Origin of the sequence: Capnocytophaga sp. CM59 (assembly GCF_000293175.1) — a bacterium.
GTDB lineage: Bacteria > Bacteroidota > Bacteroidia > Flavobacteriales > Flavobacteriaceae > Capnocytophaga > Capnocytophaga granulosa.
The window spans coordinates 1-57,671 of record NZ_ALNN01000011.1 but is presented as its reverse complement, the minus strand read 5'-3'; the positions used below and the strand labels follow the sequence as shown (position 1 = coordinate 57,671).

Here is a 57,671-nt window from a genome sequence, read left to right as displayed (position 1 = left end):
GATCGGTTTCCTCTAATTTTTTCTTCACTTCCAAGGTATGTCCTCGTACAATCGCCCCATGAGCCACCTGTAGGAAGTTGATATACGCATATTCCTCATCTGAAACGATAGAAAACACATCTACATTATGGATTTTAGCGCTTACAATGGTAGATTTAGCCTGATAGTTCTCTAAGCTCTCCAACTTGAGCTTGATCTCTTGTGCCTCCTCAAAACGCAAAGCAGCCGCATGTTCGCTCATCTCTTTTTTGAAATAAGCAATGACCTCCTTTAGATTTCCTTTGAGTATCTCTTTGATTTGCTGTATATTATGATTATATTCCTCCTCAGTCTGCAAGCCCTCACAAGGCCCTTTACAGTTTTTAATATGGTATTCGAGGCACACCTTGTACTTTCCTTTGTCTATATTTTCTTGAGAAAGGTCTAACCTACAGTTGCGCAAGGGGTAGAGATCCTTGATAAGGTCTAAGAGCGTACGTACCACCTTGATATTGGTATAAGGCCCAAAGTAAGTACTTCCGTCCTTTTCTACCTTTCGGGTAAAGAACACCCGAGGAAAGCGCTCGTTGGAGATACAGATCCACGGATAACTCTTTCCGTCCTTCAGTAGGATATTATAACGCGGTTGGTACTTCTTTATCAGGTTATTCTCCAGTAGCAAGGCATCGTTTTCGGTAGCTACCACTATATGTTCTATACGAACAATCTTGCTGACCAATACCCGTGTTTTAGGAGAGTCATGCTCCTTGTTGAAGTAAGAGGAGACCCTTTTTTTAAGGTTTTTCGCCTTACCTACATAGATAATTGTATCAGAGCTATCAAAGAATTGATACACCCCAGGGCTATCAGGGAGAGTTTGTAATTGAAGAGAAAGCATTTTATTAATGATTAATGACTAATGATTAAAGACCGATGGTTAGTCTTTGTCTTTAATCATTTGCATTATTTAAGAATTTATTGATCAAAGGGGTTATTTCATGGGCTTTATTGACTATCATAGAGTGGCCACCTCCTGTTATACAAAAAGTATCTTTTACATTTTTATATGGGAGAATGCGATCTTTGTCACCATGAATGTGGAGTATATGCGTAGAAATTTCCGTATTCTTCCATGTTAGAATCGCATTTATTGCCCATTTGAGAAAAGTCGTAGGTGTTTTTCTAAATATCTCTTTCAAAAGCACTTTTTCATGAGCTGAAGTAGCCCCAAAAAGCCAATAAGTAAACCCATTGGTACGTTTGATAAGTGTATAAGGAAGAATTTTCTGTAGTTTCAGCTTTGCTGAAAAGCGATAGAACCAAGGGAGTTCCTTTCGCTCTTTAGCAGAGGAAATCAGTATGACTTTTTTAACTGGAATTTGTTTGGCTATTTCCATAGCCACCATTCCTCCGAATGACAATCCTACCAAAATAGGATGAGGGGTCGTTATTTTCTGTGTCATTCTTTTGGCATAGGCAGGGAGTGTTTCCTTAGGCAAAGGAGGCAACCACTCCATATATTCTACCTCTACACCCTCAAAGTCAAGATATTGGAATACAGTTCCATCGGCACCTAAGCCACTAAGTAAATAACATTTTTCAGTCATGATTGTCTTTTATTAGGACAAAGGTATAAATTATTTTTTACATACCAAAAAATTATTTATCAACGTTACTTTACCGATAGATACATCTTAACATTAATTTTTTCAAATAATTTGGTGGTATCAAAAAGATATTTTTTGTAATTTTGTGGCGGAAAAAATGACTCAAAAAAAGACCATGAATCACACCTATTTTATTACAGGTATCTCTACCGAAGTAGGCAAAACCATCACCTCGGCTATAGTAGTGGAGGCACTTGAGGCTGATTATTGGAAACCCATACAATCGGGAGATAAGCATGCTTCGGATACCATGAAGGTACAATCACTAATTTCTAATTCAAGAACTCGTTTTTTCCCTTCTAGCTATGCTTTTGATTACCCTGCCAGTCCACATCTGTCAGCACAAATGGAGGGCGTTACTATAGAAAAGGACAAGATTATACGTCCTATAACCGATCGTCCCTTGGTAATAGAGGCCGCAGGAGGGCTTTTTGTACCCCTGAATGATCATGATATCATGATGGATCTGATCCTTCCTACCGATAGGGTGATCTTGGTCTCACGCCACTACTTAGGCAGTATCAATCATACGATGCTTTCCATAGAGGCCTTACAACGCCGAGGACTCTCTATCTATGGGATTATCTTTAGCGGAGCAGAAAACCCTGCTACCGAATCTTGGATTGCCGCCTACTCTAAAGTACCTATCTTAGGCCGTATAGAGGAAGAACCTTTCTTTGATAAGGAAGTGATAAAGAAATATACGAAGATAATGACGAGTGACTAATGACGAGCGACTAATGATGAATGACTAATAATTGTAAATAATGTTATTTATTACTAAATAAATAATAATATCCATATATTTGCACAATTTTTGTGGCTTCATTTTCTTTGACTACAACAAACAACACTAAACCATGAAAAAAAAGACATCTGTACTAAGGTTTGCTGCCTTATCTATGGCTTTGATTACCTCTATGTTACTCTATGCTAAGATGAAACATATTCCTTTTCCTCCTCCTGGGGGGGAAGTCTCATCTAATAATGCAGAGGGAGAGATCCCTATGGTATATGAGAACCTCTACAATGCTAAGGCCTTGACCCCTTTCTTTGAGAAACTCAAAGCCTTGGACACCTTAAAGGATAGGAAACTCAACATCGTGCATATAGGAGACTCTCATATACAAGGAGATGCCATGACCAGCCAAATACGCCAACGCTTCCAATCCCAATTTGGCAATGCTGGTTTGGGTTTTGTCTTTCCTTATTCGCTAATACACACCAATGGAGAGCGCTATGTACGCTTTTCCTCCAATATCACTTGGGATAGTCAAAAGAATACCAGCCGAGACGATATAGGTGCTATTGGTATTGCAGGATACTCGCTGCTTACCAATAATAAAAATTTTGTGATAGAACTCAATATAAAAAACAAAGATTATTCATTCAACACCCTACGTATACTCACCCCTAATAATCAACATTTATTCGATTTAGCTATCAGCAAAACAGGCATTCCCCTCAGGCCAGCTCCTGCTGTTAGGCGAACTGCTTATAAAAACCTCTTTCACAAGGTACAGAAAGGTGAGACACTCTATGCTTTGTCTAAAAAATACAAAACCACAGAGCGTAAGATACAACAAGCCAATAATCTCAAAGGCAATACCATACGAGAGGGAACGATGCTAAAAATCCCTACCGAAGAGCGTGTAGTCTCTACAGCTGCTTCTGTGGGAAGTTCTGTGGCTATGAATAATTTTGAACCTCTGCTAGGTGATAATATCTCCTCTCTGGGCTATACCTATAACAACCTAAACGGACTGGATCAAATCTATCTTACGCCCAATAGCGAACAATCTAACTTTGCCCTCAATGGCATAGTACTTGAGAATGATCAAAATGGAATCATATACCATGCCATTGGAGTCAATGGAGCTCGCTTTTCGGACTATAACAAGTGTAGCCTCTTCTTTGACCAAATACAAGCCCTACAGCCCGACCTTATCATCGTTTCCTTAGGTACTAATGAGGCTTTTGGGAGGTTATCGGCGGAGAATTACGACAAACAAGTGGAGAATTTTATCGCACAGATTCGTGAGCACTATGGCAATTGTCCTATACTGCTAACCTCTCCCCCTCCTTCCTTATTCAAAAAGAAGCTTCCCAACCCCTATTGTGAGCAATATACTCATGTACTTATAGACAATTCTGTAAAGAAAAACTATGGTGTCTTTGACATGTACAATGTATTGGGCGGTAGTGAAGGTATGTCCAAGCTCATAGCCGAAAATCTTATCTCTCATGATAGGGTACACTATACCCATTCAGGTTATGAAGAACAAGGAGGAAGGCTCTATAACGCTCTTATGAGCAACTATTTACAATATAAAAATCAGCAAAAATAATCTATTCTTTTGAAAATAAACGATTGGCAACAGTGGCTTTCTGACCACTGTAGTGTGGAACAGCTCAAGAGTTGGTTTGCCTACAATGCTGAGGCACCCTTACTCTTTAACAGTAGTCTTTTTTTAGGACTTTTTCTTGTATTTTACTTTGTATATATTCTCACTCGCAAGCATACCTACTTCCGTACGGTATATGTAGTGCTATTTTCCCTCTTCTTTTATTATAAAGCAGGAGGGAATTACTTTGTACTACTGCTACTCTCCTCAGGAATTAATTACTTTCTTGCCCAACAGATTCATAAGAACTGGGGTAGCAAGCGATTGCAACGCTTTTTCTTAGCGCTGAGTTGTATAATTAACTTGGGTATTTTAGGCTATTATAAGTATACTAACTTTCTAATAGACAGCCTAAACCAACTTTTTCATAGTCATTTTGCCCTTCAAGATATCATCTTGCCTATAGGTATCTCCTTCTATACCTTTCAAACGATGAGCTATACCATAGACATCTATAGGCGTGAGATCGCCCCTGCCAGATCGTTTTTGGATTTCACTTTCTTTGTGAGCTTTTTCCCTCAATTAGTAGCAGGGCCTATTGTGCGAGCAAAGGATTTTATCCCACAGATATACAAGAAAGTCAGCCTCACAAAAGAGGAAACCGCTCAAGCCCTATTCCTTATTATAGGTGGACTACTGAAAAAAGCTGTTATCTCGGATTACATCTCCATCAACTTTGTAGATAGGGTCTTTGATGCTCCTAGTAGCTATACCTCTTTTGAGAACCTTTTAGCAGTATATGGGTATGCCTTACAGATATATTGTGATTTCTCAGGGTATTCGGATATAGCCATAGGGTTGGCGCTACTTATGGGCTTCACACTACCTGAGAACTTCCGTACCCCTTATCAGTCAAGAAATATCACCGAGTTCTGGCATCGCTGGCATATATCACTATCCACTTGGCTAAAAGACTATCTATATATCCCCTTGGGAGGCAATCGTCAGGGGTCTTTTTGGGGCTATTTCTTTCCTACCTTATTTTTTATAGCTACCCTATCTTGGGCATTTATGCAAGGAGGAGAAAGTCTTGTCCCCCTATTTATTACTTTCGGAGTGATTATCCTCTTTGAGGTATCCATACTCCTATCTCCTGACAAGGCAAAGGCGCTCAGAAGTCATTTTAACCAACTAACTACTATGCTATTAGGAGGGCTTTGGCATGGAGCCAATCTCCGATTTATCATATGGGGAGCCCTACATGGTTTGGCCTTGTCTTTTCACAAGTCTTTCAAAGAGATTTTCCCTGACAAAACCCCTACTAAGCGTTCCTTCCTCAGAGGTATTGTTGCTCTTATCTCTGTTGTGGTAACCTTCCACTTTGTCGCCTTTTGTTGGATTTTCTTCCGCTCAAGGGATTTTTCTACGGCAATGACCCTTATAGGGAATATAGGCCAACTTAGTTATGATCCACACCAGTGGTGGGTAATTATAGAAGGTTATCAGAATGTCATGATTCTATTGGTCATAGGCTTTGTTTGGCACTTTTTCCCCTATAAATGGAATGAAGCCCTCAAGCTATTTTTCCAAAGAATCCCTCTGGTGGGCAAAGCTATTATCGTGGCGGCTGTCTTTTGGTTGGTCTATGCCACTGCTACCGCAGGACCACAGCCTTTCATTTATTTTCAGTTTTAACGATTAGTTTTTCAAACTACAAAACACTGAAAATCAATACAAAAGAAAAAAGTTGAGAAAAAACACAAAAAAATTTCATCAAAAGGCTTGCAGGTTCAAAAAAAAGTTGTACCTTTGCACTCGCAATTGAGAAACATATTTACAGACTCAATGGTCCGTTCGTCTAGGGGTTAGGACGCAAGGTTTTCATCCTTGTAACAGGGGTTCGATTCCCCTACGGACTACATAATTTTAGTAATTTTATACAATACCACTTTAATTGAGATAAGAATATGGCAAACCATAAGTCAGCAATCAAAAGAATCAGAAGAAATGAGGCTACTCGCCTTAGAAATCGCTATCAACATAAAACTACTCGTAACGCTATCAAAAAATTGCGTACTACTACTGATGTAGCTGTAGCTAAGGAACTATTACCAAATGTAGTTTCCATGATTGATAAGTTAGCAAAAAGAAACATTATCCACAAAAACAAAGCGGGTAATCTTAAGAGTAGCTTAATGAAGCATGTAAATTCATTAGTAGCTTAGAAAATCATTTGCTCATAGTGAAATATTTAAAATTACTATTAATAAAGACTATTCTTTTTAGCGAATAGTCTTTATTTTTTTATAGCTAACAATAAAAGACCAATGACAGCTCATATTTGCCACTGGTCTTTGGTCTTTATTTATTGTCGTTATAATAGTTATAAATAGCTTCCTGAGAAGAGATACCTTGCTGCTGGGAGCGATAAACATTCTGTTGGTCTTTGTCAATAATACGTGCTTTTATATGGTCATTCCAAGCCAAGTGGAAAGTATCCCAAAGTTGTTGCTTTATATCCTCTTGGTATACTGGGCAAGATACCTCTACCCTATTGTTGAGGTTGCGAGACATCCAGTCGGCTGAGGAAATATAATAAATTGGCTGACCATCGTTGCCAAAGATATACAAACGAGAATGCTCCAAAAAGCGATCCACTATACTAATTACCTCTATATGCTCGCTAAGCCCCTTGACTTGAGGTAATAAACCACATACCCCACGTACAATCATCTGAATTTTGACCCCTGCTTGGCTAGCCTCATATAGCTTCTCTATCATCTGCTCATTGGTTAGTCCATTCATTTTGAGTTTTAAGAAAGCCTCTTTGCCAGCTTTGGCCAAGGCTATTTCTCTATCAATGAGCGATAGGAAGGTACTTTTGGTCGTATAAGGTGAAACTAAAAGATGCTCATATTGGAATTGTTGAAAAGGCGTATCAAAGAACTTAAACACCCGATTGATCTCGTCCAATATCCCTTGATGTGCCGTAAACAGCGTATAATCGGTATATATCTTTGCAGATGACTCATTGAAATTGCCCGTACTGATAAAACCATAACGGCGTATCTCTTCCCCCTCTTCACGCTCTATAACCCCTATTTTGCTATGTACTTTAAGTCCTCGTACCCCAAAGATCGTATTGACTCCCTCCCTTTGTAGTTGCTCTGCATAGTGGATATTAGCTGTTTCATCAAAGCGCGCTTGTAGCTCAATTTGTACAGTAACTTTCTTGCCGTTTTTCACTGCATTGATCAGAGAATTAATCACCTGTGACTGTTTGGCCAAGCGGTAAATTGTAATCTTTATACTCTTGACCTTAGGGTCAAGGGCGGCTTCTCTTAAGAAACGTATCAGATAAGAAAAGCTATGATAAGGTGTATATTGCAAGAAATCCCGCTGGGCGATTTGGGCGAACAAACTCTCTTCCATCTTGAGAGCTTTGATAGGACAAGGATGGAACGGCTTATACATTAGTTCTTTGCGCTCACAGTGAGGAAAATTCATATAATCACGCCTATTGTGATAACGTCCTCCTGCGATGACACTATCGGTGGATTGTATGCCCATTTTCTCCTTTAGAAAACGTAACATCTCCTCATCAATGAGTTTGTCATAGATAAACCGTACAGGCTCAGCACGCTTACGCCCTTCCACACTGGTGGAAATCTTCTCTATGAAACTCTTATTAAGGTCGGTATCCAAGTCCAATTCTGCATTGCGTGTGATCTTAATCATATAAGCGGAGAGCTCCTCACAAGGAAAAATATAGAAATGAGAGCTAAGACAGAAGCGAATCACATCGTCCAAGAGAATGATATAATCAGCATTACCCACCTTAGGCAATACGATAAAGCGTTCCAAGGTCTTGGGGAGTTCTATAAGAGCGTACTGGAGCTTGTGCTTTTTTCCACTTTTGGAAGAGAGCAGCATACGCACGGCCAAATAAGCCACATCGTCCTTGAGGTTAGGGAGTGCCTCCACCTCATTGAGGATAATGGTAAAAAGAGCTGGACTTATGGTATTGATAAAATAATCTCTTACATACTCCACATGCTCTGGAAGAATCTCGGTTTCATTGATAATATAGATATCCTCCTTTTTCAGCTCCTGCTTAATCTGTTCCAAGATAGCAAGACTCTTTTGCTGGAGGAGTACCACTTGGCTGTTGATCTGCTCCAATAGCGAATGAGCCTGAGCAATCATAGCTTCGTCCTTAAGGAGTCTAAAATCACGCCTTGCAATAGCATAGCGCACACGAAAGAACTCATCTAAGTTGTTAGAGAAAATACCTACAAAACGCATACGCTCCACCAAGGGATTTCTTGGGTCGCTGGCCTCCTGTAGGACACGTTCGTTAAAAGAGAGCCAACTGAGGTCTCTGTTTCGGATAGGAACTTTGGGTTGTGTTTTCATTTTTCATAGTATTACAATTGTTTGTCAAGTAAGGCAATGATGGTAGCTGCCTGTTGGTAATCATTATTAATATCGGTCTGTGTATAAGGAGCATAGCGCGCCATTTCACAGTTGGAGAGCAATTGGATAAAGTCTCTAAGAGGTTCGGCTGCCACACCCTTATCGGTGAGGAGTTGCTGAATCTTATCCTTACTTAGTTCACTTGTTTCAATATAAAGTTTGGCCTTGAGATAGGTATGTAAGCCACGCTCTAAAGCCTCATAGAAAGCCTCCTTATTGGTAAGATTCTTTTTGGCGGCAGAGAGATATTTCTTAGCCAAACGGCTAGTTCTACGGCTTCTGTTTTCTTGCGTATCATCGTTTCGCTTTTGATAGATATACCAGAAAACAAGTACCAAAGGAATCAGCAACAGAGGCAACAACCATAAGAGATAGAAAGCTGTGGATGAGAAGAACATAGGTCTGTTCACCGAAAGCAACTCAGAAGCCTCCTTAAGGGGCTGGAATTGACCCTGCTCTAGGGTAGTTGCGCCTTGTTCTTGCTCTTGGGTAGGCTTGTATTCCTGTCCGTTAAGTATCTCTATAGTAATATTCTCTGAGGTGAGAGTTTCATACTTTTGAGTTTCAGGATTGAAGAAAGTGAAGCTCAGAGGCGGGATAGGAAATTTTCCTTTGTATTGAGGCACGATGGTATAGCTATGGGTAATGTCCCCACTTACACCCGTGGTGCTATTGGTTAAGTTTTCTTTTTCCTTAGGTGCGTACACCTCCAAGGCAGGAGGGAAAGATAATTTAGGAATATCAAACAGCTTAAAATTCCCCTTTCCTGAAATCACCACTTCACCTTCGGTAGTCTCACCCGCATTGAGTGTACGTGTGGGAAAATTCATAGACAAGGAGAAGTTACCCACTGCCCCAGAGAAGTTGGCTGGCTTGCCCTCTTCGGGTAAGGGGAGCACATTGATCTTAGTGGTAGCTGTCTGCAAGCTACGGGTACGAGTTATATAAGAGCGATTTCCGAAGAAATCCACTTGGTTGGAGGGCAATTGTAGAACAAAGGTAGAAGAGAAGGGGCTGATCACCTGTTCGCCTGCCTGTTGGGGATACAATAGCACCTGCTTGAGGGTTACACAACGGAAAGGACGCCCATTGCGTACCACTTCGGTTACTTGAATCTTATCTAAGAGCTGTTGGCTCCAGAAGTTAGCGTAGCGAGGCTCTTGTATATTCTCCAATCCCGCTATACCGAAGCGTGCATCAATATAAAGCTTATAGGTAATGGTTATGGGCTGATTGACATACACCTGTTTTTCAGAGATTTCCGCAACCATAAAGAGTTCGTCCTTAGTGGGTTCTATCACCTGAGTAGGTTGTTCATCCTCACTACCAAAAGGATCAAAGCCAAAGGGGAAGCCCCCAAAAGGATTAGAAGGTGGTGGGGTGGTCTGTGCATTACGTGGATGAGAAACAGGATCTGTTACCTCTATCGTTATAGGTTTGGTCTTGTACTCCTTTCCATCAATGATAATAGCTGCTGCCCCTATGGTAAGTTTGCCCTTACGCTTGGGCTGGAGCATATAGGTGTAAGTCTTTGAAAAGCTACGGTTTCCATTGATCCAAGAATGAGAAATGGATTGGGTAGGCCCTGTAACCTCAAAGTTCTCAAAAGAAGGTGGCACGAAGTTGTCTCCTTCCTTATTCATGGTAAAATCTACCCTAAGATATTCGTTTTCGCCCAAGGAAGTGCGAGAAGGTTGTGCCTTGAAGGAAACCTCCTGTGCTAAAGATATAGTGGTTAGAAAAAGTAATATATAAAATAAAAAATTACGCATAGACTTTGCTTTTATCAAACAAATAAGTTATCGTTTGGCTCATTACCAATCTTTTCTATCGGTACGAGAGGCTTTGCCCTTTATTTTTTTAGCATTTATTTTCTCTTGTGTTTTCTTTTCTTCGTTGCTTATCGCATTGAGAATACGATTGATTTGTTCAGGAGAGAGTTCTCCCTGTTGTCTCCCTTCTGGATTGCCTCCGTTATTTTCATTATTCTGTTGGTTCTCTCTATCTTGTGATTGTGAAGGCTGTCTTTCAGGCTGTCCTTGTCCGTTATTGTTATTCTTGTTATCTTGGTTGTTCTTGTTGTCTTTATTTTGGTTATTATTGTTGTTTTGATTATTGTTATTTTGGTCTTTATTATCCTTATTATTTTTGTTTTGTTGATCTTTGTTGTCTTTGTTATCCTTATTTTGTTGGTCTTTGTTATCTTTGTTTTGTTGGTCTTTATTATCTTTGTTTTGTTGGTCTTTGTTATCTTTGTTTTGTTGGTCTTTATTATCTTTGTTTTGTTGATCTTTGTTATCCTTGTTTTGTTGGTTCTTGTTATCTTTAGGTTTTTGTTTTGACAGTTTATCTTTAGCTACCGCAAGGTTATAGCGTGTCTCATCATCAGCAGGATTGTTACGCAGTGCCTCCTTATAGAATTGTACCGCCTGATCATATTCTTCTTTCTCCATAGCTATGTTGCCCAAGTTATGGAAAGCCCTATGTTTTTCTTCTTTGGTTGCCTTCTTATTCATAGTGGTCTCTCTGAAGTGATTAGCCGCCTCCCCGTAAGCCTTTTGGGAATAGAGCACATCGCCCATATTGTATTGAGCGGCTGTGTTGTCGGGATTCTTGGAAATTGCTTTGCGGTAATCCATTTCAGATTCTGGGAGTTTATTTGCTTTGCCTGCTTTATATCCCTCATAGGCAAATACTTGGGATTGTTTGTCTAATTTTTCTCTTTTTGCTTGTTCCTTAGCAGCAGATTCGTTTTCTTTTTGAGCAAAAATGATTGTAGGAAAGAAGACAAGTAGCCATATATATAGTCTTTTCATAATTCTAAAGTTATTGATTTTATGCCACAAAAATACGATATTATTCCCATAAAAATTCTTTTTTGTCTTTATTTTAATACTTCCAATAGATATATTCTATACAAATTGCTAATTTACTTTTTCTTTTCTATTCTCTTATGTGAAAATAAAAAAAATCCCCTATGAGAAGAGGATTTTTTAAAAGTTATTGATGTATGTTTTCCAAGTCCAAAAGGAAGGCATATTCGCGTGCGATCTCCTTGAGAGCCTCATACCGACCTGATGCCCCACTATGTCCTGAACTCATATCGGTATAGAATAGTAATAAATTATCATCGGTCTTGAGTTCTCGCAGCTTAGCTACCCACTTGGCTGGCTCCCAATACTGTACCTGAGAATCATGATACCCCGTGAGTACCAACAGATTGGGATAGGCTTGGGCACATACATTGTCATAAGGTGAATAGCTCTTCATATAATCGTAATACTGCTTGTCATGTGGATTGCCCCACTCATCATATTCCCCAGTGGTAAGCGGAATAGAATCGTCCAACATGGTAGTTACCACATCTACGAAAGGTACATTGGCTACCACTCCATGAAAGAGTTCAGGTGCTTGATTAATCACTGCTCCCATGAGCAAGCCCCCTGCTGAGCCGCCCATGGCATAGAGATGTGCTGGTGAGGTATACTGGTTCGCTATCAAATACTTAGCACAATCCACAAAGTCGGTAAAGGTGTTTTTCTTATGAAATAATTTGCCTGCCTCATACCAAGGACGTCCTAAATACTCGCCCCCACGTATATGCGCAATGGCAAAGATAAAGCCCCTATCGAGCAAACTAAGTCGTGTGGTGGAAAACGAGGGTTCAATAGTAATTCCATAAGCCCCATAGCCATAGAGGAGTAAAGGATTGGAACCATCACACTTTATCCCTTTGGGATAGACTATAGAAATAGGAATTTGCGTGCCGTCAGTAGCGGTAGCCCAAAGCCTTCGAGACTCATAATTCTCCTCACTGAACTTACCTCCTAGCACCTGTTGCTGCTTCTTCACCTCTTTTGCTCCTGTACGCATATTGTAGTCAATCACCGAATAAGGTGTGGTCATAGAATTGTAAGTATAGCGAAGTATTTCGGTATCAAAATCTAAGTTCAGCCCTGTGGAAGCCATATAGGTCTCATTGTCAAAGGGCAAATAATGTTCTGCTGAGCCATCCCAACGTATAATACGAATCTGAGAAAGACCATTATACCGCTGGCTAACCACTAGATACTCCTTGAATATATCTATTTCCTCCAATCGGATTTGCTCCTGATGGGCAAGTACAGGCTGCCAATAGCTTTTTTCGGTCTGTCCTATAGGGGTTTTGTCCAATTTGAAATTAGTTGCTCCATCGGCATTGTTCAGTATATAAAAGTAGTCCCCATAGTGGGCTATATCATATTCCAACCCCCGCTCACGAGGTTGGAAACACTTAAAATCGGCCATAGGGGTGGCTGCATCCAAGAACCAACTCTCGGAAGAGAGGGTACTATCGGACTGAATAATAAGAAATTGCTCTGATTTGGACTTGAATATACCCGTATTAAAAGTCTCATCCTTCTCATGAAAGACCAATACATCCTGCTTAGAAGACTGTCCCAACTGGTGGCGATAGACTTTATGTGAACGAAGTGTCTGCGTATCTATCTTCGTATAAAAAATAGTTTGATTATCACTAGCCCAACAGCTACCTCCGTCGGTATTTTTTATCTCTATAGGAAGCACCTGGCCTGTCTCTAAATTTTTGATAAAGAGAGAGTACATACGTCGCCCCCGTGTATCCACTGAGAAGGAAGCCCACTTGTTATCGGGGCTTACAGAGAATTCGGCAAACTGGTAAAACTTATGCCCTGCGGCCATTTCATTCACCTCAAAGAGTACTTCTTCCTGTGCATTGGGCTGATCAGCACGTCTGAGATAAATAGGGTATTCCTTCCCCTCTTGAAAACGAGAAAAGTACCAATACCCGTTGTACTTATAAGGCACCGATTCGTCATCCTGCTTGATTCGGCTTTTCATCTCCTCAAAGAGCGATTCTTGGAAAGCATCGGTATGTTTGGTTTTATAAGCAAAATATTCGTTTTCAGCCTTTAAGTAGGATAACACCTCTGGCGTATCTCGCTGGTTGAGCCAAAAGTAATTATCTATTCGCTTATCGGCATGTATTTCTAATAATTGCTGCTTTTTAGGCGCTTTTGGTGGCATCATATATTATCACTTTTATACTATGGAACATTTGTTTAGAGTATCATACTCAGTGAGATACGCCTGCGGGCGGTATCTACTTCTACAACCCTGACCTGTACTTGCTGGTGGAGCTTGACCACTTCATTGACATCGGATACATAGCCATCCTTCAGCTGAGAGATATGCACCAAGCCGCTTTCCTTGATTCCAATATCCACAAAGCAACCAAAGGCCGTGATATTGTTGACAATTCCAGGGAGAATCATGCCTGTACGTACATCGTCAAAGGTTTTTACATTGGGGTCAAACTCAAATACCTTAGCCGCTTGGCGGGGATCTAATCCAGGTTTTTCCAATTCCTTAAGCACATCCTTGAGGTACAACTCCCCTACCTCTGCTGTTTGATACTTCTTAATATCAATAGAGGCAATTGCCTGCTTATTGCCAATGAGCTTTTCCACAGAAGTGCCCAGGTCCTTGGCCATTTGCTTAATAATCGGGTAGGCTTCAGGGTGTACAGCCGAATTGTCCAATGGATTTTCGCTGTTATGTACCCGCAAGAAAGCCACTGCCTGCTGGTAGACCTTATCGCCCAAACGTGGCACTTTCTTGAGGTCTTCACGGCGCGCAAAAGCTCCATTGGCCGAACGGTAGGCCACAATATTCTCAGCCATCTTCTCCCCTATGCCCGATACATAACTAAGCAAAGACTTGCTGGCCGTATTGAGATTCACTCCTACCTTATTTACGCAGCGGATCACAGTAGCATCCAACTCCTGCTTGAGAGAAGCCTGATTTACATCGTGCTGATACTGCCCCACTCCTATAGATTTGGGTTCTATTTTGACCAATTCTGCCAAGGGATCCGCCAAACGGCGACCTATAGAGACTGCCCCACGGACTGTTACATCATAGTCAGGGAACTCATCGCGAGCCACCTTGGAAGCCGAATATACCGATGCTCCTGCCTCACTGACCACAAAAACCTGTACTGGGTGCGGGAAAGCAATTTGCTTGATAAAACTCTCTGTTTCACGAGAAGCAGTACCGTTGCCTATGCTAATGGCCTCTATACGATATTGCTCGACCATGGTACGGATTTTCTTGGAAGCCAAGGCCGTTTCGTGCTGTGGGGCATGCGGAAAAATCGTCTCGTTATGGAGTAAGTCTCCTTTCTCATCCAAACAAACCACCTTACATCCCGTACGGAATCCTGGGTCAATGGCCAATATACGTTTTTCTCCTAAGGGCGAAGCCAACAAAAGTTGAGAAAGATTTTCAGAAAATACCGAAATAGCCTTGGTATCCGCCTTATCCTTGGCTTCCTGTAAAGTTTCGTTAGAGATAGATGGCTCTAAAAGACGTTTGTAACTATCTTTGACTGTTTTCTTAAGAAAATCGGCTACCTCTCCACTACCTTTGATCACCGTTTCCTCAATAAAAGGAATTGTATCCTCTGGCTCTACCTCCACTTTCATTTTGATAAAGCCCTCTTTTTCAGCACGAAGGACGGCTAAAACACGATGGGAGGGCGCCTTGGCAAGTGGTTCGCTCCAATCAAAATACTGGGCATACTTCTGAGCCTCCTCTTCGTTTTCTTTTCCTTTGGCTACCTCAGCACAGAGTTGTGCTTTTCGCTGGAAGACCCTTCGCAGCGTACGGCGTACATACATATTCTCATTGATCCATTCGGCTATAATATCCGATGCCCCTTGTAGCGCCTCTTGAGCTGAAGTCACCTTGTCAGAAAGATAACGAGCGGCAAGTTGTTCCAAATCAGCCACTCGCTGACTCATGAGCTGCTTAGCCAAAGGTTCTAAGCCATTTTCTTTGGCTACATCGGCTTTGGTTTTACGTTTCTTCTTATAAGGCAAGTATAAGTCCTCCAGCTCATTGAGTTCAAAGGAACTATCAATACGACTACGCAATTCGTCAGTGAGCTTGCCTTGTTCCTCTATACTGGTAAGAATGGACTCCTTACGCTTACAGATATTTTCGTATTCGGTTTGTGCCTTAGCAATTTTCTCAATAGCCACCTCATCCAAATTGCCTGTTCTATCCTTGCGATAGCGTGCAATGAAGGGGATCGTACAGCCTTCTGAGAGTAGAGAAAGTGTATTGTCAATGGCTTTTTCAGTTAGTTGTGTTTGATTCTTAATGAATTGGATATTTGTCATGCTTAGAAAAATAAGGCACAAAGATAGGAAATAAAGTGAAGAGTGAAAAATGAAAAGTAAAAAGATTTCCACCAAAAAAGGCTGTCTTTTGGGGACAGCCTTTTTTGTATATTTTGTTCTTTTATTCGAAGTGAGTAATTCCGTACTTCTGTGCTTCTGCCTTTACCTTGGGAGCGAGTTGCTTAAGGTTAGCGATACGAGAAGCGTTAGAAGGGTGCGTACTAAGGAGCGAATTGGAGTTTCCTCCGCCAGAGGCAGCACTCATACGTTCCCAGAGCTTATAGCCCTCTTCAGGGTCATAACCTGCCAAGGCCATAATCTGAAGTCCTATAGAATCAGCTTCTGTCTCGTGACTTCTACTGAAGGGGAGCATGACACCCACTTGAGTACCTAAGCCATAAGCCATATTGAACTCATTGAGATATTTGCTATTGCTGAGCAATACATTTCCCGCTAAGGCACCTATCTGTTGAATAGTTGAGGCACTCATACGTTGTGCACCATGGTCGGCCAAGGCGTGCGCTACCTCATGCCCCATGATTACCGCTATACCACGTTCGTTCTTAGCTATAGGAAGTATGCCTGTATAGAATACAATCTTACCTCCTGGCATACACCAAGCATTGAGTTCCTTGCTCTCTACTAAGTTGTATTCCCAACGATAATCCTTTAGATAGTCCTTATATCCATTTCTCTCCAACCAAAGTTGGGAAGCCTTGGCTATACGTTCCCCTACACGCTTAATCATCTGAGCCTCTGGAGTCCCTTTGATTACTTTGTTAGAAGAGAGAAACTGATTATACTCGCTAAATGACGTAGGAAAGAGCGAACTATTGGACATAAAGTTCAGTGTACTCTTTCCCGTAAAGGGATTGGTCTTACAAGCAGCTAGTGCTAATAACAACCCTATACATAGTATCTTTTTCATTTTTCATCTTTTTAATAATGGGGCAAAGATACAGCTTTTTTTTCACATTAGCTACTTTAGATGCACAAAAAAATAGCCTACCCCTTTTGGAGGGATAGGCTATTGGTGCTTTACCACTTAATATTTTGCTACTTTACCACTTAATATTCTTGAGCAAATCGATTTGAGCCTTGATAGATTCAGAGTCAGGATTTTTCTTGAGCAAATCCTCCTTGATCTTCAAACCATCTTCAGCTACTTTGCGTAAGAGTTTCTTTTCATCTTCACTGAACCAGCCAAATACATTGCCAAGTGTTTTGGTTACTTTCTTAGTCAATTCTGTATTGTCAGTACTCATAAGCCAGGTAAATCCTTCCTTGATAGGTGCTTCATACTGTTCTGGATAGAGTGGGTAGTAGATTACCTTGTCAAGCAATACAGGCAAATATTTTTCATCTTTACTCTTTAGGATATAAGGATAGAAAGTCATGAATTGTTCAAAGTTGAGACTCTTTAGATCGATCATATCAACATACTGACCTGCTAGAGAAGGATCTAAAGCCACTAAACCAGAGGCTGCTGCCACTTTAATCGCACGAGAAGGAATCTTTACAGCGTTTTCAAACAAAGGTTTGTATCTGCTATCTCTTAGATAAGAAAGTTGTGTAATAGCAGCTGCTTTCACCAAGTTTTCAGGATCATTCTTAGCTAAATTCTCTACTATAGGCGCCCATTGGTCTGAATTACTTTGTCTTAGTCCTTGGATAGCTTTGATACGCAAGCGGAAGAAAGGATCCTTAAGGGCACTAATAAGTATTTCGTTATTGCTTGTAGTTACGGCATATTCCACAGCTTGGTTACGGCTTTTGTAATCTTTAGCATTGTTGTATTGGAATAAATATTGTGCAGGGGTCTTATAAGCAGCCTCGTCTCCTACGATAAGTCCACGAGGATCCACATTGATAAGGCTATAGTTGGCTGACACCCTGAATCGGAACTCATTCTTAGGCTGTGCATTTACCCACACCACTTTACGCTCGTACTTGCCGCCATCATATATATCCACTTCCAAAGGAAATTGGAATGGCAATTTCTCATCTTGAGCAATTTCAAGTACGGCTTCACCCTTGGCACTGTCGTAGGTAACTTTAGGAGTCATCACCACATTACCATAGTTGAAGTACCACTGATTGAAGAACCAGTTGAGGTCACGGCCACTTACAGCTTCAAAAGCCAAACGCAACTGATGCGCTTCGCCTGTTCCGAATTGGTTATCCTTAAGGTACTTAGACATTCCTTCAAAGAAAGCCTTGTCTCCTAAGTAATTACGTAACATATGAAGAATACCTCCCCCTTTGTTATAGGATACAGCATCAAACATATCGTCAGCTTTTTCGTAGTTGAAACGCACTAAATATTTGTCGAAAGAGCCACTATTTTTGTAACCAACGATGTCTCTGCCAAGGTGATAATCAGCGTAGTCCTTTCCATACTTGTGTTCAAACCAAAGGTATTCGGAATAGTTGGCAAAAGACTCATTTACGGTAAGGTTAGCCCAACTCTCAGCAGTCACTAAGTCCCCAAACCAGTGGTGAAATAGCTCATGAGCTACGACAGACTCCCAGCGGTTTTCATCGTTAAGTGATTCGGCTGTCTGTTGTGACATAGAGCTGTGAAGGGTTGCAGTGGTATTTTCCATAGCTCCACTTACATATTCCTGAGCGGTAATCTGGTCGTAGGTAGGCCAAGGATAGTCATAGTTCAGGAGTTTGGAGAAGAACTCCATCATCTCACCTGTTTTTCCGAAGATTCTCTTGGCTACATCAGCATATTCATGCTCTACATAGTAGGTCAAAGGCACTTTTCCTCTCCAAGGTTTGTCCTTGATCTGAGCATATTCGCCTGCACCGAGGAAGAATAAGTAAGGTGCATGCTTTTGGGTGAATACCCAGTGGTCGGTACGTTGTCCTTTTCCGTCCTTTTTAGCAGAAGCGAGTACCCCATTGGAAAGTGTAATGAAGCGTTCAGGTACGGTAATGTAGATTTCTTGAGAGGATTTTTGATTGGTTTCGTCAATGGTTGGAAACCAAGTGGAGTTAGACTTTGTTTCCCCTTGTGTCCAGATTTCAATAGGTATGTTTTTGTCTTCCTTGGTAGGGTTGATAAAGAAGAGTCCTTTGGCATCATTGATTGCTATGCCTCCTTCTTTTCCTACTTTTTCGGGTTGGGAAGTATATTTGATATAAACGGTATATTTTTCTCCTCGCTGGTAAGTCTTATCCAACTGGATGGTGAGCTTATCATTGGCGTATTTGTAAGGAAGGGCACGGCCAATGTTTCCTTTCTTATCGCAGAGGTTCACACTATGGATAAGCATTGTTTGGGCATCCAAGACCAAAGAGTCGGTTGGATAGAAATAAGGTGAGGCTGTGAGCCATTCCTCCCCATAGAGTTCTTTTTTTTCCAAGCTGAAAGAGACACGCAACTTAGTGTGATCCAGTGCGTTGTACTTGGTAGCTTCAGCATGATAGGGTCTTTCTCTTCCCGAAGTCTCGGTCTGTGCAGTGGCCACTCCCACAGAGGTAGCCAACATAGCTAGTAATAGATATTTTCGTATCATATATCAAAAATAAATTAAATATATTTCTCTCACTTTGCCCTGCTATCTTCTTGGGTGGTAAGTGTTTATCACCTGTGATAGATAAGCGTGCTCCACATGTGTATATATCTCGGTGGTGGTAATACTCTCATGTCCCAGCATAAGCTGAATGGCTCTGAGATTCGCCCCATTCTCCAAGAGATGAGTAGCGAAAGAGTGCCTAAAGGTATGCGGGCTAATCTGCTTGGTAAGACCAATGTTAGCAGCGGCTTGTCTTATAAGAGTAAATATCATCGCTCGGGTGAGCTGTTTGCCACGACGGTTTAGGAAGACTATATCAGAAAACTCCTTCACCTGAGGCACCTTCTTGCGCTGATAAAGTAAATAGTTATTAATCTCCTTCTGGGTATGGCTACCTATAGGAACCAACCGCTGCTTATTGCCTTTGCCTAAGACCCGAATAAAACCTTCGTCAAAGAACAAATCCGACAAGCGCAAACTCACCAGCTCTGACACCCGTAATCCACAACCATAGAGCGTCTCTATAATTGCCCTATTGCGATGCCCCTCATCGCTAGAGAGGTCAATACCCGCAATAAGCGCATCAATCTCCTCCACTGAAAGCGTATCGGGTAGCTTCATACCAAACTTAGGCGTATCTATATACTCCATAGGATAATCCTCACGATAGTTTTCAAGCATAAGATACTTAAAAAAACTCTTCAGAGAGGATATGAGTCTTGATTGTGAACGCGCCTTGAGCTCTTTGCTCTCTTGATACACGAAATTGCGAAGTGTCTCCGCGGTGATAGTCGCGGGCGTATCCGATAACTCATGTACCGAAAGAAAGCGTATGAGCTTCTCTATATCAAGCATATAAGAAACGACAGAGTTCGGGGACATCCCGCGCTCTATCTTCAAATAATACTCAAAATCTTTTAAAACTTGTTCCCACATATCATAAAGCAAAAATACGAATTATTAATCAAAAAGACTAATAATTCGTAATATTTTTTTCTTGAAAAAATGAAGAATAAAAAGCGTTTTTCACTCTCCACTATTCACTTTTCACTTAATTAGGACTCGCAAGAGCTACAATTAACAAAATTCATAATCATCTCCTTAGCTACTGACTGGCTACGCTGGTAGTAAAGACTCTTAACTCCCAATTTCCATGCCTCTATAAGCACCTTATTCACATCTCTGACGGGCATAGTAGGAGGAATATTGAGGTTTAGGCTCTGAGACTGATCAATATATTGTTGGCGTTGTGCCGCTTGAGAGATAATTTCCATAGGAGAAATCTCCTTGAAGGTTTTGAATACATTCTTCTCCTCTTGGGTAAGCTCCTGCAAGTGCTGTACAGAACCATCGGAGAGGCGAATACTACGCCAAATATCTTCGTTATTGATTCCTTTTTCATCCAACAGCTGCGCCAAGTATTTGTTCTTACGCATGAAATTTCCTTTGGAGAGACCCACTTTGTAATAATTACTAGAGAAAGGCTCAATTCCTGGAGATACTTGTCCTAAGATAGCCGAACTTGAAGTCGTTGGAGCAATAGCCATAGTGGTTGCATTGCGCCTGCCGTAGCCCTTGAGCAATTCTGGCTCACCATAGATATGAGCTAGCTCCTGAGTGGCTTTTTCGGCTTCACTCTGAATGTGTTGGAAAGCTCTAGCATTGAACTGAGTAGCCTCAAAACTCTCAAAAGGTATCATATTCTTCTGCAAATAAGAATGATAGCCCAATACTCCTAAGCCCACTGCTCTATGACGTATTGCAAAATTACGTGCTGATTGTAGGTAATAGTTGTCCTTGGTCTTCTCAATAAACTCAGAGAGCACCGCATCGAGAAAGAAGACAGCCAATTTCACTGCCTTAGTATCCTTCCATTCGTCAAAAAGCTCCAAATTCATGGAAGAGAGACAACAAATAAAAGATTCTTCCGTGCTAGAAGGAAGCATAATTTCACTACAGAGATTACTGGAATGAATGAACATATTATGATCCTTATACACCTGTGGACGCTTACGGTTCACGTTATCGGTAAAGAAGATATAAGGCAAGCCCTTCTGCTGGCGGGACTCCAATACCCTTGCCCATAGCTTACGCTTATCAGGGTCTCCCTCTATCATCTCCTGCATCCAATAATCGGGCACACATACCCCAAAGAACAAGTTCTGAATATGATAGCCTGTGTCCTTGATCAGTAGGAACTCCTCTGCATCGGGGTGATCAATATCCAAATAAGCAGCGAAAGCTCCACGGCGTACCCCCCCTTGGGAGACTACATCCATAGCCGAGTCAAAGAGCTTCATAAAGCTCACTGCACCGCTGGATTTTCCATTATCAGTAACAGCAGATCCCCTATGGCGCAATTCTCCGAAATAGCCAGAGGTACCTCCCCCTATTTTCGTCTGCATAATCACCTCGCCTAACTTATGAGTGATTCCCTCTATGCTATCGGGAATATGTACGTTAAAGCAGGAGATTGGCAAGCCTCTTTCTGTTCCCATATTTGCCCATATAGGAGAGGAGAAACTGATCCACCCTTTGGTAATCATTTCTTTAAAAGCAGGTTGCAATTCAGGCTTATATAATCGCTTAGCGGCAGCCCCTGTGATGCGGTCTATGGCACCTTCTACACTTTCTCCTTTAAGCAAATAACCACGATTGAGGATTTGCTCTGATTCGTCATTAAGCCACCATATTTGATTTTCTTGGTTCATTATTTTGTATCCTTTCTTTAGTTTATAAAAATTAGCGGGGGCAAAGTTATAAAATAAACTCCAAAGCACAAAAAAGATTTAACACTGTCTTTTTATCCTCTTGGAGCAATCACATGTATATCTGATTTATAGAAAAAGACGCTATACAGAGATTAACAATAGTTTAAGGGAAGAACTTTTTAGAGGCTTCCCATAGCTCATTCATCTGCCCAATAGAGAGCTCTGTAATATCTTTTCCTTGTTCTTGAGCCTTTGTTTCTAAGAACTTAAAACGCTGTAAGAACTTCTCATTGGTCAGGGACAAGGCATTCTCTGGGTTTATTCCCAAAAAGCGCGCATAATTGACCAAACTAAAGAAGACATCGCCCATTTCCTTTTCTGCCATAGCATGGTTATTACGTGCCACTTCACGCTGAAGCTCCGCTACTTCTTCCTCGAACTTGTGCCAGACCTCTTCCTTATGGCTCCAATCAAACCCCACTCCTGCGGCCTTTTCCTGTATGCGATAAGCCTTTACAAGAGAGGGTAGGCTTTTGGGAACTCCTGCATGTACCCCCTTACTTCCTTTTTGTAATTTTATCTTTTCCCAGTTTTGCTTGACTTGCTCTTCGTTCTCCACAGAGATATTTCCGTAGATATGTGGATGCCTTTCTATAAGTTTTTCACAGATTGCATTGATGACATCTTCTATATCAAAAGATTGTGTTTCACTTGCTATTTTGGCATAGAAAACGATATGTAAGAGAATATCCCCCAATTCCTTTTTGATCTCTTGAGTATCTTGCTCTAAAATTGCATCGGTGAGTTCGTATAGTTCCTCTATAGTGAGCGGGCGAAGAGTTTGCATAGTTTGTTTTCTATCCCAAGGGCACTTCTCCCTAAGGTCATCCATAATGTCCAACAAACGACCAAAAGCCTCCAATTGTTTTTGTCTTTTTTCTTTCATTAGTATTCCAAATTTATAGACACAAAAAAAGGCTATCCTTCAAGTGAAAGAATAACCCTTTTTTAGCATATGTCAAATTAAAGTAAATTATTATGGATAATAAGTAATCTCTCTTTCTAAGAAACTCTTAGGAAACTGGTTGATAGATTCTATACGTTCTATCCAATTCCCATTGTTATCAAACTTATAAGTATAAGATCTCTCTTCTAAGAAAGTACCCTTACCATCATAATATTTGATCTCTTTTTCATTACCTTTCTCATCATAAGTGATTACGCTACGTCTTGAAAGGGAATTGTTACTATTGTAGATTTCTATTTCAGAGATTCTTCCGTTCTTATCATACTTATAAGAGGTACAGTTGTCTACTTGTGTTTCAGAAGCTGTATATTGGCACATTTTAGCCACTTTCCCCATCTTATCATACTCATAGGTATATTTAGAACCGAAAGATTTATCTTTCTTAATCCAAACTTCCTCAATCATACGACCTTTGTCATCATTCTTATAGAGGTAGGAATCATTTAGTTCTCCTGTAGGACTATAACTATTGTAAGCTTTCTTGGCTCCCTTGTTATCATATACATAGAGGAACTTCATTTGTAGCTTCCCATAAGCGTTATAGAGGTCACGAGAAAGACGTTTGCCCTTGTCATCATATTTGTAGATTACTTTTTGGGAGAGATTTCCTACTTTGTTATAAGTATTATTCTCCGCCTTGTAACCATGTTCGTCGAAAACGATGACTACATCGCCTCTCCAAAACTCTTGTTTATCCCCTTTGGTAATCTTTCCAAAATAATCTACCAACTTATAAGGCGTTATTTTAAAAGTTTTTACCTTTCCAAAAAGGTTCATATCTTTCAGGTTATTCTTGCTCTCACGCATATTGTTATCTGTCTGAGCAAATGCTTGCACTCCAGTTACCAACAATAGTAATAGAAAAATTTTTTTTCTCATTTTGCTTATAGTATTTGTAGTTTTTACACGGTTGCAAAAATACATATTTTTTTCTATTTTAAAAGAAAAATCTCAAAAAAGTTATTAACACTCTCAATATTTTTTACATTTTTATATTTAAGTGATTATAACTTAATTAGTTATAAGCTATTCTTAATAGCTTTTCTTTATAAAAAATATGTCTTAGAACTGTTTATTTCTGAGGGTTATCTTGTTGTCCTTGTTGCTGCTGTTGTTGTCCTTGTACAGGATTGGTTCCTACAGGCTGTTGTATAGGCGCTGGAGTCTTTACTCCATCAAAGATACTCCCCCCTTGAGCTTGACCACGATTGTTGCTAAGGATAAGGTTACTGATTAGGGAAAGTACAATAAGTGCTACTCCCAATGTCCAAGTACTTGTGTTAAGGAAATCACCAGTTTTTTTCACCCCTCCTACCACTTGTGCATTTCCTCCGAAAGCAGAAGAAAGTCCGCCACTTTTTGGTTGTTGTACCATGATCACTAAGACCAATAAAAAGGATACTAATAAGATAATTCCTAAAACAATGTTGAATGCTAACATAATATAATTTATTTATTTTGTTGTAATTTTCTAATCATCGCGATTTGCTCAGCGAAATAAGCGCTTTTGGCTGGATTCTTGAGCATCAATATCTGGTAAGCCTGAATGGCTTCTGCATATTTTCCTTGTTCGAGATACACCTTTGCCAAGGTCTCTGTCATGAACTGTCTTCCTATATCCTTCTTCTCTACAATCTCTATATTGCTTGGGGTGTCATCATCTTTATTCACCTCAATCTTAGGATTGGCTTGTAGGAACTTATCAATAAGGTCAAACTTTTTAGCCCTCTGATCGCCTTCCTCAAAAATATTCTTATCCACAAAAGGCAACTCAACGGTAGGTGCGGCCTGAGTTGTTCGCCTATCAATAGGTTTGTAGCGTGTAACCTGTAGCCAAGTGGCAAAGGACTGCTTGTCCGTAGGCTTAAAATCAATAGGCTTGCCCATATGTAGTGCCTCCTTCGGCTCTTGTGGGGAAGAGGGCGCTTGTTCTTGCTCAGGGGTTGGTGTTACAGGATAGAACTCCTTTTTCTCAAAGACATCTCCTGTAACATAGGTGGTAAATTCTGAAGGAATTGCCTCATCAGCATAAGCCTTGGGCATTTCTTCCTTCTTAAGTACACTCTTCTTATCCTTAAAGGCAGTAGAGGTGATAAAGTCAAACAACAAGGTTCGGTTGCCTATATGAGCGGCCGTGATCTTCAATTCCTTGTTATAACGATAACTCTCCTGGGCATACAATATCTTCAGATAAATAGCCTTTACTACCTGAAAGTAAGGATATTCGTGTATAATATTCTCTAATTCATATACTTGCGAAAGCGTGATATGATTAGGTTGTTTCAAAATAAGAGATAAATCAGTCGCTGTCATTACCAATTAGCTAAGGAAGCGTTGAAAATATCCTGTCCTATGCGTTCGAATATAGCTTCAAAGGCACTACTCTTAACCGAGCTTAGCTGTGCGTTGGCTGGAAAATCATAATAATGAGAGAACTGCCTTTCAAAATCCTTTTCCGAGTCCTTGGTATTGGTAAAGCGTACATTAATGGTTACCGAAAGGCGGTTCTGTGCAGCTTGTTGCTGTGCATTGGCCGCCATAGGGGCAATAGTAAAACTGGTAATTTCCCCCTCATATACTAAGTCACCATTGGTAGTGGTCAGGGAAAGATTCGTCTGGTTATTGATCAAATCCTGCAAATAGAATGTAAAGTCCCTATCCATACCAGGCTCAATAAGGGGTGCCCTGTTTTGGAAAAAATTTACCTGAAAGGTCTTTGCATCTCCCGTACTTCCTCCTGTAAAGTTGTAAATTCCACAAGAGGAGAAGCAGCAGCAAACACAGAGAAATATGACTATCCTTTTCAACAAAAAATTTTTGGCAAAAGTACAACTATATTTTAAATAAAAAAAATTTTTTTCATATCTTTGCCGAAAAAATTTACCCTTTATGTCTCCTATCGAAAAAAATGTCTCTTCCCCAGATGCTACAATGGAACTTACCCCTGAACTTAAACGATTGGAAAAGGCTAACAATTCCTTGAAAATAGTCAAAGAAATGAGCCTTTTGGGCGTTAGCTCTGGGGTGAAATCTGTAAGGAATATATTGCTACTTGTCATTGTAAATTTTGTCTTCCTTTTGGGAGGTATCTACCTACTTTTCAGTGGTAGCTTCGCTTATAAAAAACTATTTTTCCTACTACTTATCATAGCAATAGGTGTACTTTTTGTGTTTATTGCTATCAAAAAAGTATTCGATTTGCTCAAGTTAGAATACTCATTTTATCTCTTCAATCAGTTTAAGTCCTATATTCATAAGATTTTTGAAGCTATTTTCAAAAAAACGACAGATACAGCTGAAAAAGTAGTTAGCAAGAAGCAGCTCAATGAAATTTTCCATCGTTTTATCCCCAAAATTCCTAAGGCTTTCCAAAAACCATTACTTTTTGTTCTCTCCTTTACCCCTATGGTAGGTTTTGTCGCCGATATATATGCCACTGATAATCTCAGTTCACATGAGAAGCAAAGTGATGCCCTCTATGAAAAAGTAAAACTCTATTTAGAGAATAGTGTAAAGGAAGAGCGCAGCGGTTATTGGCTTATTTGGGCACTACTTATAAATGGCCTTTTACAAGGAATTTTACTCTATTGGTTACGCTAAAAACAACTAACATGACAGAGAAAAAACTCCCCTCCCTACTGGGAGGGGCTATGATTATTGCAGGTACTGCTATTGGAGCAGGGATGCTAGCCAACCCTACCTCTACGGCAGGTATATGGTTTGTAGGTTCGGTAGGAGTACTTCTCTATACCTGGTTCTGTATGACTACCTCTGGGCTTATGCTCTTGGAGGCCAATCTACACTACCCCACAGGTGCTAGTTTTGACACCATCGTCACCGACCTACTCGGCAAGCGGTGGAACATAGTCAATGGGCTTTCGGTTGCCTTCGTACTCTATATACTTACCTATGCCTATATCACCTCTGGGGGAAGTATCACAGAGAATGCTATCAATAGCTTAGGGTGGATAAGTATCTCCAGAGGGGCAGGTTCCTTGCTCTTCTGCTTGGTACTCGCCTTTTTTGTATGGTTCTCTACCAAGGCTGTGGATCGCCTTAGTACAATCCTTATAGGAGGTATGATTATCGCTTTTTTTCTCTCCACTACAGGACTACTCACCTCCATTAGCAGTGCGACCCTATTGGATAGTCAAGATACCAATGCTCCTGCACACCTCCCCTACTTGCTGACAGCACTCCCTGTGTGCCTAGTCTCTTTTGGCTTTCATGGTAATGTCCCCAGCTTGGTCAAATACTATAATCGCGATGGCCGACGAGTAATGCAATCCATCTTTATAGGCACTTTTTTAGCCCTTTTCATCTATATCCTATGGCAAATGGCCGTACAGGGCAACCTCCCCCGCCGAGAGTTTGCTCCAGTTATCGCTAAAGGAGGTGATGTAGCCGCTCTCTTAGAAGCCCTAAGTAAGTACATTAGTACCCAATATATAGAAAGTGCGTTAAGTTTTTTTGCCTATATGGCTATTGCCAGCTCTTTCTTAGGAGTAACCTTGGGACTTTTTGATTATATTGCCGATCTTTTCAAACTTTCGGATACCCCATGGGGACGCACAAAGACCGCTTTGCTAACCTTTTCTCCTCCCCTATTGCTAAGTATTCCCTTTCCTTATGGTTTTGTAACTGCTATTGGCTATGCTGGCTTAGCCGCCACTCTTTGGGCAGCCATTGTCCCCGCCCTACTTGTGCGTGCCAGCCGAAAGAAATTTCCTCATGCTACTTATAAAGTGTACGGAGGTAAGGGAATGATTTATTTTATTATACTTTTTGGTCTGCTTAATATTTTCACCCAACTAGGAATGCAATTAGGATGGATTCCTAGTTTCAATGGTTAGTGATTAGTTTTTAGCCTTTTAACCCTTAATTGAAAATGAATAAACAAAAACTTCCTTCCCTTTTGGGAGGGGCTATGATCATCGCAGGTACCGCTATTGGAGCGGGAATGCTGGCCAACCCAACCTCTATGTCAAATATCTGGTTTGTAGGTTCGGTGGTCATGTTACTCTTTACCTGGTTCTATACTGTGGTGGCAGGACTTATGCTCTTGGAGGCTAACCTCCACTTTCCTGAAGGAGCCAACCTTAACACCATGGTTACCCAGCTCTTAGGTAGAGGCTGGAATATAGCCAATGGGCTTGCGGTAACCTTTACCTTATACATACTCACCTATGCCTATATCACTTCAGGTGGAGGAATTACTGAAAACCTTTTACAGCGCCTTACCCCTGAGTTAGGGCTAGGACATAGCGAAGGTTCTATACTCTTTTGCTTTGCTTTAGCTCTCTTTGTCAGTATTTCCACTAAGGCTGTCAGCCGATTGAGTACCATACTGATAGGAGGCATGATCATTGCCTTTTTCCTCTCTACCACGGGACTACTGAGTTCTGTCAAAGCCTCAGTACTGTTAGACACCACAGCACAGCAAGATCCTTCCTTCATGCTTTACCTACTTTCAGCACTGCCTATGTGCTTGGTTTCTTTCGGTTACCACGTATGCTTGCCCAGCTTGGTCAGTTACTATCACAAGGATAGTAGGCTCGTTATCAAGTCCATACTCATAGGGACAGGTATTGCTTTTTTGATCTATGTTCTATGGCAAATGGCCGTACAAGGCAATTTGCCTCGCGAAGCCTTTGCCCCTGTAATTGCTAAGGGAGGCGATGTTGCCTCCCTCTTGAGTGCACTAAGCGCCTATATCCCAACCCAGACCATCAGTGTAGTGCTTGACTTTTTCGCCTATATGGCTATTGCTAGCTCCTTCTTAGGGGTTACCTTAGGTCTTTTTGATTATATAGCCGATTTGTTCCACTTTGACAACAGCTTATGGGGAAGAGCCAAAACCACTCTGATCACCTTTGTCCCTCCGCTGGTGATGAGCCTACTTTATCCTTATGGTTTTGTAAAGGCAATTGCCTATGCAGGGGTAGCAGTGAGTTTCTCTTCTATTATGATTTCCGCTCTTATGGTACGCTCCAGTAGAAAGAAATTCCCTGAGGCTACCACGTACCGCACCTTTGGAGGGAATGCTCTGATCTACTTTATGATTATTATAGGCATAGTGAACATAGTGGTACAATTGATTAGTGGTTAGTTACTGACAACTGAATTTAAGATTTCTAAAAAATGAACAAACAAAAAACACCTTCCCTCTTGGGAGGCTCCATGATTATAGCGGGTACTGCCATAGGAGCAGGAATGCTCGCCAATCCTACCGCTATGTCGGGGATATGGTTCACGGGTTCAGTACTCCTATTTCTCTTTATTTGGGGAGTAACTACCCTATCGGCCTTGATGCTCTTAGAGGCCAATCTACACTTTGAGAAAGGCGCCAATTTTGATACCATCACTACCCAACTATTGGGGAGAGGTTGGAATATCCTCAATGGTATCTCTGTGGCTTTCACCCTATACATACTCACCTATGCCTATATCACTTCGGGAGGAAGTATCACCGAGAGTCTGTTCCAACGGTTTGCCCCTGAAATACCTATCAACCACACCTCTGCTGCCTTGCTTTTCTGCTTAGCCTTAGCGCTCTTTGTGAGTATCTCTACCAAAGCAGTGGATCGAATGAGTACCATACTCATCGGAGGAATGGTCATTGCCTTTTTCCTCTCCACTACAGGACTGCTTACCTCCGCCAAGAGCGATATCTTACTCAATGAGGTAGCACAAGGAGAAACTTCGTATCTCCCCTACCTGCTTTCAGCCATTCCTACCTGTTTGGTTTCTTTCGGATATCATATCTGTGTACCCACTTTAGTGAATTACTATAACAAAAACGGCAAAAAGGTTACCTATGCTGTGCTTATAGGTTCACTTTTGGCACTACTAATCTATATTTCTTGGCAAATGGCCGTACAAGGAAACCTACCAAGAGCAGAATTTGCCCCTATCATAGCCAAAGGCGGTGATGTAGCTACCCTTTTGGGAGCACTAAACCGCTATATTCCTATTCAATCTATAGGAGTGCTGCTTGATTTCTTTGCTTATATGGCTATTGCCAGCTCTTTCTTAGGAGTAACCTTAGGACTCTTTGACTACATAGCCGATTTGTTCAAATTAGGTAACGACCTATGGGGAAGAGTAAAGACAGCCTTGATAACCTTCGTCCCTCCGCTACTAATGAGCCTAGTTTATCCTTATGGATTTGTAACTGCTATTGGTTATGCAGGACTTGCGGTAAGTATTTGGATGGTTATCATTCCTGCTCTTTTGGTACGTGCCAGTAGGAAAAAATACCCCAAGAGTATTTATAAAGTCTTTGGAGGAAACAAACTGATTTACTTGGTTGTAGCCTTTGGACTGCTCAATATTTTTTGTTATATAGCAGGACAAATGGGTTGGATCCCTATCTTTAAAGGAGAAAATAATAAGCAACTTTTATCACTCAGCATCATGGAAGAAGATTATTCTATATATGCCTATTCGGGCTTGATCTTTACCTTTTTTGCAAGCTTTTTCCTAACCCACCTATTTATCAAGAAACACCGATTCATTTGGTTTTCTGTACTCAATTGGGTTTTATGTATTATATTTTCTCATATTGCTTGGGATGATTTCTATTGGGAGGTATGTCTTGAAAATCCATGGGATTATAGTAGTCGGTTTTATTACTTTGTAGAAGGGTTTTATTTCATGCTTATGTTCCCTCTACAGCACATCTTATTACTTATTGCTGTATTTATGATTATCAGAAAGTTAGTTTTAAAAGTTTTAAACTATGTTAGAAAAAGCCATACAAATAGCCCTTGAAGCACATAAAGGACAAACCGATAAAGCAGGAGCACCCTATCTATTGCACCTTATCCGTGTAATGAATGCAGGCCAAACTGAAGACGAAAAAATTTGCGGTATCTTACACGATTTAGTAGAAGATACACCTTGGACTTTTGAAGACCTTAGAAGAGAGGGGTTTTCAGAAGAAGTGATCAGAGCTTTAGTGTGTGTAACCAAACAACCCGATGAGCCATACCAACATTTCATAGCACGTATCAAGAAAAACCCCTTAGCGACTAAAGTCAAAATCAATGACTTAAAAGATAATATGGATATTACAAGGCTGACCTTTATCACAGATGAAGATACACAACGATTGAATAAATATCTAAGGGCTTATCATTATCTTTTGGACAATAAAAAACTACCTTGAATATTTTAACTTTCAAGGTAGTTAGTGAGCTTCGGGATACTATACCGCCATTACGCTCTGGTGGGCAATGCCCTATAAAAATAATACTTTTAAAGGTGAAAGCTCGGCTTAACAACTATCACATGCGTATAGTATCGCATTCCCGCTCTCTGGTGGGCGCTGCCCAAAAACTTTAAAACCATTATCTATGCAACAAAAGTACAACTTTATTTCTAAACAGCAAAGATTTTAACATCTCCATTAAGAGACTTTAAATGGAAAAATCAACTTATTAGATAAATAGGAGCTTCAGTCCTTAGTATTAATTTTGTCTCTTACCCTAATTAACATCTAAAAACACTAAGGGGCAATCATCATAAAATGACTGCCCCCAAGGTATCGCAAATCCGCAGAATTGCAATGCAAAGGTACGAGATATTTTCTAAATACCTATAGAAAACAAAAAATTAACATTAAAGGCATACATGCCGTTTACCTTGCCATTTTGGTGAAATTACAAACGAAATTTTAGCCTTAGAACTGTTGTAACACATTGAGTGGAAGAGTGTTACACTTAGTGACCGCGAGAGGCTTCGAACCCCTAACCCTCAGAGCCGAAATCTGATATTCTATCCAGTTGAACTACGCGGCCTTTGGTAAAACAATAAATATCTATGATAATACTTTCTTTACTATAGCAGCTATGAGTTTGCCATCGGCCTTGCCTGCAAGCTCTTTGTTAGCCTCGCCCATGACTTTTCCCATATCCTTCATGCTAGTTGCTCCTACACGGGCTACAATTTCCCTGATAATAGCCTCTACTTTCTCCTCGGAGAGTTGTTCGGGAAGGAACTTAGCTATAATCTCAGCTTGCTGTAACTCTGGAGTAGCCAAATCCTCTCTGCCTTGTTTTTGATAGAGATCAGCACTCTCTTTACGCTGTTTTACAAGGCGTTGTAAGAGCTTTATTTCTTCTTCCTCTAAAAGAGTTTCTCCTGCCTTGGCCTCTGTTTTAGCCAATAATATAGCTGACTTTATGGCACGCAAGGATTCCAAAGCAATAGTATCTTTAGCTTTCATAGCCTCTTTGAGGGCTTCCATTATTTTTGCTTCTAAACTCATGGTAAAAAATCTTAACCAATAACTTGGTGTTATTGCAGGTGCAAAGTTACATCTTTTTTTCTAACTAAGAAAATATTTTTTATTTTTGTTTCCCATAAAAACAAATAGGTAATAGTTTTTCAGTTCTAATATTTTTTGTATCTTTGCCGCGCAACATCAAGCATAAAGTGCTGGAAGGTTGCCTTATTTTGATGTACTTAAAATGACCCAAAAGAAAACTGAAAATACTGATATTTCTATCCTGCAGAAACTCTTTGCCTATGCCAAACCCTACAAATGGACTTTCACATTGGTAGCCTTTTTGGCAATATTCATCTCAGTAGCCAGCTCCTTAAGAGCTTATATCTCTAAAGAAATCATCAATAACTACATAGTACCCAAGGACTATCAGGGCTTATTATATGCTAGTTTGCTACTAGTGGCTATATTACTGCTGGAAATTATCTCTCAAATTTCATTCGCTTATTATTCTGGTTGGATAGGACAAGCTGTCATTTATGATATTCGTAAGAAGCTATTCTCGCTTATGCTACGCTTCAATATGAAGTACCACAACCAATCATCTGTAGGAGTGCTCATCACCCGTGCGGTAAATGACTTAGAACGTATTGGGGAAATATTCAGTGCAGGCCTATTTGAAATCATCTCAGATATACTGAAGATGACCATTATCATGTCCCTGATGCTCCTGACTGACTGGAAGCTGTCGCTGCTCACCTTTCTTACCCTACCTATTATTATCTACGCAACTCACCTCTTTCAAAGAGCCAGTAAAGCCGCCTTTACCGATATTCGCAGGGAGGTCGCGAACCTAAACTCCTTCGTCCAAGAGCGTATCAGTGGGATTAAGGTCGTACAGCTCTTCAATCGAGAGAAAGAAGAGTACAAAGCCTTCCAAGAGATTAACGAAAAACACAAGAAAGCATGGCTAAGAAATATTCTGCAAAACTCCATTTACTTTCCTATAGCAGAAGTGCTTAGCTCCTTGGCTATTGCCTTGGTCATTTGGTATGGAGGTCTGCAAGTTACCCAGCATGAAATGGCTAGTTTAGGGGTCATCTTCATGTTTGTTCAATTGGTACAAGAACTCTATCGTCCACTTCGCCATATTGCTGACAAATTCACCGTATTACAAATGGGTATGGTCGCCTCTGGTCGTGTTTTTGATATCATGGAAGAAGAAAAAGAAAACCAAGAAGACTTCCAACTGGGACGTCACCAAGAAATCCAAGGAGACATTCGCTTTCAAAATGTTACTTTTGGTTACAAAAAGGATGAAGAAATCCTTCATGGCATCAGTTTTGAAGCTAAAAAAGGACAAACAATCGCCTTTGTTGGCGCCACAGGAGCAGGTAAATCAACTGTAATACAACTACTTACACGCTTTTACCACATCACCTCTGGAGAAATACTCATTGATGGAGTCAGCTGTTATGATTATAACTTAGAGAGCTATCGCCAACAAATAGGCGTTGTACTTCAAGACGTATTCCTTTTTGCCAACAGTATCTATTACAATATCACCTTGGGAGATGAACGCATTACTCTAGAACAAGTTAAAGAAGCCGCTAAGGAAATAGGTATCCATGACTTTATAGAGCAACTCCCCAATGGTTATTTCTTTGATGTAAAGGAGCGAGGGGCTGTCCTTTCAGCAGGCCAACGCCAACTGATCTCTTTCCTTCGTGCCTATGTACACAAACCCAAAATTCTTATCCTTGATGAGGCTACCGCTTCAGTAGACTCCCATTCAGAGAAGCTCTTACAGCAAGCTACCGAAAAAATCACCCAAGGGCGTACCTCCATTGTCATCGCTCATAGGCTCTCCACTATACGCAAGGCAGATAAGATCATCGTAATGAACAAAGGAAATATAGTAGAAGAAGGTACCCATGATGAGCTCTTAAAAATTGATAAGGGCTATTATAAGAACCTATATGACATGCAGTTTGCCTCTTAGAGGAGAGATCTCAAAATAAAGACTAAAAATAATTTGTAGAAAAAATATTTATTTTCTGGGGTACTATCATTTTTTTACGTAAATTTGCCCCCAACTAACAATCACCAATTAATAACAATTATGACAAACATTAAGAAAATAGCCGTTCTCACCTCAGGAGGTGATGCTCCAGGAATGAATGCCGCCATACGCTCTGTAGTACGTACTTGCGCTTACCATGATGTAGCTGTATTAGGTGTATACCGAGGCTACCAAGGCATGATAGAAAATGACTTTGCCCCTTTGGATGCCCGTAGTGTCCGTAACCTTGTCAATCGTGGAGGTACCTTCCTCAAGTCTGCTCGTTCTAAGGAATTTCGTACGCCTGAAGGACGCAAGAAAGCCTATGATAACCTTGTAGCTGCCGAAGCAGATGCATTGGTAGTTATCGGAGGAGACGGTTCTTTCACAGGTGCTTTGCTTTTCAACCAAGAATTTGGATTCCCTGTAATGGGTATCCCAGGTACTATAGACAATGATATATATGGTACTACCTATACCCTTGGGTATGATACAGCTCTCAATACAGTAGTAGAAGCCATTGACAAAATACGTGATACTGCTAGCTCCCACAACCGTATGTTTTTTATAGAAGTGATGGGGCGTGATGCTGGTTTTCTGGCTCTCAACTCAGGTATAGGAGGGGGCGCTGAAAAAATCCTTATCCCAGAACAACATAGTACCTTAGAAGACTTGGTAAATGAGATTGCCATCAACCACAACAAAGGGAAAATGTCCAATATCATAGTGGTAGCCGAAGGATATACGACAGGACAAAATGTATATGAACTCAAAAAATACGTAGAGGCACAAAATCCAGACTATGATATTCGTGTAACTGTATTGGGACACATACAGCGAGGCGGTGCTCCTACCTGCTTTGACCGTGTATTGGCCAGCCGTATGGGGGTGAAAGCTGTAGAATCCCTTCTCGAAGGCAAGTCCAACTATATGGTAGGAATCAACAACGACAAAATAGACCTCACCCCACTGGAAAAAGCCATCAAAGGCGGTGAAAGCAAGCTCGATCCAGACCTTATCCGTATTGCAAAGATTATGAGTGTGTAGTTTTAATCTCTATTAAGTCAACTTTGACATGATTATTCTATTTTTTGCTCATGGAGGAAAAGAGTTCCTTAATGAAGTAGTATTTGCTGTATTATCTTACTATCAACATCATAAATCTAATGAAAATAAGATAGTTGTCTATACTGATAATATAGAGTATTTCAAAACAATACTTCCTGAAGAAATAATCTATATTTCTGTTTCTTCAGAGCAAGTAAAACAATGGAAAGGAGCTATTAATTTCGTACATCGTATAAAGATTGAGGTATTAAAAGACGCTTTCTCTCGTTTTCCAGAGCAAGATATATTATACTTAGATAGTGATGTATATTTCAAAGAAAATATTTCTTTCTTACAAAAAAAGATAGAAAACAACATTCCTATTATGAGTTTAAAAGAAGGAAAAATCTTTAGAAGTAAGTTAAGACATTTTAAAAAGTTAGCCTTATATCTAAGAACCCATAAAAATACCATAGCTCTCAACCCTCCTGTTGTTATAAATACAGAACAATGTATGTATAATGCAGGTATTATTGGACTAAGATATAGCGATAATGATATTGTTAAGAAAGCTCTTTCTATTACTGATTTTTTACATCCCTTTGTCAATACTCATGTAACAGAACAATTTGCTTTCAGTGTACTTCTCTGTGAAAAAGGTATTATTTATGAAGCAGAGCAAAATATACATCATTATTGGTATTTCAAAGAGTTCAGAGAAATTATCAGTTCATTTTTAGAAACTAATCAAGGAAAATCATTTGAAGAATTAGTGTCTCTTTCTGCTATGCTTAATCCTGAATACATGGGAAGCGAAAAATGGGCTTATAAGAATAAAACTTTTTTTCAAAAGCTTTCACATAGATTAACCTTTGGCAGAAAATGGAAAATCAAAAAAATGTAATCAAGTTTAATTATTTTTTTGTAACTTTGCCCCAAATATTTTTACTTTACTTAAAATATGAAAATAGCAGTTATTGGAACCGGTTATGTTGGTTTAGTATCAGGTACTTGTTTTGCCGAAATGGGAAATAAAGTTACTTGTGTAGATGTGAATAAAGAAAAAATTGAAAACCTTAAAAAAGGGATTATTCCCATCTATGAGCCTGGTTTAGAGACCATGGTACTTAGTAATGTAGCTAATAAGAATTTGTTCTTTACTACAGAAATAAGTGAAGCCATCAAAGATGCTGAGATAGCCTTTATTGCAGTAGGTACTCCTATGGGAGATGATGGTTCTGCGGACTTGCAATATGTACTCTCCGTAGCAGAATCCATTGGAGAAACTATGCAGGGAAAACTCATCATTGTAGACAAATCTACTGTGCCTGTAGGTACTGCAGATAAGGTTCGTACTACTGTGCAAAAAGCCTTGGATAAGCGAGGCGTTTCCTATGAATTTCATGTAGTATCCAATCCTGAGTTTCTCAAAGAAGGAAAAGCCATTCAAGACTTTATGAAGCCTGATCGAGTAGTAGTGGGAGCTGATAATGACTATGCATTAAGCCAGATGAAGGCACTCTATGCCCCTTTCTTTATGCAGCATGATGGCTTTATTCCTATGGATATTCGTTCGGCTGAGATGACTAAATATGCAGCAAATTCCATGTTGGCTACTAAGATATCTTTCATGAATGAAATAGCCAATATCTGTGAGCGTGTAGGAGCTGATGTAAATAAAGTGCGTATAGGTATTGGTTCTGACAGTCGCATTGGTTATAGTTTCATCTACCCAGGTTGTGGGTATGGAGGTTCCTGCTTTCCTAAAGATGTCTTAGCTCTAAAGAAATTGGCAGAAGAAGTCAATTACAAAGCAGAACTTATAGAATCTGTAGATAATGTCAATAACCGTCAAAAATATGTCATTGCTCAAAAGGTAGTAAAAAAATATGGAGAAGATCTTACAGGAAAAACTTTTGCTGTATGGGGACTTTCCTTCAAACCTGAAACAGATGATATGCGAGAGGCTCCAGCCATCTATATCATTAAAGAATTAGTTAAACGAGGTGCTAAAATACAAGCCTATGATCCCAAAGCTGTGCATGAGGCTAAAGTATGCTACTTGAAGGGAATTGATGTAACCTATGTAGAAAGTAAATATGATGCACTAAAAGGGGCAGATGCTCTCCTGCTGCTTACTGAATGGAAAGAATTCCGTGTACCTGACTTTGAAGAAATTGGCAAACAATTAAAAGAAAAAGTAATTTTTGATGGACGTAATCAATACAATGCTTTTGATTTACCCAATAAAGGTTTTGAATACATACAAATAGGAGTTTAAGACAAGAGAAATGAAAATATTAGTAACTGGAGGAGCAGGCTTTGTAGGTTCCAACCTTTGTGAAGCCTTAGCCAAAGACCCTAAAAATCATGTTTACTCATTAGATAACTATTTCACAGGAAGCCGAGAGAATCATGTAGAAGGAGTTACCTATATAGAGGGAAGTACAGAACATATTTTTGAACTTATTGACTTTGTCCCTGACCTTGTATATCACTTAGGTGAATACTCACGAGTAGAACAAAGTTTTGAAGATATAGACAAGGTATTGTTATTCAATAAAATAGGAACTCTTAAAGTGTTGGAGTTCTGCCGAAAGCATAAGTGTAAATTGGTATATGCGGGCAGTAGTACTAAGTTTGGTGATGGAGGTATAGGTAAAGATCAAAGTCCTTATGCTTGGAGTAAATCATCCAACACAGAGTTAGTGAAAAATTATGGTAATTGGTATGGTTTAGAGTATGCTATTGTTTATTTTTACAATGTTTATGGTAAGCGTGAGATCCGTACTGGTAAGTATGCCACTCTTATAGCACTCTTTACTGAGAAAATGAAAAAAGGAGAACCTCTCACTGTAGTAAGCCCTGGCACACAACAACGCAACTTTACTCATATTGAGGATATAGTATCTGGATTACTTATCGTAGGAGAAAAAGGTAATGGTGATGGTTTTGGTATAGGAAGCCCCGAAACTTATACTGTCTTAGAGATAGCTAAATTATTTGGGGGAGAGATCCAAATGCTTCCTGAGCGTAAGGGAAATCGCATGACAGCTGAGGTAGTTACTCAAAAGACAGAAGCACTAGGTTGGAAAGCCAAAAGACATATTAAAGAGTTTATAGAAGAATTGAGAAATAATAATAACTGGTAATGAAAGAATATGATTATTTAGTTGTAGGAGCTGGGCTTTTTGGTTCTGTATTTGCTTGTGAAATGACTAAGAAAGGAAAAAAGTGCTTAGTTATAGATAAAAGAGAGCATTTAGGGGGAAATATATATTGCAGAGAGATAGAAGGAATACAAGTTCACCAATATGGCCCTCATATTTTCCATACTAATGATAAAGATATTTGGAATTATGTAAATCAGTTTGCAGAATTTAATCATTTTATATATAGCCCTGTAGCAAACTATAAAGGTAAATTGTATAACCTACCTTTCAATATGAATACCTTTTATCAATTATGGGGGGTTACTACGCCCAATGAAGCACAACAAATCATAGAAAAACAGATTAAAGAAAGTGGTATAACCTCCGCTCAAAACTTAGAGGAGCAAGCACTGTCATTGGTGGGACGTGATGTGTATGAAACACTTATCAAAGGATATACAGAAAAACAATGGGGACGTCCTGCGACAGAGCTACCAGCTTTTATTATCAAACGGCTTCCTGTCAGATATATTTTTGACAATAATTACTTTAATGATCGTTACCAAGGAATTCCTATAGGAGGTTATAATGTTATTATAGAAAATATGCTCAGGGGTATTGAAACAAGGACAGGAGTTGATTATCTTGAAAATAAGAGCCATTATGATAGTTTGGCTCATACTGTAGTATATACAGGTAAGATAGATGAATATTTTGAATATTGTTTTGGGGAATTAGAATACCGCTCCTTACGATTTGAGACAGATGTTTTAGAGATGGAAAACTTCCAAGGATGTGCAGGAATGAATTATACAGATGCTGCGACTCCTTATACTCGTATAGTAGAACATAAGCACTTTGAGTTTGGAAAACAGAAACATACTGTTATCACCAAAGAATATTCTCAAACTTGGAACAGAGAGAAAGAAGCTTATTACCCTATAAATAATACTGCTAATCAAGAGTTGTATAATAAGTATAAAGAAAAAGCTTCTACTTTGGCTAATGTTATTTTTGGAGGGCGATTGGCTGAATATAGATATTATGACATGCATCAGGTAATAGCTTCAGCCTTACAAAGAGTTAAAACAATAAATAGCCAATAAGATGATATTTGACAAACTAAAGCAACATAAAAAGATTATTGAAAATTTCTCTTATTTGTCTGTTTTGCAAATACTCTCATTAATTACTCCTTTAATTACTTATCCTTATTTAGTAAGAACTTTAGGAGAGATAATGTATGGAACAGTTGTATTCGCTCAGGCTGTAGTAGCCTATTTTAATATCTTAGTTGTTTTTGGTTTTAATTTCACAGCAGCAAAAGATGTTAGCTTACATAGAGATAACCCTAAGAAATTAAGTGAAATTATTAGTGCAGTAACTATTATCAAGACATTATTTCTAATAATTTCATTATTATTAATATCATGTTATATGTTTTATACTTCCAAAATGGATTATAGCTTATACTATTTGTCCTTTTGGATATGTCTGAATGAGATTCTATTCCCTACTTGGTTTTTTCAAGGAATAGAAGAGATGAAATATATTACTTTTATTAATTTAGGGATACGTGTTTTGTTTATAGGAATGATTTTTATATTTATAAAATCTCCCAATGACTATTTATTTTTCCCTTTACTGAATGGAATAGGGTCTCTTTTGGCGGGAGTTATTAGTTTCTCTTTATTATATAAAAAATACAAATTACAATTAATAAGAGTTCCTTTAAAAACACTAATTGAATATATAAAATCATCATATCATTTATTTATATCTAATGTATCTATTCAGATATATGTAAATGCCAATAAGATTATTATTGGTCATTTTTTAGGCATGCGAGAGGTTACTTATTACGACTTAGCAGAGAAAATAACTAATATGGGAAAAGTTCCTCAAGGCATGATTAATCAGGTCTTATACCCTAAGATAGCCTTAGAAAAAAATAAAGCCCTTTTAAAGAAAGTTCTCAGAGGAACAATTCTTATGAATGTTGTTTTGTACTTGATAGTTTTTCTGTTTTCTCATCAGATAGTAACCTATTTTGGAGGAAACGAAACTGTTCTAAGAATTCTATTTTTAACAGTACCTATTATAGGAATAAGCAATGTATTAATGATATTAACTTTACTACCCTTTGGGTATAATAAATCTTTTACAAGAATTGTCTTTTTATCAGCTTTCTTTTATTTATTCATTGTTTTGATACTTTATGGACTAAATTCTATATCGTTATATACTCTTACAGCCACCAATGTAGTTGTGGAATCGTTAGTTTCTATAATAGCATATATTTATGTTAGACGAAAAAAAATAATAGATTTATGAGTGAAGATAAAATTATTAAGATATTAGTTTGTTGCCACAAGAGGGATGTGATGGCTACCCAATCCCCTTATTTACCTATACAAGTAGGTAAGTCTATATCTACTACAGATTTAGGAATACAAGCTGATAATACTGGAGATAATATAAGTGAAAAAAACCAAAGCTATTGTGAACTTACAGGTATCTATTGGGCTTGGAAAAATTTGAAAGATATAGATTATATTGGACTTTGTCATTATAGGAGATATTTTGATTTTCATAAGCAGGGAAATATGATAGCACACAGCACGATTATTCCTTCTAAAGATTTTGAGAAATTAAATTTGTCAGTACCTAAGAATGTTTTAAAAGAATTGGAGAAAGGCTACATATTTATTCCTAAGAAAATAACTTATAAATATCCACTATACATTGATTATAGTATTCATCACTTAAGTGAAGATATTCGTAAATTAGAAGAAATAATTAACATCCATTGTGAAGATAAATATAAAGAAGCTTTTAGTAAAGTTATTCATCATAATAACAAACTAAGCCATTATAATATGTTTTTGATGTCATGGAAAGAGTTTGATAAATATTGTCAATGGCTTTTTTCTGTTTTAGTGATTGCAGAGAAAGAGATTAACATAACCAATTACAATTCTGTTCAAAAACGTATTTTTGGATATATGGCAGAGAGACTTTTTAATATTTATATCTATGCTAATCAACTAAAGGTAAAAGAATTACCTATACTTAAAATTAGTGATGAAATAAACAATACAAATCTTATAAAACGAATTGCTAGGACTCAAGTCAATAATTTAACTGCTTTATTCCATAAAATTTAAAAAATGATCTCTATTATTATAGTAAATTACAACACCAAACAGCTCACTTTGGATTGTATCAGATCTATATATAAATATACAAAAGATATTGATTTTGAGGTGATTGTAGTAGATAATGCCTCTTCAGATAATTCTGTTGAGGCTATTAGAGAATCTTTCCCTATAGTAAATGTAATAGAGCCTAAAGAAAATTTGGGTTTTGGTAGAGCTAATAATCTTGGAGCTAAATATGCTCAAGGTGAATACTTATTTTTACTCAATAGTGATACCTTACTTATAGAAAATAGTATTAAAAAACTATATGACTTTTATACAGAGAATCAAGAAAAACTTCATATTGGGGTCTTGGGATGCACTTTAGTAGATAAAGATTTAAATCTCATACATTCTGGAGGTGATTTCCCCACAATCAGTAGATATATCTTTGATCATCCTTTTCGTGTTATAAATAAAATATTTAAAACAAATAAGAGTACATTCAAAAAATATTCTTATAATAATCCTATAACTAAAATAGATATGGTAACAGGAGCTGATATTCTTCTATCCAAAGAAATATTTAATAAAGTAGGAGGCTTTGATGAGCGTTTTTTCCTTTATTATGAAGAAACAGATATGGAATATAAGCTTACAAAGTTAGGATATACTCACTATATCATAAATACCACAAAAATTATTCATTTGGAGGGAGGAAGTATGAGCTATTCCAATTGGAAACGAAAAATAATACAAAATAGTCAAACTCTTTATTTCAAATTAAATCACTCTAATCTCTTTTGGATATATGGAATATTTGAACTATTGATGACTCCTCTTAGATTCTTACAATTCAAATATTCTTTTGAAGAGAATTTAGATTTTGTGAAAAGTAATTTTAAAAATATCTTTTAAAGATATACATAGATAGTAAGATGAAAGAAGAAATAGATGCTTATAAAGGGTGTAAATTAATCCTTTTCATAAATATTTTTTATATTACTATATCATATTTATATGCCCTAATAAGAAAAGAATATAACGGAGATTTCTTAGATATTCCTGTTAATTTGAATCCCTTTTTTTTATCTTTTGTATGGATAATCTCTATAATTCCTTTCTTAGGACTATGGTTATTATATAAAAAATATAAAAAAAAACACATTCCTTACAAAAAAGTTTATATAAGTATAGGATTTGTGAAAATGTTTGTCTTTATATTATTAATATCTCATATTTTTGTCACATTAGTTTTTGGCGTCGGAAAGGCTGGTTTTTCTGTATACCAAGCCCCTTCTTTTATTAAATTTTTTATACAAATATTACTGCGCTTTGATTCTACTATGTGGGGCGTTTTCTTGATATTTATATGCTCTAAAAAAGATTATACAACTCTCTTATGGACAATTCTACTATTGAGCATTTTAGGAATAACGAGGGCGTCAATGGGATTTCTCTTTTTTACCTTTTGGATAACTATTATAAAATACAATAAAGAACTTTTACATTTTTTGAAAAAATATTTTTTTATAATATGTATAATAATTCCCACATTCCCTTTTTTTGTAGAATTTGCGTATAATCAGAGAGATATTCTTAGAAAAGCAGGAGATGGAAATATAAAATATGATAAAAACACTCTTTTGGCTGGAAAGTTAGTCGGAAGATTATCTAGTTTTTCTAATACTGCTATACTTATAGATAAAGGTATTTATTATTATATAATTGCACAAGATTTTGATACTTTTTTTTATCAAAAAAATATGCTTATAATGATTAATGGGAGTGTCTTCAGTAAAAAGGATGTGCCAGAAAAAGTACTTATTGAAAATGGACCTGAGAATGCTTCCTTTATGTTAGGAACCTCTGGGATTTTAATTTTTTCACTTTATAAATCTACAACTTCTTTCTTTATTAATTTATTTTCTATCATTATTATATGTATTCTAGTATTCAAAATATTAAAGACCATTAATTTTTCTATGAATAACGAATATGCTTTTTTTATATTATTGGGTCCTGTTCTAAGTGGTGTTGGTCTAGAATATTTCGCCTGTTTATTAAATGCTATCATATTGTTTATAACTTTACTTTTTTTTAGAGCTTTTAAAAAATTACAATTAAACTAATTTTATGAAACAAGTTATATATATAAATTCTTATGCCAATAAAAAACATCACGAATTATTTAATACTGCCGTACTAATTGCATTAAATAATTTTAATATCAAATTATACTCTGGTAAAAGATCTAAAAATAATATGATATTTCTATCTAAAGAAAACGGATTTAAACTGAATTTCAATAATATAAAAAGTACTAACCTATTTATATTAGAAGGAAATTCTAGATGGACTAATTTTTTTAAATATATTTTAGGCACTTTATATAATATATATATATTGTTATCTTCTAATAAAAATGATATCCTTATATATAATTTCAACAATTCTCTATCCTTGTATTTTTTGAATAAACTAAATTCTCTCTTAAAGAGAAAAATACTTATCTTCTGCCATGGAGAGATGGAATTATTAATTAACAATGAAGGAGGAGGGCTTGCAAAACTTCTAAAATGGAATCTTAGAAATTTTTTTCTAAGAAAAAGAAATATTTATATTTCATTCTGTGTCTTAGGTGATTGTGTGATAGAAAATCTAAAAAATATAATAGGAGAAAATATTAAATATTTTTACAGTATTGATCATCCCTATTTTTTTAATAAAAATATTGATGAAAACATTAATAATAAAAATAATGTAGTGTCTTTTGCTACAATTGGTGAATTAAATATTTTTAAAGGACTATATTCTTATATAAATCTTTTAGAAAAAGTCAATATGAAAGATAAATCTTTTTCTATAATAGGTAACACAAGTGATCATGTAGAAGAACTCAAAAAGAAAAATATTATTTTAAGGGGAAAGGATAATTATTTAGATCGAAAAGATTTTGAAAACCTAATTTCAAAAATAGATTATGCTCTATATTTCTATTCATCCAACAAATATAAACTAACTGCAAGTGGAGCTATTTTTGATGCTATCAACGCTAGAAAACCCATTATAGCATTAGAGAATGATTATTTCAGATACCTTTTCAAAAAATATGGGACAATTGGATATCTTTGTAAAAATATAGACGAAATGGCAGAGGTAATCAACAATATAAGAAAAGAAAAGAAAACTATTTTTAATTTTGATAATTATATCAACCAACTATCTATAGATTCTTTTACAAAAAATTTTTTAAATATTATAGAAAGAATGTGATTATGTCAACTCCAAAGATTTCTGTTTGTATAGCTACCTACAATGGTGAAAAATACATAAAAGAGCAATTAGAATCTATTATACATCAATTAGATAAAGATGATGAAATCATTATATCTGATGATGGATCAAATGATAAAACTATCCAAATAATAGAAAACTTTAAAGATACTAGAATTAAAATTTTTAATCATTCTCCCAATAGAAAAACAAAATATAAATTTGATTTAACTACTCGAAATATAGAAAATGCTCTTTCTAAAGCACAAGGGGATTTTATTTTTTTAGCAGATCAAGATGATATTTGGATAAAAAACAAGGTTGAAAAAATAATACCTTTCTTTGAAAAATATAGTTTAATACTACATGATTGTACTATAATAAATGATTCCAAAAAGGTATTACATGAATCATATTTTAAATTAAATAAATCAAGAACAGGTGTTGTCAATAACCTTATAAAAAATTCCTATTTAGGATGCTGTATGGCTTTTAGGAAAAGTATTTTAAAAAAATCTATTCCTTTCCCTACATCTCCTATTCCACATGATATTTGGATAGGATTGATTGCTGAACTTAAAGAGAATGTTTTCTTTTGTAATGAAAAATTAATCCAATATAGAAGACATGAAAATAATTTGTCTTCATCGTCATCAAAAAGCAACAATTCTATTTATTTTAAATTAAAATATAGATTTTTTATTTTGAAAAATTTAATCAAAAAACTATTTATATGAAAATCTTACATATAGGAAAATTCTATCCTCCTTATTTTGGGGGGATTGAAAAGGTTAATTATGATATTGTAGAGGGTTTGAATACAAAAGGTATTCAAACGGATGTATTGTGTTCTAATCATACCAAGGGAAACTCTTTTTCAGAAATTCCCTATAAAATATATAGAACTCACACTTTAAAAGTTATAGCTTCTACCCCATTAAGTTATAGTCTTATAACAACTCTAAAGAAGATTCAAGACAATTATGATATTATCCATGTCCATTTACCTAATCCTATGGCTAACTTAGCTATCTTTCTTACACGTCCCAAGGGTAAAATTATTTTGCATTGGCATAGTGATATCATAAAACAAAAAAAATTATTAAAACTATATAGTCCTTTACAAACTTGGTTATTAAAGAGAGCTGATAAAATAGTTACTACTACCCCTACTTACTTAGAAGGTTCCAATACTTTAAAAAAATATAAAAATAAAATAGTATGTATTCCTATTGGTATTGATAACAACGAATTATTCATAGACCAAAATACTTTAAATAGCCTAAAAAACAAATATAAAGGATATAAAATAATTTTTAGCTTAGGAAGACTTGTTTATTATAAAGGTTTTGAATATTTAATAGAAACAGTAAAATCTTTACCCAATGATATTATCATTCTAATAGCAGGTATTGGCGAATTAAAAGAAAAATTACAAGAACACATTTCTAAACATAATTTACAAGATAGAGTAAAACTCTTAGGAAAAATCCCTTTTGAAGAGTTAGGAGCTTATTACCAGCTTTGTGATATATTTTGTCTCCCTTCTACCGAACGATCAGAAGCTTTTGGAGTAGTACAAATCGAAGCTATGGCTTTTGGAAAACCTGTTATTTCTACAAGTATCAAAGGTTCAGGGGTTGATTGGGTAAACCTCAATAATGTATCAGGTATTATAGTGCCTCCTAAAGATACTAACAGATTGACAGAAGCTATTATGGAATTACTTACTGATGAAAAGAAATATCAACTGTTATCAATAGGTGCTAAAAAAAGATATGAAGAAGTATTTACAAAAGATAAAATGGTAGATAGTTTTAAAAGTCTCTATTTAGAAATATTAGAATCTTAATCTATAATTCATATTATTTTCGTACCTTTGCCTCAAAATCTATACTTATGCAACTCACACAAAAGCTCAAACAAATCTTTATAAGTGATTTAGAAAAATACTCCCCTTTTATGGAGCAAGACTTGAAGAAATTGCTTATGAATGTCTCTATCCCTTATCTCAATGGTAAGGAGGTAGCGCATGTGGTGGCCTTTTGTTTTGAGTATGACTATGAGGATCTTACCATTTCCTTTTGGGCATTGGGAGAAAATAATGAAATTATCTCTGAAATACTCGAACTTCCTACCGAAAGGGACGAAAAACACTTCCCTTCGGATAAGTTTGTTGTAGAAGAAGAGGACTTGGAGGACTTATTATATGAAACAGAGCTGGAGGAAAACGAAATTGAGGATTTGCTTATTGAATACCGACAGGAAAAACTAGCTATCTTCACCAACTGGTTTATAGCTCGTTGGAAAAATGTTACCGAACAGCTTAATGTTACCATTGATGCCTATTTTTCTAAACTCAATGCTTTCTATAAGACAGATCTGAACACCTTAGAGCCTATCAGTTCAGAGGAAATTCAGGAGAAATATACAAATCCAGAAAATGAAATATAACACTTTATTACACATGAGAACATTTGCCCAGGTCTTTTGTTTAAGTTGGCTCTTTTTTTGCGGTAGCTTAGCTACAAATGCACAGACAAAAGGACATTTTTCCGATAAAAGATTACAAACAGACACTTCAATAGCAGGTTATGATGGGCCTTATATCTTTTATAATAAAGAAAAAGCCATCATAAAGCAGATTATTGAGAAGAAAGGGCAACCTACAAGTGTAAGTGAAGAACTGGCATATCCCATTGCTGGTAAGAAGCTTAAATGTTATGTGAATGACAAAGAGCATTTCTCTTTCAAGGTACAGGAATTACTACAAAACCAGCCTTCTGTATATGCCATGCCTGAGAAGCTCATTGCTATTTCTGATATAGAGGGGCGTTTTGAGGAGTTCAAGGACTTTCTCATTGCCAATAAGGTGATGGATAAGCACTACAAATGGACTTTTGGTAAAGGACATTTAGTTACTGTAGGTGATTTCTTTGATCGAGGTTTGTTAGTCACCCAAACACTTTGGCTTATTTATTCCTTGGAAGAACAAGCTGAAAAGGCAGGAGGCAAGGTGCACTTTATCCTTGGCAACCATGATCTTATGAATATGAACAATGATTTTCGCTATGTTCGTAAGAAATACCTTGAGAATGCCAAACTCATGGGACAAGAATATTATGATTTCTACAAACCTAATACAGAATTGGGGCGTTGGTTAGCTACTAAAAATATTCTGGAGAAAATAGGAGACTATATCTTTGTTCATGCAGGCATTTCCAAAGAGGTAAGTGATCTGAATATGGGGGTTGAGGGGATCAATAAGTATGCACGAGGCTACTATTTCCATAATAGAGAAGCAACATTAGGAACTGATCCCATAGGAAAAACCATCTATATGTTTGGTAAAAGTCCTATGTGGTATCGTGGTTATGGAAAGCAGACTATTGATAAAGCAGAATTTGCAGCCATTGCCAAAAATATGGATACTAAGAAATTTGTAATTGGGCATACTCTCCACGAATCAGTAACTTATCTTATGGATAAGCAAGTCATTGATCTTGATGTGCTCCATGCCAAAGGAATTACTCAGGGATTACTGATAGAAAATGGACAAGAATATATGGTAGATATTCATGGACAAAAGTCAGCTATCAAGGATCAAGCCAAAGAAGTTGATGATTAATTATTATATTTAAATTGTTTTTATTTACTCATGAACATGAAAAATCAATTTGGAATACTCTTTTGTTTATTCTGAGTTGATTTTTCCCCTTTATGAACATTACCTCAAATGAAATTCCAATTAGTATCCGATTTCAAGCCTATGGGCGACCAGCCTGCTGCTATTGCCTCTTTGGTCAATGGTATCAATGACCAAGAGAAATACCAAACGCTCTTGGGTGTTACAGGCTCTGGAAAGACCTTTACTATAGCCAATGTAGTGGAACAGGTACAGGTGCCTACTCTGGTCTTGGCCCATAATAAGACCCTTGCCGCTCAGCTCTATAGTGAGTTCAAGGCCTTCTTTCCGAACAATGCAGTGGAGTACTTTGTATCTTATTATGACTACTACCAGCCTGAGGCTTATATCCCTACAACTGGGGTGTATATAGAGAAGGATTTGTCTATCAATGAGGATATTGAGCGAATGCGCCTTAGTACTACCTCTTCTCTACTCTCTGGCCGCCGTGATGTGCTCGTGGTAGCGTCTGTCTCATGCTTATATGGTATCGGAAACCCCTTGGAGTTCCAGAAGAACGTCATTTCTATAGAGGAAGGACAAACACTCACGCGTACCAAGTTTATGCACCAACTTGTACAGAGTCTCTACGCACGCACCACAGCCGACTTCCTACATGGGAATTTCAGAGTAAAGGGCGATGTCATTGATGTCTTCCCTGGCTATAGCGAAACGCCTATTCGAGTACATTTCTTCGGCAATGAAATCGAACTGATAGAGACTTTTGACCGCGAGACAAATAAGACCATAGAGCGCTTGGAAAAGCTCAATATCTATCCCGCTAATATGTTTGTTACCTCTCCTGAAATACTACAAGCAGCTATCAGGGAGATTCAGGACGATTTGGTCAAGCAAATAGCGTTCTTTCAATCGGTAGGGAAAAACCTGGAAGCAAAGCGCTTGGAGGAGCGTACCAATTTTGACCTAGAGATGATACGTGAGTTGGGCTATTGCTCTGGAATAGAGAACTATTCCCGCTACTTGGACAGACGCCCTCCAGGGAGTCGCCCCTTCTGCCTGATAGACTATTTCCCTAAGGACTTCCTTATGGTGATAGACGAGAGCCACGCTACTGTTCCCCAAGTACGCGCTATGTATGGGGGCGATAGGAGCAGGAAAGAGAACTTAGTAGAATACGGATTCCGCCTTCCGGCAGCGATGGACAACCGTCCACTTAAGTTTGAAGAGTTCGAAGCGCTACAAAATCAGGTGATCTATGTCAGTGCTACCCCTGCGGATTACGAATTGCAGAAGTGTGGAGGTGTATATGTGGAACAAGTCATTCGCCCTACTGGTTTGCTCGACCCTAAGATAGAGGTACGCCCAAGCAAAAACCAAATAGATGACCTCTTAGAAGAAATACAGAAGTGTGTAGAGGAAGACCAACGTGTACTGGTAACCACGCTTACCAAGCGTATGGCGGAGGAGCTGACTAAGTACCTAACCAAGATGGAGGTACGTTGTCGCTATGTCCATAGTGATGTAGATACGCTGGAGCGTATCGAGATTATGCAAGATCTTAGAAAAGGGCTTTTTGATGTACTTATAGGAGTGAACCTGCTCAGGGAGGGATTAGACTTGCCTGAAGTATCCTTGGTTGCTATCTTGGACGCTGATAAAGAAGGCTTTTTGCGCTCGGCACGTTCCATGACCCAAACAGTAGGGCGTGCTGCTCGTAATATAGATGGCCGCGCTATTATGTATGCCGACAAAATGACTGATAGTATGCGCATTACCATTGAGGAAACCACCTACCGAAGGGAAAAACAGATGAACTACAACCTCACCCACGGTATTACCCCGCAGCCATTGCATAAGAAAATCGAGAATCCTCTTAGCAAAAGCCCTATTACGGAATTTCATTATGAAAATGCTCCGAAAAAGAAAGAACACTCCCCTACCAAGCCGATGAGCAGAGGAGAACTTGAGAAAGAAATACAACAGACTCGCAAGCTGATGGAAGCCGCTTCCAAAGAATTGGACTTCATTCAGGCGGCACACTACCGCGACCTACTCAAGGAACTCCAGGAAAAACTTCAAGCAAGCTCCTTATAGGCATTGTGTATCAAAAGATAATCAGCAAGCACCAAGGCAGACATCGCCTCTACGATGGGGACCGCACGAGGTACTACACAGGGGTCATGTCTGCCTTTTCCTTGGAACTGTACCACCTCCCCTGCCCTATTGATCGTCTCTTGCTCCTGCATAAGCGTTGCCACCGGCTTGAAGGCTACACGGAAATAGATATCCATTCCATTGGAAATGCCCCCTTGTATGCCCCCTGAGTAGTTGGTACGAGTCGTGCCATCAGGCAAGAATATATCGTTGTTCTGGCTTCCTCTTTTTCCAGTAGAAGCGAATCCTCCTCCGTAGTCAAAACCTTTTACTGCATTGATAGAAAGCATGGCCTTACCCAACTCAGCATGTAAGCGGTCAAAAACGGGTTCGCCCAATCCTACAGGCACGCCTTGTATTACACAAGAAACAATACCTCCAACTGTATCTCCGTCCTTGCGTACCTCCCTGATATAGGCTTCCATTTGTTCTGCCAGTACAGGATCTGGACAGCGTACGGGATTTTTTTCTATTTGGGAAAAATCAAGCAATTGGTAATCCTTTTCAGGCAATGCCAACTCCCCTACGGCTGATACATAGGCGGTAATTTTTATCCCTTTTAGGAACTGCTTGGCAATAGCTCCCGCCACTACGCGAACGGCTGTTTCTCGAGCTGAACTACGTCCGCCCCCGCGATAATCACGTAAGCCATATTTCTGCTCATAGACATAGTCTGCATGGGAGGGACGATATAAGTCCTTCAAATGGTCATAGTCCTGAGAATGTTGTTGGGTATTGGCTATGATAAATCCAATAGGTGCCCCTGTGGTCTTTCCCTCAAAAATACCCGAAAGAAACTGCACCTTATCAGCTTCCTTACGTTGGGTTACGATAGCCGACTGCCCAGGCCGACGCCTATCAAGCTCTCTCTGTATTTGCTCAAAGTCCAATGCGATTCCCGCAGGGCAACCATCAATTACGCCACCTATAGCTGCTCCGTGTGATTCGCCAAAGGTAGTGAGCCTAAAAAGATGCCCAAATGTATTTCCTGCCATAGTCCTAATCTTCTAATTTTTCAATAGTAACTTCATAAAGCTGCTCAAAAAGCTGTTCTACATAACTAGCCTCTGCCTTGCGCACCTCTATAAGAAGGGTGCAGTTCATCTCCATAGTCTGCGAAACAATGGTGAGATTCCTATCCTTAATAATTTTCATCACCTTATTCATATCCTTGTAATCAAAGACAATTTTGTAGGTAAGGTCAATGGTGCGTTCCTCTATTTCAGCCTCTTGAAGAGTGAGCTGAGCAGTGGTTTTGTAGGCAGTAATAAGACCGCTCACCCCCAACTTGATCCCACCAAAGTAGCGCACTACAATCAGTAGTACATTGGTTAGCTCAAAGGACTGTATCTGCCTATATATAGGTAGCCCTGCCGTTCCGCTGGGCTCTCCATCGTCATTCGCTCTATAGATAAATTGCTCTTTGCCCAACTGATAGGCATAACACCAGTGCCGTGCTGAAAAGTGTTCTTTCTTAATCGCCTCCAAGTGCTTTTTCACTTCCTCCTCCGTGGTAATAGGATACAAATAACCTATAAACTTACTGCTCTTATCCTTATAGATAATGTCAGTAACAGGCAGGCCAATAGTCTTATAGGTATCTGTCATAGGAGTGAAGAATGAATAGTGAAAGGTGAAAAATAAAGTGCAAAGATATAAAAACAACCCCTATATTGCTATAGGGGCTCCTTTAGATGTTTTCACAACGGAATAATCCTTATTGTGAGTTGCTTTCAAATATGGGACAAAAGTACAACATTTTTTTTTAAATAACAAACTTAAATGTAATTTTTTTTATTAAGTTTGTAGCGAATTAAACTTATTAAATATATGAAATATATAAAATACATATTAGGATTAGACATAGGTTCCAACTCCATTGGTTGGGCGCTTATTCAGCTAGATCTCTTGCAAAAAACAAAAAGAATTATTGCCACAGGAAGTAGAATTATTCCTATGGATCAGAAAGTTTTAAGTGATTTTGGAAAAGGAATTACTATTTCTCCGACTGCTCAAAGGACCTCCTATAGAAATGCACGACATTGTCGAGAACGGCATTTGCTACGTCGTGAACGTCTTCATAGGGTACTCCATATTTTAGGCTTCCTGCCTACTCACTATGATAAGCAGATTGATTTTTCAAAGAGATATGGTAAATTTGTAGATAATACAGAACCAAAAATAGCCTATAACGAAAGGAAATTCCTCTTTATGGATAGTTTTCAGGAGATGCTAGCTGATTTTAAAATACATCAGCCTGACTTATTCTATACTAAAAAGAATGGAGAAGAAAGCAAAATTCCCTATGACTGGACAATTTATTACCTTAGAAAGAAAGCGCTTTCAAGGAAAATTAGTAAAGAAGAATTGGCTTGGATTATTTTAAATTTCAACCAAAAGAGAGGGTATTATCAATTACGTGAAGAAGAAGAAGAAAATAAGGAGAATGATTTTGAGATTATTTCCTCTAAAATTATATCTGTTATTAAGAAAGATAAAGATAAAAAATATAATAAGTATTGGTATGATATAATTTTAGAAAATGGATTGGTATACCAAGCTGCTTTTTATAATGATTTTGTATATAACTGGATTAATCAAGATAGAGAATTCATAATAGAACGAATTTCCTTAAAGAATGGGACTGAAAAAGTAAAACTTTCATATCTACCTACTTTCGATGAAATTGATAAGATGGATAAGAAAGAACAGGATAAATACTACAAAAAGATAAAAATTAAAACCGAAAATAGTATTGGAAATAAAACAGTAGGATGCTATATCTATGATCATATTCTGCAAAACCCTAATGAAAAAATCAAAGGGAAATTAGTCCGTACCATTGAACGAAAATATTACAAAGAAGAGCTAAAGGCTATTTTAGAAAAACAAGTAGCTCTACAGCCTGAACTATTTACAGATCAATTGTTTGCCGATTGTATTCGAGAACTCTATAGCAAGAATGAAGCACAACAGCGAAATCTTGCAGCAAGAGATTTTGTACATTTGTTTGTAGAAGATATCATTTTCTACCAACGTTCTTTGCGCCGCCAGAAATCAACTCTTGCTAATTGTAGTTTGGAGTCTCGTTCCTATATAGATAAGGATAGCCATACTCGTAAAGAAGCCCCTTTGAAGGTATGTCCCAAATCTAACCCTTATTATCAAGAGTTTAGAGTACTCCAATGGTTACAAAACCTCAAAATATACGAGATAGATACCGATCAGGAAGTGACCCATGAATTTATAAAGACCTTAGAAGACAAACAGCAATTCTTTGATTTCCTGATGAATCAGAAAGAGATTGATTGTGAGGAATTACTAAAGTATTTCCTCAACCAGACCTATCCAAACGCCAGAGAAAAAGCACTAAAGAGTGAGCTGAAGAAATGGAAAGATACTTATCGCTGGAACTATGTATATGATATAGGAGAAAAATCATCCAAGAAATATCCTATGAATGAGACCAGATATGAGCTTAAGCGACATTTAGAAAAAGTAGCCAACTTACCTGATGATTTCCTTTCCTCAGAGGTAGAATACCTGCTATGGCATTTGATCTATTCGGTTAAAGATAAGGTCGCATATGAGAAAGGTCTAAAGACATTTGCACAAAAACATCACTTAGATAAAGATTCTTTTGTAGAGAGTTTCAAGAAATTCAAACCCTACCCGAGTGAATATGGTAGTTTTTCTGAAAAAGCTATCCGAAAACTACTTCCTCTGATGCGTTTTGGCTCTTATTGGGACTTCAACCATATAGATAAGAATACTCAAAAGCGTATAGAAGACCTTATCACAGGAGTAGAAAATGAAGAAATACGTACTATTCTCCGAGAAAAAGCCGAAAAGTATCAGCTTGAAAAGGAAACTGATTTTCAAGACTTACCTCTTTGGCTGGCTCAATATATTGTCTATAACCGACATGCTGAGGCTTCTTCTCTTGAGAAATGGACTTCAGTAAATGATTTGGAGACCTACCTCAATGAGTTCAAGCAATATTCGCTTAGAAACCCTATAGTAGAACAGGTAGTTATGGAAACCTTACGTGTAGTCAGAGATATTTGGCAACAATATGGACAAGGACAAGCCAGTTTCTTTGATGAAATTCATATAGAACTCGGAAGAGAGCTTAAGAAAACCGCTAAAGAAAGAGAAAAACTATCCAAACAAAACCAAAAGAATGAAGATATCAATTTATCTATTAAGGAAAAACTTAAAGAATTGGAAAAGTATAATACAAGAGCTTACTCTATTACACATCAGGAAAAATATAAACTATGGTTGGAACAGAAACATATATCCCCTTACACAGGACAGATTATCTCCCCCGAAAATCTCTTTACAGATAATTATGAAATAGAACATATTATCCCACAAAGTCGATTTTTCGACGATAGTCTTTCTAATAAAGTCGTCTGTGAATCTATTGTAAATAAAGCTCCTTACAAAGACCGGCAATTAGGTTTAGAATTCATTAAAAATCAAGGAGGAAGAATAGTTAAAGAACTCTCCACGGAAAATAAAACCATAAAAATATTTACCGAGGAACAATACAGAACATTTATAAAGGAACATTATAGTAACAACCCTGAAAAAACAAAGAAACTTCTTTTAGAAGAAATTCCTGAAAAAATGGTTGCTCGCCAAATGAATGATACGTGCTACATCAGTAAGTTTATTTCGGAAATTCTTTCTAAGATAGTACGTTCAGATGAGCAAGACGAAGGGGTTCATTCCAAAAATGTTATTCTATGCACAGGTAAGATTACCTCCGCTCTTAAGCAAGATTGGGGCGTAAATGATGTATGGAATGACCTTATTTTGCCTCGTTTTGAGCGAATGAATGACCTTACCCAGAGTACGCTCTTTACGACCTATAATGAAAAATACCAAAAATATCTACCCACTGTCCCTATGGAATATAGTAATGGTTTCCAAAAGAAGCGTATAGACCACCGTCATCACGCTATGGATGCTATTATCATTGCTTGTGCTACCAGAGAGCATATTAACTATATAAATAACCAACATGCTTTAGAAAAAGGAAAAGATAAAAAGGAAAAACAAAAAGAACATGATAAACTTAGAGAAAAACTTTGCATCAAAAAGGACAATAAAGGAAGTGAAGAAAATTATAGTTGGATATTCAAAAAACCTTGGGATACCTTTACTCAAGAAGTACAAGCTGCCTTAGAAGGTATTGTAGTAAGTTTCAAGCAAAACCTACGTGTGATTAACAAGGCCACCAACTATTATGAACGTTGGGTAGAAGAAAATGGTAAGTATATTAAGAAAATGGTCAAGCAGGAGGGTACTAACTGGGCTATCCGAAAACCTCTGCATGAGGAAACCATTTCAGGTAAAATTTATTTAGATAGAGAGGAAATAACTAAGAATGATATACTTACTGCTACTAGAAAAACTGTTGATAGTAGTTTTGATGAAAAAAGAATAAAAAAAATTACAGACACAGGGATTCAAAAGATACTACTTAATTATCTTAAGTATAAAGGAAGTCCAGAAATAGCCTTTTCTCCCGAAGGATTAGAAGAACTTAATAAAAATTTATCTATTTATAATGATGGGAAGCCTCACAAACCTATCTATAAAGTAAGAATCTATGAAAAGGGAAGTGGTCGATTTGCGTTAGGAGAAAAAGGTAGAAAATATAAAAAATACGTACAGGGAGCTCCTAATCTATATTTTGGCATATATCAAGGGGCTAACAAGCGTTCCTTTGCTACCATTCCGCTCAATGAAGTGATTGAACGACAGAAACAAGGACGCCCTTCTATTCCTGAATATAATGAAAAAGGAGATCCCTTACTCTTTAGCCTCTCTCCCAATGACTTGGTATATGTCCCTGTAGAAGGCGAAATCATAGAGGATATTGATTTTCAAAATCTTTCTAAGGAACAAAAAGAAAGGATATATAATGTAAATGATTTTTCTTCTACTTGTTATTTTACGCCTAATAGAATTGCAAAAGCTATTTTTCCTAAGGAAGTTGATTTGCAAAGAAAAGGAGATAAATTACCTGGTTCTTATGATACTAAAACAGCAAGTCTGGAAGGAATTCAAATAAAAGAAGTCTGTATCAAACTAAAAATAGACCGTTTAGGAAATATTAGTAAAGCATAAGATTTTTACTCATCTAATATCAATAAGCTATGTTGTACCGTTCTATTTATATAGGTAACCCTGCTTATTTGAAGCTGAAAGACAAACAATTAAAGGTTACCGACCCAGAAAGTAAAGAAGAAAAAGGCAGTATCCCTATAGAAGATATAGGGCTACTGATGCTTGACCATTACCAAATCACTCTCTCCCACCAGCTAATACAGGAACTGATGAAAAACAATGTGATCCTTATCAGCTGTGATGAACGGCACCTCCCCTTGGCAAGGAGAATGCCCAGGTACATATCAACCGTGTCAAGCAATGGCTCCCTGAATTTGGAAAAGTAGCCATATTGACTATCACTGACAAGCAATTTGAAGGAATAGAGATCTTCTATTGTCAATCAAAGAAAGATCCTTCTAAAGATTGTATCCAGCTCACTCTTTTTTAAATTTTAGAAAACAAAAAACCTTCCTTTTTATTCCTAAGATAGAATAGAAAAGAAGGTTTTTTCTTTTTGAACTTTTGTAATAACCTACAGACAATCAATCCTTTTTAAAGATTGAGGTTGTTTGAGGTCACAAAGTTACGAATTTGAAAGCAACTCACAACCCCAAAAATCATGACAAATTTGTATCCACTGTTGTTTGAGGTCACAAAGTTACGAATTTGAAAGCAACTCACAACTTGCCATGGCATCAAATTCGTTTCTCCATAGTTGTTTGAGGTCACAAAGTTACGAATTTGAAAGCAACTCACAACTACATTTCCTACAAGGGGTTATTTACTTATGTTGTTTTGAGGTCACAAAGTTACGAATTTGAAAGCAACTCACAACACGTGTGTGGAGCTGTCTTTTACCTTAGTGTTGTTTGAGGTCACAAAGTTACGAATTTGAAAGCAAC

At 37.9% G+C, this 57,671-nt stretch carries 44 protein-coding genes, 2 tRNA genes, 2 pseudogenes and 1 CRISPR repeat array (1 of these 49 running past the window's edge); of the genes and pseudogenes, 28 read left to right on the top strand and 20 right to left on the bottom strand.

Annotated elements, in window-relative coordinates:
* Both uvrC and HMPREF1154_RS03045 read right to left on the bottom strand, forming a co-directional pair.
* A protein-coding gene (gene uvrC, locus HMPREF1154_RS03050) for an excinuclease ABC subunit UvrC (protein ID WP_009641087.1) crosses the window boundary here: on the bottom strand, nucleotides 1-877 show its start. 950 nt of this gene lie to the left of the window's left edge; only the first 877 of its 1,827 coding nucleotides appear in the window; it begins with the start codon at nucleotides 875-877; the stop codon falls past the left edge of the window.
* 52 nt (nucleotides 878-929) lie between these two features.
* Nucleotides 930-1,586, bottom strand: coding sequence for an alpha/beta fold hydrolase (locus HMPREF1154_RS03045; protein WP_009641075.1), 657 nt, complete (start codon nucleotides 1,584-1,586; stop codon nucleotides 930-932).
* Between the two features lie 175 nt (nucleotides 1,587-1,761).
* Between HMPREF1154_RS03045 and bioD the strand changes: the two genes are divergently transcribed.
* The 5 genes from bioD to rpsT all read left to right on the top strand — a co-directional run bounded on the left by bioD (nucleotide 1,762) and on the right by rpsT (nucleotide 6,216).
* Entirely contained in the window at nucleotides 1,762-2,373 is a 612-nt protein-coding gene (bioD, locus tag HMPREF1154_RS03040; RefSeq protein ID WP_034566818.1) for a dethiobiotin synthase, read from the top strand.
* A 133-nt stretch (nucleotides 2,374-2,506) separates the two neighbouring features.
* Nucleotides 2,507-3,994 (top strand): LysM peptidoglycan-binding domain-containing protein, encoded by a 1,488-nt coding sequence (locus HMPREF1154_RS03035; RefSeq protein WP_009641041.1) that lies wholly within the window; start codon nucleotides 2,507-2,509, stop codon nucleotides 3,992-3,994.
* A 9-nt stretch (nucleotides 3,995-4,003) separates the two neighbouring features.
* Nucleotides 4,004-5,686 (top strand): MBOAT family O-acyltransferase, encoded by a 1,683-nt coding sequence (locus HMPREF1154_RS03030; RefSeq protein ID WP_009641042.1) that lies wholly within the window; start codon nucleotides 4,004-4,006, stop codon nucleotides 5,684-5,686.
* A 152-nt stretch (nucleotides 5,687-5,838) separates the two neighbouring features.
* A tRNA-Glu gene (locus HMPREF1154_RS03025) sits at nucleotides 5,839-5,910 on the top strand.
* Nucleotides 5,911-5,958: 48 nt separating this feature from the next.
* Nucleotides 5,959-6,216 carry a 30S ribosomal protein S20 gene (rpsT, locus tag HMPREF1154_RS03020; RefSeq protein WP_009641073.1) on the top strand — a complete coding sequence of 86 codons (258 nt, stop codon included), beginning with the start codon at nucleotides 5,959-5,961 and terminating at the stop codon, nucleotides 6,214-6,216.
* A gap of 136 nt (nucleotides 6,217-6,352) precedes the next feature.
* On the opposite strand, the gene ppk1 is transcribed toward rpsT, so the two are convergent.
* The 14 genes from ppk1 to lptE form a co-directional block, all read right to left on the bottom strand.
* The gene (gene ppk1 / locus HMPREF1154_RS03015) at nucleotides 6,353-8,407 is read right to left on the bottom strand and encodes a polyphosphate kinase 1 (protein ID WP_009641062.1); all 2,055 of its coding nucleotides are present in this window, start codon (nucleotides 8,405-8,407) and stop codon (nucleotides 6,353-6,355) included.
* Between the two features lie 11 nt (nucleotides 8,408-8,418).
* A complete protein-coding gene (locus HMPREF1154_RS03010; RefSeq protein WP_009641080.1) occupies nucleotides 8,419-10,239 on the bottom strand; it encodes a BatD family protein in 1,821 nt (606 codons plus the stop codon).
* Nucleotides 10,240-10,281: 42 nt separating this feature from the next.
* Nucleotides 10,282-11,283, bottom strand: a complete 1,002-nt coding sequence (locus tag HMPREF1154_RS03005; RefSeq protein ID WP_009641043.1) for a tetratricopeptide repeat protein — start codon at nucleotides 11,281-11,283, stop codon at nucleotides 10,282-10,284.
* Nucleotides 11,284-11,467: 184 nt separating this feature from the next.
* Nucleotides 11,468-13,516, bottom strand: a complete 2,049-nt coding sequence (locus tag HMPREF1154_RS03000; protein ID WP_009641044.1) for a S9 family peptidase — start codon at nucleotides 13,514-13,516, stop codon at nucleotides 11,468-11,470.
* A gap of 32 nt (nucleotides 13,517-13,548) precedes the next feature.
* The gene (locus tag HMPREF1154_RS02995) at nucleotides 13,549-15,672 is read right to left on the bottom strand and encodes a Tex family protein (RefSeq protein WP_009641039.1); all 2,124 of its coding nucleotides are present in this window, start codon (nucleotides 15,670-15,672) and stop codon (nucleotides 13,549-13,551) included.
* A 121-nt stretch (nucleotides 15,673-15,793) separates the two neighbouring features.
* The gene (locus HMPREF1154_RS02990) at nucleotides 15,794-16,600 is read right to left on the bottom strand and encodes a M48 family metallopeptidase (RefSeq protein ID WP_009641081.1); all 807 of its coding nucleotides are present in this window, start codon (nucleotides 16,598-16,600) and stop codon (nucleotides 15,794-15,796) included.
* 133 nt (nucleotides 16,601-16,733) lie between these two features.
* Nucleotides 16,734-19,199 carry a M1 family aminopeptidase gene (locus HMPREF1154_RS02985; protein ID WP_232211960.1) on the bottom strand — a complete coding sequence of 822 codons (2,466 nt, stop codon included), beginning with the start codon at nucleotides 19,197-19,199 and terminating at the stop codon, nucleotides 16,734-16,736.
* A 42-nt stretch (nucleotides 19,200-19,241) separates the two neighbouring features.
* On the bottom strand, nucleotides 19,242-20,135 hold the full coding sequence (xerD, locus tag HMPREF1154_RS02980) for a site-specific tyrosine recombinase XerD (RefSeq protein WP_034566808.1): 894 nt from the start codon (nucleotides 20,133-20,135) through the stop codon (nucleotides 19,242-19,244).
* 119 nt (nucleotides 20,136-20,254) lie between these two features.
* Entirely contained in the window at nucleotides 20,255-21,979 is a 1,725-nt protein-coding gene (locus HMPREF1154_RS02975) for a ribonucleoside-diphosphate reductase subunit alpha (RefSeq protein ID WP_009641084.1), read from the bottom strand.
* A 94-nt stretch (nucleotides 21,980-22,073) separates the two neighbouring features.
* Nucleotides 22,074-22,856 (bottom strand): nucleoside triphosphate pyrophosphohydrolase, encoded by a 783-nt coding sequence (gene mazG / locus HMPREF1154_RS02970; protein WP_009641059.1) that lies wholly within the window; start codon nucleotides 22,854-22,856, stop codon nucleotides 22,074-22,076.
* A 90-nt stretch (nucleotides 22,857-22,946) separates the two neighbouring features.
* Nucleotides 22,947-23,816: a hypothetical protein gene (locus tag HMPREF1154_RS02965; protein ID WP_009641047.1), complete on the bottom strand. Its 870-nt coding sequence runs from the start codon at nucleotides 23,814-23,816 to the stop codon at nucleotides 22,947-22,949.
* Between the two features lie 193 nt (nucleotides 23,817-24,009).
* Nucleotides 24,010-24,378 (bottom strand): preprotein translocase subunit SecG, encoded by a 369-nt coding sequence (gene secG, locus HMPREF1154_RS02960; RefSeq protein ID WP_009641074.1) that lies wholly within the window; start codon nucleotides 24,376-24,378, stop codon nucleotides 24,010-24,012.
* 8 nt (nucleotides 24,379-24,386) lie between these two features.
* Nucleotides 24,387-25,250, bottom strand: a complete 864-nt coding sequence (locus HMPREF1154_RS02955; protein ID WP_009641055.1) for a hypothetical protein — start codon at nucleotides 25,248-25,250, stop codon at nucleotides 24,387-24,389.
* A complete protein-coding gene (lptE, locus tag HMPREF1154_RS02950; protein WP_198004471.1) occupies nucleotides 25,250-25,744 on the bottom strand; it encodes an LPS assembly lipoprotein LptE in 495 nt (164 codons plus the stop codon). Before lptE ends, HMPREF1154_RS02955 begins: the two co-directional genes overlap by 1 nt.
* A gap of 82 nt (nucleotides 25,745-25,826) precedes the next feature.
* Between lptE and HMPREF1154_RS02945 the strand changes: the two genes are divergently transcribed.
* From HMPREF1154_RS02945 to HMPREF1154_RS02925, 5 genes and pseudogenes are all read left to right on the top strand, one after another.
* A complete protein-coding gene (locus HMPREF1154_RS02945; RefSeq protein ID WP_009641054.1) occupies nucleotides 25,827-26,537 on the top strand; it encodes a hypothetical protein in 711 nt (236 codons plus the stop codon).
* An 11-nt stretch (nucleotides 26,538-26,548) separates the two neighbouring features.
* The gene (mtr, locus tag HMPREF1154_RS02940) at nucleotides 26,549-27,790 is read left to right on the top strand and encodes a tryptophan permease (protein WP_009641083.1); all 1,242 of its coding nucleotides are present in this window, start codon (nucleotides 26,549-26,551) and stop codon (nucleotides 27,788-27,790) included.
* A gap of 35 nt (nucleotides 27,791-27,825) precedes the next feature.
* The gene (locus tag HMPREF1154_RS02935; protein ID WP_009641046.1) at nucleotides 27,826-29,046 is read left to right on the top strand and encodes an aromatic amino acid transporter; all 1,221 of its coding nucleotides are present in this window, start codon (nucleotides 27,826-27,828) and stop codon (nucleotides 29,044-29,046) included.
* 32 nt (nucleotides 29,047-29,078) lie between these two features.
* Nucleotides 29,079-30,320, top strand: a pseudogene (locus HMPREF1154_RS02930) (aromatic amino acid transporter); the annotation flags it as partial.
* 358 nt (nucleotides 30,321-30,678) lie between these two features.
* The gene (locus HMPREF1154_RS02925; RefSeq protein ID WP_009641094.1) at nucleotides 30,679-31,107 is read left to right on the top strand and encodes a bifunctional (p)ppGpp synthetase/guanosine-3',5'-bis(diphosphate) 3'-pyrophosphohydrolase; all 429 of its coding nucleotides are present in this window, start codon (nucleotides 30,679-30,681) and stop codon (nucleotides 31,105-31,107) included.
* A gap of 557 nt (nucleotides 31,108-31,664) precedes the next feature.
* Here the strand turns inward: HMPREF1154_RS02925 and HMPREF1154_RS02920 are convergent.
* Nucleotides 31,665-31,738: transfer RNA gene (locus HMPREF1154_RS02920), tRNA-Arg, on the bottom strand.
* Between the two features lie 20 nt (nucleotides 31,739-31,758).
* Nucleotides 31,759-32,208 carry a GatB/YqeY domain-containing protein gene (locus tag HMPREF1154_RS02915; protein WP_009641093.1) on the bottom strand — a complete coding sequence of 150 codons (450 nt, stop codon included), beginning with the start codon at nucleotides 32,206-32,208 and terminating at the stop codon, nucleotides 31,759-31,761.
* Between the two features lie 202 nt (nucleotides 32,209-32,410).
* On the opposite strand from HMPREF1154_RS02915, the gene HMPREF1154_RS02910 reads away from it, so the two are divergent.
* The 16 genes from HMPREF1154_RS02910 (at nucleotide 32,411) to uvrB (ending at nucleotide 50,583) form a co-directional block, all read left to right on the top strand.
* On the top strand, nucleotides 32,411-34,168 hold the full coding sequence (locus HMPREF1154_RS02910; protein ID WP_198004470.1) for an ABC transporter ATP-binding protein: 1,758 nt from the start codon (nucleotides 32,411-32,413) through the stop codon (nucleotides 34,166-34,168).
* 120 nt (nucleotides 34,169-34,288) lie between these two features.
* Complete coding sequence (pfkA, locus tag HMPREF1154_RS02905; RefSeq protein ID WP_009641071.1) at nucleotides 34,289-35,275, top strand: 6-phosphofructokinase; 987 nt, start codon at nucleotides 34,289-34,291, stop codon at nucleotides 35,273-35,275.
* Between the two features lie 28 nt (nucleotides 35,276-35,303).
* The gene (locus tag HMPREF1154_RS02900) at nucleotides 35,304-36,179 is read left to right on the top strand and encodes a hypothetical protein (protein ID WP_009641063.1); all 876 of its coding nucleotides are present in this window, start codon (nucleotides 35,304-35,306) and stop codon (nucleotides 36,177-36,179) included.
* A gap of 57 nt (nucleotides 36,180-36,236) precedes the next feature.
* Nucleotides 36,237-37,556: a UDP-glucose dehydrogenase family protein gene (locus HMPREF1154_RS02895; RefSeq protein ID WP_009641051.1), complete on the top strand. Its 1,320-nt coding sequence runs from the start codon at nucleotides 36,237-36,239 to the stop codon at nucleotides 37,554-37,556.
* Nucleotides 37,557-37,566: 10 nt separating this feature from the next.
* Nucleotides 37,567-38,427: an NAD-dependent epimerase/dehydratase family protein gene (locus HMPREF1154_RS02890; protein WP_009641067.1), complete on the top strand. Its 861-nt coding sequence runs from the start codon at nucleotides 37,567-37,569 to the stop codon at nucleotides 38,425-38,427.
* On the top strand, nucleotides 38,427-39,533 hold the full coding sequence (gene glf, locus HMPREF1154_RS02885; protein ID WP_009641049.1) for a UDP-galactopyranose mutase: 1,107 nt from the start codon (nucleotides 38,427-38,429) through the stop codon (nucleotides 39,531-39,533). The genes HMPREF1154_RS02890 and glf overlap by 1 nt, the downstream gene beginning before the upstream one ends.
* A gap of 1 nt (nucleotide 39,534) precedes the next feature.
* Nucleotides 39,535-40,761 carry an oligosaccharide flippase family protein gene (locus HMPREF1154_RS02880; protein WP_009641048.1) on the top strand — a complete coding sequence of 409 codons (1,227 nt, stop codon included), beginning with the start codon at nucleotides 39,535-39,537 and terminating at the stop codon, nucleotides 40,759-40,761.
* Nucleotides 40,758-41,594 (top strand): DUF4422 domain-containing protein, encoded by an 837-nt coding sequence (locus HMPREF1154_RS02875; RefSeq protein ID WP_009641053.1) that lies wholly within the window; start codon nucleotides 40,758-40,760, stop codon nucleotides 41,592-41,594. Before HMPREF1154_RS02880 ends, HMPREF1154_RS02875 begins: the two co-directional genes overlap by 4 nt.
* Before the next feature lie 3 nt (nucleotides 41,595-41,597).
* Complete coding sequence (locus HMPREF1154_RS02870) at nucleotides 41,598-42,485, top strand: glycosyltransferase family 2 protein (RefSeq protein WP_009641085.1); 888 nt, start codon at nucleotides 41,598-41,600, stop codon at nucleotides 42,483-42,485.
* Nucleotides 42,486-42,505: 20 nt separating this feature from the next.
* Nucleotides 42,506-43,699, top strand: a complete 1,194-nt coding sequence (gene wzy, locus HMPREF1154_RS02865) for an oligosaccharide repeat unit polymerase (protein ID WP_009641072.1) — start codon at nucleotides 42,506-42,508, stop codon at nucleotides 43,697-43,699.
* A 4-nt stretch (nucleotides 43,700-43,703) separates the two neighbouring features.
* Nucleotides 43,704-44,843, top strand: coding sequence for a glycosyltransferase (locus HMPREF1154_RS02860; RefSeq protein WP_034566802.1), 1,140 nt, complete (start codon nucleotides 43,704-43,706; stop codon nucleotides 44,841-44,843).
* 2 nt (nucleotides 44,844-44,845) lie between these two features.
* On the top strand, nucleotides 44,846-45,580 hold the full coding sequence (locus HMPREF1154_RS02855) for a glycosyltransferase (protein ID WP_009641090.1): 735 nt from the start codon (nucleotides 44,846-44,848) through the stop codon (nucleotides 45,578-45,580).
* Nucleotides 45,577-46,695, top strand: coding sequence for a glycosyltransferase (locus HMPREF1154_RS02850; RefSeq protein ID WP_009641070.1), 1,119 nt, complete (start codon nucleotides 45,577-45,579; stop codon nucleotides 46,693-46,695). Before HMPREF1154_RS02855 ends, HMPREF1154_RS02850 begins: the two co-directional genes overlap by 4 nt.
* A gap of 47 nt (nucleotides 46,696-46,742) precedes the next feature.
* The gene (locus tag HMPREF1154_RS02845; RefSeq protein WP_009641060.1) at nucleotides 46,743-47,297 is read left to right on the top strand and encodes a hypothetical protein; all 555 of its coding nucleotides are present in this window, start codon (nucleotides 46,743-46,745) and stop codon (nucleotides 47,295-47,297) included.
* 13 nt (nucleotides 47,298-47,310) lie between these two features.
* Nucleotides 47,311-48,471 (top strand): metallophosphoesterase, encoded by a 1,161-nt coding sequence (locus HMPREF1154_RS02840; protein WP_034566799.1) that lies wholly within the window; start codon nucleotides 47,311-47,313, stop codon nucleotides 48,469-48,471.
* A 108-nt stretch (nucleotides 48,472-48,579) separates the two neighbouring features.
* A complete protein-coding gene (gene uvrB / locus HMPREF1154_RS02835) occupies nucleotides 48,580-50,583 on the top strand; it encodes an excinuclease ABC subunit UvrB (RefSeq protein ID WP_009641065.1) in 2,004 nt (667 codons plus the stop codon).
* Here uvrB and aroC read toward each other — a convergent pair.
* Nucleotides 50,565-51,638 (bottom strand): chorismate synthase, encoded by a 1,074-nt coding sequence (gene aroC, locus HMPREF1154_RS02830; protein WP_009641068.1) that lies wholly within the window; start codon nucleotides 51,636-51,638, stop codon nucleotides 50,565-50,567. The two genes, uvrB and aroC, sit on opposite strands and share 19 nt — an antisense overlap.
* 4 nt (nucleotides 51,639-51,642) lie before the next feature.
* Complete coding sequence (locus HMPREF1154_RS02825; RefSeq protein ID WP_009641092.1) at nucleotides 51,643-52,251, bottom strand: IMPACT family protein; 609 nt, start codon at nucleotides 52,249-52,251, stop codon at nucleotides 51,643-51,645.
* A 222-nt stretch (nucleotides 52,252-52,473) separates the two neighbouring features.
* Between HMPREF1154_RS02825 and cas9 the strand changes: the two genes are divergently transcribed.
* Entirely contained in the window at nucleotides 52,474-56,787 is a 4,314-nt protein-coding gene (gene cas9, locus HMPREF1154_RS02820) for a type II CRISPR RNA-guided endonuclease Cas9 (protein ID WP_009641050.1), read from the top strand.
* Between the two features lie 29 nt (nucleotides 56,788-56,816).
* A pseudogene (locus HMPREF1154_RS02815) lies at nucleotides 56,817-57,062 on the top strand (CRISPR-associated endonuclease Cas1); the annotation flags it as partial.
* Nucleotides 57,063-57,333: 271 nt separating this feature from the next.
* A CRISPR array of direct repeats spans nucleotides 57,334-57,671; the repeat unit is 38 nt; unit sequence GTTGTTTGAGGTCACAAAGTTACGAATTTGAAAGCAAC.

Coding starts and splice junctions, on each gene's coding strand:
- HMPREF1154_RS02890 (WP_009641067.1), top strand. CDS start 37,567: ATGAAAATATTAGTAACTGGAGGAGCAGGCTTTGTAGGTTCCAACCTT.
- xerD (WP_034566808.1), bottom strand. CDS start 20,135: ATGTGGGAACAAGTTTTAAAAGATTTTGAGTATTATTTGAAGATAGAG.
- HMPREF1154_RS02895 (WP_009641051.1), top strand. CDS start 36,237: ATGAAAATAGCAGTTATTGGAACCGGTTATGTTGGTTTAGTATCAGGT.
- HMPREF1154_RS02825 (WP_009641092.1), bottom strand. CDS start 52,251: ATGACAGATACCTATAAGACTATTGGCCTGCCTGTTACTGACATTATC.
- wzy (WP_009641072.1), top strand. CDS start 42,506: ATGAAAGAAGAAATAGATGCTTATAAAGGGTGTAAATTAATCCTTTTC.
- HMPREF1154_RS03045 (WP_009641075.1), bottom strand. CDS start 1,586: ATGACTGAAAAATGTTATTTACTTAGTGGCTTAGGTGCCGATGGAACT.
- mazG (WP_009641059.1), bottom strand. CDS start 22,856: ATGAAAGAAAAAAGACAAAAACAATTGGAGGCTTTTGGTCGTTTGTTG.
- HMPREF1154_RS03000 (WP_009641044.1), bottom strand. CDS start 13,516: ATGATGCCACCAAAAGCGCCTAAAAAGCAGCAATTATTAGAAATACAT.
- HMPREF1154_RS02870 (WP_009641085.1), top strand. CDS start 41,598: ATGATCTCTATTATTATAGTAAATTACAACACCAAACAGCTCACTTTG.
- HMPREF1154_RS02855 (WP_009641090.1), top strand. CDS start 44,846: ATGTCAACTCCAAAGATTTCTGTTTGTATAGCTACCTACAATGGTGAA.
- HMPREF1154_RS02955 (WP_009641055.1), bottom strand. CDS start 25,250: ATGACAGCGACTGATTTATCTCTTATTTTGAAACAACCTAATCATATC.
- rpsT (WP_009641073.1), top strand. CDS start 5,959: ATGGCAAACCATAAGTCAGCAATCAAAAGAATCAGAAGAAATGAGGCT.
- glf (WP_009641049.1), top strand. CDS start 38,427: ATGAAAGAATATGATTATTTAGTTGTAGGAGCTGGGCTTTTTGGTTCT.
- HMPREF1154_RS02935 (WP_009641046.1), top strand. CDS start 27,826: ATGAATAAACAAAAACTTCCTTCCCTTTTGGGAGGGGCTATGATCATC.
- HMPREF1154_RS02840 (WP_034566799.1), top strand. CDS start 47,311: ATGAGAACATTTGCCCAGGTCTTTTGTTTAAGTTGGCTCTTTTTTTGC.
- pfkA (WP_009641071.1), top strand. CDS start 34,289: ATGACAAACATTAAGAAAATAGCCGTTCTCACCTCAGGAGGTGATGCT.
- HMPREF1154_RS02965 (WP_009641047.1), bottom strand. CDS start 23,816: ATGAGAAAAAAAATTTTTCTATTACTATTGTTGGTAACTGGAGTGCAA.
- HMPREF1154_RS03010 (WP_009641080.1), bottom strand. CDS start 10,239: ATGCGTAATTTTTTATTTTATATATTACTTTTTCTAACCACTATATCT.
- HMPREF1154_RS02860 (WP_034566802.1), top strand. CDS start 43,704: ATGAAACAAGTTATATATATAAATTCTTATGCCAATAAAAAACATCAC.
- cas9 (WP_009641050.1), top strand. CDS start 52,474: ATGAAATATATAAAATACATATTAGGATTAGACATAGGTTCCAACTCC.
- ppk1 (WP_009641062.1), bottom strand. CDS start 8,407: ATGAAAACACAACCCAAAGTTCCTATCCGAAACAGAGACCTCAGTTGG.
- HMPREF1154_RS02925 (WP_009641094.1), top strand. CDS start 30,679: ATGTTAGAAAAAGCCATACAAATAGCCCTTGAAGCACATAAAGGACAA.
- HMPREF1154_RS03035 (WP_009641041.1), top strand. CDS start 2,507: ATGAAAAAAAAGACATCTGTACTAAGGTTTGCTGCCTTATCTATGGCT.
- HMPREF1154_RS02850 (WP_009641070.1), top strand. CDS start 45,577: ATGAAAATCTTACATATAGGAAAATTCTATCCTCCTTATTTTGGGGGG.
- aroC (WP_009641068.1), bottom strand. CDS start 51,638: ATGGCAGGAAATACATTTGGGCATCTTTTTAGGCTCACTACCTTTGGC.
- HMPREF1154_RS02915 (WP_009641093.1), bottom strand. CDS start 32,208: ATGAGTTTAGAAGCAAAAATAATGGAAGCCCTCAAAGAGGCTATGAAA.
- HMPREF1154_RS02995 (WP_009641039.1), bottom strand. CDS start 15,672: ATGACAAATATCCAATTCATTAAGAATCAAACACAACTAACTGAAAAA.
- secG (WP_009641074.1), bottom strand. CDS start 24,378: ATGTTAGCATTCAACATTGTTTTAGGAATTATCTTATTAGTATCCTTT.
- HMPREF1154_RS02900 (WP_009641063.1), top strand. CDS start 35,304: ATGATTATTCTATTTTTTGCTCATGGAGGAAAAGAGTTCCTTAATGAA.
- HMPREF1154_RS02875 (WP_009641053.1), top strand. CDS start 40,758: ATGAGTGAAGATAAAATTATTAAGATATTAGTTTGTTGCCACAAGAGG.
- HMPREF1154_RS02945 (WP_009641054.1), top strand. CDS start 25,827: ATGTCTCCTATCGAAAAAAATGTCTCTTCCCCAGATGCTACAATGGAA.
- HMPREF1154_RS02910 (WP_198004470.1), top strand. CDS start 32,411: ATGACCCAAAAGAAAACTGAAAATACTGATATTTCTATCCTGCAGAAA.
- uvrB (WP_009641065.1), top strand. CDS start 48,580: ATGAAATTCCAATTAGTATCCGATTTCAAGCCTATGGGCGACCAGCCT.
- HMPREF1154_RS03005 (WP_009641043.1), bottom strand. CDS start 11,283: ATGAAAAGACTATATATATGGCTACTTGTCTTCTTTCCTACAATCATT.
- HMPREF1154_RS02845 (WP_009641060.1), top strand. CDS start 46,743: ATGCAACTCACACAAAAGCTCAAACAAATCTTTATAAGTGATTTAGAA.
- bioD (WP_034566818.1), top strand. CDS start 1,762: ATGAATCACACCTATTTTATTACAGGTATCTCTACCGAAGTAGGCAAA.
- HMPREF1154_RS02985 (WP_232211960.1), bottom strand. CDS start 19,199: ATGATACGAAAATATCTATTACTAGCTATGTTGGCTACCTCTGTGGGA.
- HMPREF1154_RS02990 (WP_009641081.1), bottom strand. CDS start 16,600: ATGAAAAAGATACTATGTATAGGGTTGTTATTAGCACTAGCTGCTTGT.
- mtr (WP_009641083.1), top strand. CDS start 26,549: ATGACAGAGAAAAAACTCCCCTCCCTACTGGGAGGGGCTATGATTATT.
- HMPREF1154_RS02880 (WP_009641048.1), top strand. CDS start 39,535: ATGATATTTGACAAACTAAAGCAACATAAAAAGATTATTGAAAATTTC.